This is a genomic window from Hungatella sp. SL.1.14 (assembly GCF_024460495.1).
Lineage (GTDB): Bacteria > Bacillota > Clostridia > Lachnospirales > Lachnospiraceae > Hungatella > Hungatella hathewayi.
In genome coordinates this window covers 1-57,290 of the sequence record NZ_JANFYJ010000022.1, presented here as the reverse complement: position 1 = coordinate 57,290, position 57,290 = coordinate 1, and the positions used below count along the sequence as shown (strand labels likewise).

Sequence of the window (57,290 nt, the reverse complement as noted above, 5' to 3'; positions counted from 1 at the left end):
GTACAGCAGCCGCAGGCGCCGTCATCACAGGAAATCTTGGTTCCGGTCAGCAGAAGGCGCTCACGCAGCGTTTCCGCCAGTGTGTCCGCAGGGGCAATATCACCCACTGCATTTCCCACGCCCAGCCGGTATACATCACCGTTGACAGTGATGGTGACCGATTTTTTGTTATCACCCATAATTTTATAACCTCCTTACAATGGTATTTTTAATTGATCAAACCATATTGACAAAAATATATCATTAAGCCTAAAATAACTATAACACAGGTGTGAGTCAGGCAGTCTACAAAAAGTGAGACACGTTTTTGTAGGGAAAGGAGCTTCACCGGAAATGAAATTAAAACTTGAGTATCTGGCCGGATGCGGGGCATTCTCAGCGTGCTGTTTTCGGACGCCGTTTTATGGGAAAGAGGTCAGCCGCCTGGAATTGATGTGCGGAAATGGGGCGGCTGTCCGGGAGCCGCAGAGTCTGCTTCTGGTATGCAGGGGGCTGATTCCGGATGATGGGGAGAGGCTAAACGAGTGGCTGAATGAGCGAAAGGCACAGGAGGCAGCCGGGTTACTTGCGGACTTATCCGGGGAGAGCGAGGAGAGGATCTCGAAGCTGGCAGAGGCCTGCCGTGAACGGGAACTGGTTTTCGGAACTGCAGAGACGGCCGGATTTACGGCTCTGATAAATGATTATTCCCATTTGATTGCCTCCAGAACGGATGGAGCGGTAAAATCATATGACAGGGTGCTGGAGGACCTTCAGCGCAGGTTCTATACCAGCGGAACGGATTCTCTCTTAGAGGGGCTGAGCTACTGGACAGGCTGCCAGGCTGCTTTGATTGTGGGGCAGGACACGTTTGTGAAGCCTTCGGTTCCCGTGCTGAATGAGGCGGTTTTCTATCCGGCCTACTGGAAAAAGGAGCCCCGAAAGTCCGGGTTATCCCATGTGAGCTGTTACTCCTCATCGTTTTCGGATAATATGCTGCTTCAGGCGGAACTGTTTAAAAACCGTCTGCCGTTCGGAGTGCTCTGCCTTCTTGGAGACGAGGACGTATTCGAGCCGTCAGACGATATTCTGCTGAACTATGCCTCCATTCTCTGCACCGGCATCGACGATTACAAACGGCGCTCCCGCCGGATTGAGGCGGCAGTCGAAATGATCTGCGGCGGCCAGATGCCGGATTCCTCTGTGATGGAGCTGTTTCCGGAATCGGGATATGCGCTGGTGCTGTGTGATCAGGAGGCAGGCGAACCGGCGGAGGGAAAAAAGGAGTATTTGTCTTACCTGATTCATCACTATTTTCCCCAGAAGCTTTGTTACAGCTTTTCGGCGGAGGGGAGTCTGCGTCTCTTTGTTTCGGCGGAAGACGTGGACCATTTTGCCCGCCGCCTGCTGGCTATTTTAGACGGCGCCGGCAAACGGTGCAGGGCGGGGGTAAGCCGGCATTACCCTGCTTCCCAGGCGGTCACCGCGTTCTTTGAGGCGGAAAGCGCGGCGCATATTGCAGGACTATTGGAGTATGGCGAGCGCATCTGTTATTACCACGATTTAGGCATCTACCGGCTGCTCAACTACCCGGAGAATTCGTGGCCCATCAATCAGATGCTGGGGGAAATGGACGAGCTTTTAAATCAGATGGACGAGGAAAAACGGGATGTCCTTGCCATGACCATAAGAACCTTTGTCAAATGCAGATTCCATTATCAGAAGACCGCGGACAAGCTGTATACACACGTCAACACGATCCGATACCGGATTAAGCTGATCGAGGACTTGTGGGATGTGGACCTCTCCAGCGATGAGGGGAGACTTCTGTTCAGTGTGCTGGCGAAGCTGCTTCCGCTGTGGATGAAGAGTGGGTGTTATAGTGGGACGATGCCGAGGGAAGGGGAGTGAGAATGGGTACGCCTCAGAGCTTGTGGAGAGCGGGAGGGAGGCAGGGGCGAAGGGGTTCTTGTTTCCTCGGTGGCAGGAACTAAAGCGGAAAGACGGGAAAAAGGGGAGGATCGCGCAAACTACGCCGAACTCCTGAAGGACTTCGCCTCCGTGTGCACTTGAAATCTGGCTTGGAGGCCAGATTTCACCTCCCCTTTTTCCCGCCTTTCCGCTTAACTTCCTGCGAACCTCGGAAAAGGAACCCCTTCGCCCCTGCCTCCCTCCCGCTCTCCACAAGCTCTGAGGCTGTGTACTGGCTATGGGAGGGGAAGATAAAAGGTGCTTCGCTTTTGGAGATATAAAGCGAAGCACCTTTTTATCTTATTTTATTTCCAGCCGTCGGGAAGATAGTTTATGGTGTTGGCGATCATGTCGTTTACCAGGGTTTTTACTTCTTCCTCGGATGCGCGTCCTTTTACAAGGGGATCGGCAAGGAAGGCCTCGCAGACGAGGCTGCGGTCGTATGTAAGGGCGGCTTTTAGGATTCTCTCATGATTTTCTACATGAGGGGTGATTAAGGCCTTTACCTGCTCCGGGATGGCTCCGGCGACGATGGGCTGGATGCTGTCTAAACTGAATACGGCATTGGTCTCTACCACGGCGTCGGCTGGGAGATTGGCAATCTGCAGCGCAGTATTCGGGATATTGACGTTGCTGATGGAGCGCTCCAGGCCGCATAAGGACTTGATTAACAGGATTCCTTCCTCCCCTGAGGGCTCAAGCTTGATCTCTTCTTCACCGGAAACGAGACGGTGGCTGCGGTCGAGACGCTTCTGTAAATCATCCTTTCTCCAGTCCACTGTGGTCAGGCCGAATTTCCAGGAAGCTACTGTCTCGGGATCTTTTAAATACTCACCGCCCGGCATGAACTCTGCCAGGTGACGGTCGCCTGCGGCAGCAATGAGGCCATAGCGGCGGAACAAATCAAATTTTACGCGGTGAGCACAGTCGAAAGTGCTGTTGGCCCAGTTCTTATCCGGTTCGTTGTAGCCTTCTTCGTAGTGGCTGTCGATGTAGTCGCGGTAAACCGGGAAGAGATCGATTCCCTTATAGGAAGCCTTGTCGAGCCACGTAAAATGGTTGATACCGAGCACGTTGATGTTGATGTCGCGGCGGTTGATGCTGTCGAGGCCAAAGGTTTCCTCACAGATTCCCTTTAATACCTTCTGGGTACCGAATACTTCATGGCAGCAGCCGAATGCCTTAATCTGCGGGAATACATGATACAGAGTTTTGACGCATAAGGTCATGGGGTTGGTGTAGTTGATAACCCATGCTTCGGGCGCGTATTTTTTGATGGCTTCCGCTATTTCGACGAACATGGGAATCGTACGCAGAGCGCGGATCATTCCGCCTGGGCCGGCGGTGTCGCCTACAGACTGGTAGATTCCAAGGCGTTCCGGCAGATGAACGTCGCTTGCCATCTCATCAAAGGTGCCGGGCAGAATGGAAATGACGACGAAGTCACAGCCGGTCAGCGCTTCACCTATGGTGCTGCAGGTAACGTAATCCCATTTTCCGGTGGTGTCTTCTCTGGCCGTCAGCTTATTTCCAATGATTTCATTGTTTTTGGCAGCCGCCTCATCGATGTCGTAAAGACGGATGGTTCCGCCTAAGGAATCGTCCATGGATAAGTCGGTCATGAAGGTCCAGGCCCAGCCTCTGGAACCGCCGCCGATATAAGCAATATTTAAATCACGGACTTTGTTGTTTTCATATTTCATGGTTAAATCCTCCTTCTGTGTATTTCCTGCTTTGTTATTCGTTATTGCTAATTATACAGCAGTATAGTATTATAAATCTTATAGAATCGATGCTTTTTATGGTATTTTCGTACTTTTGGCTACAATTGAAACACGACAGAGCGTAAAACGACGGGAGATGTGGAGCAGGGAATGGAACGAACGGTATTTTCAGAAAAGATGGTAGGGCTTACCATCGACGAGGTAATCCGTGATTACGAATTTACGATGCAGACCAAACATTTTCATGACAGCTTTGAACTTTATTTTTTGCTGGAGGGTGAACGGTACTACTTTATCGACCGGGAGACGTACCATGTAAAAAAAGGGATGGTGGTACTGGTTAACCGGCAGCAGATTCATAAGACCAGTCTGGCTGGAAAATCATATCATGACAGGATTCTTCTGCAGATCAGCCAGGAAGGCTTCAGCCCGTTGCTGGAGCAGGCCGGGGTGGTTCCGCTGACCAGGATGTTTGAGGAAAATTATGGCGTAACGGAGCTTCCGGAAAAGATATGGGAGCAGGTGAAACGCCTTCTGTTTGAAATTCGGGATGAGCTAAAGGAGAAACAGGGGAAGTATGACGGGATGGTGAAGTTAAAGCTGGCGGAAATTCTTCTGCTTATTTACCGGTGCCGCAGGAATCGGGTATATCATAAGCGGGGAGGAGAACTATCGACGGTACAGACGCCCAGACACCAGAAGGTTCATGAGGTGGCGGATTACCTGCTTCACCATTACGATACGGACGAGTCATTGGAGGAGCTGGCGGAACGCTTTTTTATCAGCAAGTCGTATTTGAGCCGGATATTCCGGGAGGTGACCGGTTTCTCAGTCAATGAATACCGGAATATTACACGGATCAGGAAGGCGAAGGAGCTGCTTGCAGGCAGTGAATATTCAGTGACGGAGATATCGGAACTGCTGGGATTTGAGAGCGTGACATATTTTGAACGGGTATTTAAGAAACTGACGGATAAGACTCCTCTTCGATATAGAAGGATATGCAGTGGAGATCAGGAGGAGTAGAAGATACTGTGACTGGTTTTACAGATAGAAAAAGCAGCGGTTAGATGAATCTGAACCGCTGCTTTACGAAATTACTTAACTGCGGGTAACAGGACTTGAACCTGCACGGTCTCCCACCAGAACCTAAATCTGGCGCGTCTGCCAATTCCGCCATACCCGCTGACACCAATGGATGATACCATCTGAGGGCGGAAATGTCAAGAATTTATGATTAAGCTTTGTGAATCCCGTTTCGGATGATCGGGTAGAGTTCCATTGCCAGCAGTGAGAATACTACGATATATGCCAAATACGTCATATGTAACACCTCTCTTTCTTTGATACCATTATTATATACACGAGGAGGTAAAAGGGCAATTCACATTGTATCTAAAAATTTTTTAGACTCCTGTGGTTTTAAATACAGAATATACAAAAACTTTTAGGCTACCTAAATCTTTTTTAGATGAGAAGTATTGGTTTCCATTCAAATAACAAAAAAGCCGTACTCGACGGCTTTTTTGTTATTCCATATATTCCTGAGACACCGGGGACTCGAACCCCGGACAACTTGATTAAAAGTCAAGTGCTCTACCACCTGAGCTAGTATCCCAAAGCTGGGCCAGCCAGATTCGAACTGGCGACTGCAGGAGTCAAAGTCCTGTGCCTTACCGCTTGGCGATGGCCCATCGCCTTTCATAATTCCTGATAAAAAAAAATTCCCTTAAAGGGAAAGGTGAGTAGAGGGATTCGAACCCTCGGCCTCCAGAGCCACAATCTGGCGCGATAACCAACTTCGCCATACCCACCATAAAACGTTCACATCTCTGGTTAGTTGATGTGAAACGAGCCTGAAGGGATTCGAACCCCCGACCCACGGCTTAGAAGGCCGTTGCTCTATCCAACTGAGCTACAGACTCACAAGCGGGTGATGGGAATCGAACCCACGTATCTAGCTTGGAAGGCTAGTGTTCTACCATTGAACTACACCCGCAAATCAACTTGAGAGACAGCAGTCAAAATAACAAATGTTATCTTTTTACTATCATCGGGGTGACAGGATTCGAACCTGCGACCTCCTGGTCCCAAACCAGGCGCTCTAGCCAAGCTGAGCCACACCCCGTAAACAGAATTTCTCTGTAATTTTTATCCACCGTCTCGCGACGCAAGAGTTATTATATACGATACTGCAAAACTTGTCAACCGTTATTTGAAAAAAATAAAAAATATCATAACAGTAACAGTCCGGGCAGAAAATAAAAAACCCCATAAATGGGAGGGGCCGGCAGTAACAATCGAGTTACTGCCGGCCGAGTATGAAAAATAAAAAGTCAATGTTAAAAGGGTGGGGTTCCTTTACACTATTTAGTATAGGAGAAAATTGTGTCATAAATTTGTCCGCACCATAAACATTTCATAAAAAAACTTAAAGAAATATGAGGAAATATTGAAAAATGGAAGAAGAAATATAAAATCCGGTGTAAAGCCGCCAAATGGGTTCCCAAATGGCCTGTTTATGGTATACTGGCTGTTAGAAGCAGGAAGTATGGCCGGATACGGGACGGACTTCCTATATTAAGAAAATTGCAGGAGACAGAGCGGGAGGAGAGTAACGTGCAGCTGCCATTGGTAAGTATAATAGTTCCGATTCACAATTCGGAAAAGACACTGAACCGGTGTATTGACAGTATATTAAATCAGGATTATCAGGAACTGGAGGTATTTCTGGTAGATGACGGAAGCGGGGATGGAAGCCTTGCGATCTGCCGCGATTATGCGAAGCGGGACGCCAGGGTTAAGGTAATCCGGAAGGAGCAGTCCGGGGTGTCAGATGCCCGTAATCTGGCCATGGACCAGGCAGAGGGGAAGTACCTGCAATTTGTGGACAGCGACGACTGGATCACAACGGATGCTACAAGAATGATGGTATCGGCGGCCGAGTATGGCTCCTGCGATATGGTTATCACTCACTTTTTCCGTGTCAACCACGATAAAATCAGAAGAAAAGGCCATATTAAGGAATACGAAATTATGACCAGGAAAGGCTTTGCAGAGCACATGATGGAAAAACCGGCCAATTTTTACTATGGAGTCATGTGGAATAAACTGTACCGGCGGGATATTCTGAACGCATATAAGCTACGGTGCAGCCGGGAATTGAACTGGTGCGAGGATTTTCTGTTCAATCTTCAGTATCTCTGCTATGCGGAACGCATCTGTGCGCTGCCGTATCCGACCTATTATTATGTGAAGACAAAAAACAGCCTGGTGGCGAAGGAAGCCACGATGAAGAATACCATACAGACGAAAAAATTCATTTTTACTTATTATAAAGAACTTTATGAAAATATTGACCTCTATGAGGAGAATAAGGGGAAGATCAATCGCTTCCTGGTCTCCATCGCCTCTGACGGGCACTGAGAGGTCCCGTTTCAGGCTTTGATATGGTTGAAGGGCGGCCGGTAATCTGTGGAAAATAATGAGAACATGATAAACAGAACATAAAGTTTATTAAGAATTATTTGTGTTTCTTTCGGTTCCTTTAATACGCTATACAAAAGAATTTAAACGTGTTATAATCCTCTTCGTCGCAACAAGTTAAGACAGAACATGAGGAGAGATTATTATGAGAAAGAACAGCAGGATCATAACGCTGGCAGTGGCTGCAGCCGTTATGATGGCAGTAACTGCGTGCGGATCAAAAGATAAGACTGAGACTACTGCTTCCACAGAGGCAACGACAGAGGCAGTAACCACAACAGCGGCAGCGGAGACGTCACTGTCAGAAGCTGAAAGTACAGAGGCAGAAGATCAGACAGAAGAGGAAGAGACAGATGAGGCTGAGGAAGCCGCAGAAGAGACGACAGCGTCTGCATCGGGAGAGATCGGTTCCGACGGCGTGTTTCAGGCAGCCAACGGGAAGTTCGAGATCAAGGTTCCGGCTGGATGGACCATTGATGAGGGAAGTGATGATGAATATGTGACCTTCCTTTCCGCAAATGGGGAAGACATGCTGGAAATTATGACCATCAGCGGCAGTTCTGCAGACTCTGTCCGGGAAATTTATCCGGATACCGCCGAAGAGTACAAGAATATGGTGAGCCGCGGCGACGGGATGGAAATCCTGTCCTACGATGTGAACACAAAAGAGGATGGAAGCCAGACCTTCCAGTATTCCATGAAGTATACGAATCCCAGCGACGGAATTCATTACCTTGCAGAATCAGGTACTTATGATGCGGCAAAGCAGACCTACTCCTGTGCAACAGGAACTGTGATGTCAACAGATGAGGCTGTGGCCAAACAGATTGAAGAGGCTGTAAAATCATTTAAGATTAAATAATCCGGCGCCACCGGATTGAATAAAAGAAAAGGGATACGACCCGGACTGAGGGGTCATATCCCTTTTCTTTCTGCCGTAAGGCGTATCAGACTGCCGCCCAGAAGAGGAACGTCCTCCTCCTGATGGGTACTGATAATCGCCAGCTTTCCGTTGGTTTTCTGCTTTACAAACGCGATGACCTTTCTGCGTGTGTCCTCATCCAGACCGGTAAACGGTTCATCCATAAGGACTGCATCAAAGGGGACTGCCAGTGCCCGGCAGACGGCAACGCGGCGTTTCATGCCGCCGCTTAAGGTGGAGACAGGCCTGTAGATGGACTCCTCCGGAAGAAGTTTACATAAATCTTCCTTTGCGGCTTCCCGTATTTCCCGTGTAACCTTTGGAAAGACCATCAGCACGTTATCCAGTGAAGAAAAGGATTCGCACAGGCGGTTCTCCTGAAAGACCGCCGAGAGAAAGGCCCCTTCTGTTCCTGCTACGGTTCCGCTGTCGGGCTTGTCAAGGCCAAGGAGAATTCGGAAGAACGTGGTCTTTCCAGAACCGGAAGCGCCCATGAGGCAGTAGATGCCTCCGGTCCGGAAGGTCTGGCTGACCTGGCGGAAGACTTCCCGTCCTTCAAATGATTTTGAGAGATTTGTAACTGTAATTTCCATGGTTTCCGCTTAAGCACCCCGCTTTCCGTTTGCTCTGTTCTGCCGTTCTGCAGCCTTGAGAAGCTGGATGAAGACCTTCTCAAACAGACCGCTGATGACAATGATTACCAGTGTCCAGGCAAATAAATCCGCTGTGCTTAAATAGATTTTTGCCATATACAGCTTCTCGCCGATGGAATGATCCGGCACACCGATGACCTCGGCAGCAATACCGGATTTAAAACTCATACCGAGACTGATAGCGGCGCCGTTTATAAGATAGGGAAGAAGAGCAGGCCAGTAAATATAACGGAACTTCTTCCAGCCGGACATGTGAAAGACCCCGGCCATCTCCAGCAGCTGGGCATCTGCGCTGTTAAGTCCCGAGATGGTATTGACGTAGATCATGGGGAATACCACCAGAAAAGCGATAAAGACCGACAGATTCTTAGAGCCGATCCAGATCAGTGCCAGTATGACGAAGGAAGCTACGGGTACCGATTTGACCAGAACCATGACAGGTTCCAGTAAATCCTTTAAAAAAGGAAAACGGCAGGCGGCACTTCCCACCAGAATCCCGGCAAGGAACGCGCCTGAGAAACCGGAACAGATTTTACCGAAGGTAAGGCCGATCGTACGCCAGAATTCCACGGTGGAAATCTGGGAAACCAGTGCTCCCGCGACCTCCGCGGGGCCGACCAGGACGATGGAATTGTGTACGGCAATGCTGATAAGCTGCCAGAGCACCAGCCAGAAACAGATAATGCCGGCTTTCCGCCCCAGACCTGATGGTTTCATTGAGTTCCCCTCCTTGCTGTTTGAATTGTTCGGCGGCCGGAGACCGGCCGCCGGGTTCGAACTTCGTCCGTCAATTCATTATGGTATATAGAAGAAATCTTTTGTAGGAAGTTCGCCGCCTACTGTGGCCGGATCCATCTCATACAGAGCAGAGAGATATCCGTAGAGCCTGTTTTTCATGTCAGTTCCGTCTATATAGGTGATGCTGCAGTACGGAATGGCCTTTTCGGCTACAGGAGCCTTTTCGATGATGCCTGCGGCCGCGACGAGCTTTGCCGTCTCCGCAACGTTTTCATTGGCAAATGCTGCTGAAGCCTTCTGTTCTTCCATAAAAGTCTGGATTGCATCGGCATGTTCTTCAAATAATTCACCGCGGCAGATGGTTACACCTGTTACGAGACTGCCGCCGTCTTCGCCGGAGACGGCATCCCATTCTTTGGTCAGATCGAGAACCATTTTGAGCGTGTCATTCTGAGCCATGGCAACGGTGACGAACGGCTGAGGAAGAAGTCCGATGGCATCCGGTTTTTCTTTTAACAGAGCGGCGACCTCGGTTGGCTCTGATTTATATTCCAGAGTCACATCATCCGTGGTCATTCCGTTTGCCTTTAATAAATACTGCAGCGCATAGTCCGGAGTGGTTCCCTTACCGGTTAAGTAGACGGTTTTTCCTTTTAAATCCGCAATGGATTTGATGGAGTCGTCCGAAGACACTACGTACAGTACTCCCAGGGTGTTGATATTTAAAACATTAACTCCATGATTGGTCTTGTTGAAAATAATGGAGGCCATGTTGGAGGGCACCAGAGCCACATCGAGATCTCCGCTCACGATTTTTCCGAGCAGTTCATCTGCTGCGGTCACCATCGTAAACTCATAGGAACCTTTGGCCTCTCCCTTTGCCGCCTGATCCATCAGCTCTACCAGTCCCATAGAGGTAGGGCCTTTTAAAGAGCCGATGCGAAGCGTATAGCCGGCAGCCGCAGAGGTGCCGGTGCTTTCCGTTTCAGTTTCACTTTCCGTTTCAGGAGCTTCTGCAGTTTCTTCTGCGGATGTCTCCGTGGAAGCTTCGGCAGCCGCTGCAGTGGTGGTTTCCGCCGCCGTCTCACCAGCGCCTTTTGCACAGCCGGTAAGTGCCGCCGCCGTCATGGCAAGAGCCATGAGTACAGGTAATACTTTTCTCATAATTATCATCCTCGCTTTCTGTCCGTATCAATAACCCGATTGCGCAGCCATAAATCACAGAGAGCCCGGCGAGCCGGACTTCCGTACCGGAAAATAAAAAAACCACACCAAAAAGGCATGGGGAATCCCGCGATCGATGATTTCTCCTCGCCTTCTCCGTCAGGAACACCTTCCGGGTTAGAACGAACAAGTCCAGTATACCATTACCTGGCAGGTTTTGTCAAAACATCTTATGGACCTGTGTTCCGGCATGAAAATTTCACGCTGCGGTTCACTTACCGCTTCAACAGGTTCAGGTTTTTCGTGAAAATTTCACATACCTGCCGGAAGTTTCCTTTTTTTCTGTTTAGATATATTAAAAATTGTGATATACTGTAATCACTTATACTTATATCACAGAAAGGAAATGAAGGAGGACAAAGACAAGATGAACGAAGTATATGAGAAACTGCAGAGGTGTTTAAAGAGTGTGCGGGAAAAGACGGATTTTAAGCCGGAGATTGCGCTGGTGTTAGGGTCCGGTCTGGGAGAATACGCGGAGGAGATAGAGGTTGCCGAGACCATTGACTACAAAGATATTGAAGGGTTTCCGGTGTCCACAGTGCCGGGACACAAGGGCAGGTTTATTTTCGGTTATGTAAACAGCGTTCCGGTGGTGATTATGCAGGGCCGCGTTCATTTCTATGAGGGATATCCGATGAGCGATGTGGTACTTCCCGCACGGCTTATGGGGCTCATGGGAGCGAAGATCCTGTTCCTGACGAATGCTTCCGGCGGTATAAACAGTACCTTCCATGCCGGTGACTTTATGCTGATCCGCGACCATATCGCTTCCTTTGTGCCGTCACCGCTGATCGGGGCCAATATCGATGAACTGGGGCCGAGATTCCCTGATATGAGTGATATCTACCGGAGAGAACTGCGTGATATCATCAAAGAGACGGCAAAGGAAGAGGCCATTGAGCTAAAAGAGGGCGTTTATTTACAGCTGACAGGGCCCAGCTACGAATCACCCTCCGAAGTTTCCATGTGCAAAATGCTGGGCGCGGATGCGGTCGGCATGAGTACGGCCTGCGAGGCTGTAGCGGCGAATCATATGGGAATGGCTGTCTGCGGCATTTCCTGCATCACCAACATGGCGTGCGGAATCAGCAAGGAGCCTCTCAGCCATACTGAGGTTCAGGAGACGGCAGACCGGGTTGCGCCGCTGTTTAAGCGTCTGATCACGGCTTCCATCACAAAGCTGGCAGGCAGATAGGAATATGAAGCAGAAAGGGGTAAGTTCATCTTATGGATAAGAAACTGTCAGAGCGGATTCTCGCTTCCGCGGGAACGAAGAAGGCGTCTCTGGTACTGAAGCATGGGACGGTTGTCAATGTATTTACCGCCGCGCTGGAACAGGCGGATATCGCTGTCGAAGACGGCTATATCGTGGGTGTGGGGGATTATGAAGGGGTAACGGAAGTGGATTTAAAGGGGGCTGTCGTCTGTCCGGGACTGATAGATGGCCACATTCATCTGGAGAGCTCCATGGTGGCCCCGGGAGAGTTCGAACGGACCGTTATTCCGCACGGCACCCAGGCCGTCATTACCGATCCCCATGAGATCGCTAATGTGGCGGGCGTCGAAGGGATCCGGTTCATGATGGAGCGGACGGCCGGGCTGACACTGGATGTCTTCTTCATGCTTCCTTCGTGTGTGCCGGCCACCGGTCTGGATGAGTCGGGGGCTGTGCTGCCTGCGGATAAGCTGGAACCATTTTATAAAGACGAGCGTGTGCTGGGCCTTGCGGAGCTGATGAATTCCTACGGGACCACGAGAGCTGATCAGGGAATTCTCGACAAGCTGGAAGGGGCGCTCGGAAAGAATAAGCTGGTAGACGGCCATGCGCCCGGTCTTACGGGAAGGGAACTGAATGCCTACGTGACAGCCGGGGTGAAATCGGATCACGAGTGTTCCACAGCATCCGAGGCGATCGAGAAGCTGAGCCGCGGCCAGTGGATCATGATTCGTGAGGGAACGGCTGCGAGAAACTTAGAGGCGCTGATGCCGCTGTTTCAGGAGCCGTATTACCATCGATGCATGCTGGTGACAGACGATAAGCATCCGGGCGATTTACTCCGCCTCGGCCATATTGATTACATTATCCGGAGAGCCATAAGCCTTGGCGCCGATCCGGTTCACGCAGTAATTATGGGTTCCTGCAACGCGGCTCAGTATTTCGGGTTGAAAGACCGGGGAGCAATAGCCCCAGGGTATCAGGCGAACCTTATTGTAGTATCAGACCTTGAGAATTTCCGCGTGGAGCAGGTTTATAAAAACGGCAGGCTGGTGGCGGAAAACGGCACCATGAAGGAAGGCGTCCTGGCGGCTGAGAGAAAGAACATAGAGACGCCTGTCAGAGTCGGCGATTCATTCCATTTAAAAGAGCTTACACCGGAGCAGCTTTACATAGAGAAGAAGAGCGGACAGGTGCGGGTTTTATGCCTTACGCCCGGTGAACTGACGACCACGGAGCGTCTGGTTCCGTGGACAGAAAAAGAGGGGTATGCTCCGGGGGTGGATGTGGACCGGGATATTGTCAAGATGGCGGTATTTGAGCGTCACCACGACACAGGTCATATCGGTCTGGGCTTCCTGGGAGGCTATGGCTTAAAGCATGGTGCGGTAGCCACCAGCATCGCTCACGATTCCCACAACTTAATCGTTGCGGGAACCAATGATGCCGATATGATACTGGCGGGAAATACGGTGAGAAAGAACCGCGGAGGTCTGGCGATCGCAGCGGATGGAAAAGTTCTTGGAGAACTGGCCCTGCCCATTGCCGGTCTGATGAGCGAGGAAGCGGCTGAAGTGGTGGATCAGAGATTAGAGGCGTTAAAAGAAGAAGCCGGAAAATTAGGAATATCAAAGGAGATTGACCCGTTTATGACGCTGGCATTCGCCAGTCTTCCTGTGATTCCAAAGCTGAGACTGAATACATACGGCCTGATAGATGCGGAGAAGCAGGAAATCGTAGATGTTATGGTCGGATGTATGTGAAAAAGTACAGATTAGATCGTGTTTTTTGATTGATAATAATATGTCAATGTGAGATAATGTACGCAAAGGGCAGAGCCAGGCAGACAGCCATGAAGCCGGCGCGGAATATGAAAAGCCGTTATTGCCTTTCATATTCCGCGCCGGCTTCATGGCTGTCTGTATGGCTCTGCCCCTTGCGGACATTCAAACTAAGTATTTCACCACCACCACAACCAAACACAAGATATTGGAGGGAGATTCACATGAGAGTTACAATCTGTATAGGAAGCGCATGCCATTTAAAAGGTTCCAGAGAAATCATCGCCCAGCTTCAGCAGTTAGTAAAAGAAAACCATTTGGAAAGCAAAGTAGACTTAAATGGTTCCTTCTGCAGCGGTAACTGCGTCAACGGAGTCTGCGTGACCGTAGACGGCCAGCTGTTCTCTTTAAAACCAGAAGACACAAAGGAGTTTTTCGATAAAGAAATCAAAGGGAGGCTGTAATCATGGCGATTATTGATTTCAAGGCTACGAAGTGCAAGCACTGTTACAAATGTGTCCGCAACTGTGAAGTCAAGGCGATCATGATAAAAGATGAACGGGCCGAGATCATGCCGGACAAATGCATTTTATGCGGGAAATGCATGCAGGTCTGTCCACAGTCAGCGAAAACCCTTGTAAGTGACTTAGACATCGTAAAAGGCTACATAGCGAACAACATCCCAACCGTCGTATCCATTGCCCCATCCTACATGGGACTGCTGAAATACAAGAGTATCGGCCAGATCAACGCAGCTCTGCGCAAACTCGGCTTCACCGATGTGCGGGAGACTTCGGAAGGCGCGGCCATGGTGACCGCCGAATACGCACGGCTTCTGGAAGAGGGAAAGATGGAAACGATCATCACCACCTGCTGTCCCAGTGTCAATGATTTAATTGAAATCTATTATCCGCAGCTGATTCCCTACATGGCGCCTGTGGTCTCGCCGATGATCGCCCACGGCAAGATGCTGAAGGAAGAGCTGGGAAAGAATGTAAAGGTTGTATTCCTGGGCCCGTGTATCGCCAAGAAGAAGGAAGCGGGCGATGTCCGCCACGACTCCTGTATCGACGCGGTCTTAAATTTTAACGATATTAATCGCTGGCTGAAGGAAGAAGAGATTACCATTGAGGACTGCGAGGATATCCCGTTCCGTCATCTGGACCCACGGGTCAACCGCCTCTATCCTGTCACCAACGGGGTTGTAAATTCCGTTCTTGCGACAGAAGAAAAGAAGGATGGCTATCGGAAATTCTATGTTCACGGCGCCAGGAACTGCATCGATTTATGCGAAAGCATGGTACGCGGAGAAATCAAAGGCTGTTTCATCGAGATGAACATGTGTTCCGGAGGCTGTATCAAAGGGCCGACTGTAGAGGATGAGAGTATATCCAGATTCAAAGTGAAACTGGATATGGAAGAGACGATAGAAAAAGATCCGGCCGAAAAGAGTGAGGTTGAGGAAATCATCAGCAGGATATCCTTCCAGAAGCTCTTTATGGACCGCTCACCGAGGGAAGCGATGCCGACGGAGGCTCAGATCCAGGATATCTTAAAGAAGACGGGAAAGACAAAACCGGAGGATGAGTTAAACTGCGGAGCCTGCGGTTATTCCACCTGCCGCGAGAAGGCCATCGCGGTATTTCAGAAAAAAGCCGAACTGGGCATGTGTATCCCCTTTATGCATGAAAAAGCGGAGTCCTTATCGAACCTGGTTATGGAGACGTCGCCGAATATCGTTTTGATTGTGGATAAAGACATGAAAGTTTTAGAGTATTCTGCAGTTGGAGAAAAGTATTTCGGGAAGACGAGGCAGGAAGCCTTAACGATGTATTTATATGAATTTATCGATCCGTCGGATTTCCAGTGGGTCTACGATTCCCATCAGAACATCCATGGAAAAAAGGTGACTTACAGCGAATATAACTTCTCCATGCTCCAGAATATCGTTTATATTGAGAAGGAAGACGTCGTGCTCGCCACGTTTATCGATATCACGAAGGAAGAGGAACTGGCGAAGCAGGAGTATGAAAAGAAACTGGAAACCATCGATCTGGCACAGCGGGTAATCCATAAGCAGATGATGGTCGCTCAGGAAATCGCCGGTCTGCTGGGCGAAACCACAGCGGAGACAAAAACCACGCTTACAAAGCTTTGCCGGTCCCTACTGGATGAAGGAAGTGAAAGCGAGGTTAAGTGATGGGAGTAACAGTAGACGTTGCATACAAAAGCCTGAATAAGTTCAATGAGGTCCTGTGCGGCGATAAGGTGGAACTGCTCCAGACGGAGGATTCCAACATCATGATTCTCGCCGACGGCATGGGAAGCGGTGTCAAGGCCAATATTCTGGCGACTCTGACCTCGAAGATATTGGGAACCATGTTTTTAAACGGCGCAACTCTGGAAGAGTGCGTGGAGACGATTGTAGAGACGCTTCCTGTCTGCCAGGTGCGGCAGGTAGCCTATTCCACCTTCAGTATCCTGCAGGTATTCCATAACGGAGACGCCTATCTGGTGGAATTTGATAATCCCAGCTGTATCTTTATCCGGGCCGGACAGCTGGTGCCGATTCCCCAGAATATCCGTGTGATTCAAAACAAAAAGATCAACGAGTACCGTTTCCGGGTGAAAAAGGGAGACGCACTGATTTTAATGAGCGACGGCACGATCCACGCAGGAGTAGGTCAGCTCTTAAACTTCGGCTGGCTGTGGGAAGATATTGCCGCCTATGCGCTGAAACAGTACCGGGTCACCATCTCCGCGATCCGTCTGGCTACAGCACTCAGCCGGGCCTGCGACGAACTGTACCAGTTCCGGCCGGGAGATGACACGACGGTGGCTGTCATGCGGATCATCGACAGAAAGCCGGTGCACTTAATGACCGGACCCGCCAGGAACCCGGAGGATGACACCGCCATGGTGGCCGATTTCATGTCGGGTGATGAATTTACCAAGCGGATCGTCTGTGGTGGTACCAGCGCCAATATCGTGGCCAGAACCACGAAGAAAAGCCTGGATGTTTCTCTCGATTACAACGATCCGGATATTCCGCCGATCGCTTACATCGATGGCATAGAACTGGTCACGGAAGGTGTTCTCACCTTAAACCGCGTTCTCCAGCTGCTGAGGCGCTATGTGAAGAACGAGGCGGTCACAGAAGAGTTTTTCCTGGAACTGGATAAGCCAAATGGGGCCTCCATGGTGGCCAAGATGCTGATTGAGGACTGCACGGAGCTCAATCTGTACGTAGGAAAAGCCATCAACAGCGCGTATCAGAACCCGGGTCTTCCCTTTGACCTCGGTATCCGTCAGAACCTGGTGGAACAGCTGAAGCATACGGTGGAAGAGATGGGAAAAAAAGTTACGGTAACCTATTATTAATGAAATTTGCGATAGAGATCCATTCTGCTTCCGGCAGATGGTAGTTACGAGGAGGAAAATTATGGTAACAAACGATGCAACATTACTTCGCCTTAAACATCAGGTATTGTATGAGGTGGCGAAAATGGCGTGGGAGGGAGATTTAGAACAGCACAGAAGTGAAATTCCCTATAAGATCATTCCTGGTCCGAAAGCGCAGTTCCGCTGCTGTATCTACAGGGAGCGTGAGATCATCCGGGAGCGTGTCCGTCTTGCGGAAGGATTATGTCCAAGTGGAAAAGATACGAAGAACATTGTGCAGGTTATCAGCTCCGCATGTGAGGGCTGCCCCATCGCCCGCTACGTCGTAACCGACAACTGCCAGAAGTGTATGGGAAAGGCATGCCAGAATTCCTGTAATTTCGGTGCTATTTCCATGGGACATGACCGTGCCTATATCGATCCCGATAAATGCAAGGAGTGCGGCAAATGTTCTCAGGCCTGTCCGTATAACGCGATTGCAGATCTGACCCGCCCATGTAAGAAGAGCTGTCCGGTAGACGCCATCACCATGGACGAGGACGGCATCGTTGTGATCGATGAGAGCAAATGCATCCAGTGCGGCGCCTGTATCCACAGCTGTCCGTTTGGAGCCATCGGTTCCAAGACATTCCTGGTGGACGTCATTAACCTGATCAGGGCAGGCAAGAAGGTAGTCGCCATGGTGGCGCCGGCAACAGAAGGCCAGTACGGTCCGGATATTACGATGGCCAGCTGGAGAACCGCCCTGAAAAAGATCGGTTTTGCAGACATGGTGGAGGTAGCCTTAGGCGGTGACTTAACTGCGGCGGCGGAAGCGGCCGAGTGGGCGGAGGCCTATAAAGAGGGGAAGAAGATGACGACTTCCTGCTGTCCGGCTTTCGTCAACATGATCAAACAGCATTATCCGATGCTTCTGGATCATATGTCAACAACGGTATCCCCGATGTGTGCTGTGTCCAGAATGTTAAAGGCGCAGGATCCGGAGACCATTACCGTCTTCATCGGGCCGTGTATCGCAAAGAAGAGCGAGACTCTGGATTTAAATATCAAGGATAACGCGGATTATGCCATGACGCTGGGCGAGGCCCACGCCATGATGGTTGCAAAGGGCGTGGATTTAGAGCCGGAAGAGAATACGCTTCAGCAGGGCTCTGTATTCGGAAAACGTTTTGGCAACGGCGGCGGCGTGACGGCGGCAGTGTTAGAATGTCTGAAGGAAACAGGCGAAAATGCCGAAATCAATGTTATGAAGTGCAATGGAGCCGCTGAGTGCAAAAAGGCGCTGATGCTTCTTAAGATTGGCAAGCTTCCGGATGATTTCGTGGAAGGCATGGTCTGTGTCGGCGGATGCGTCGGCGGCCCGAGCAAGCATAAGAGCGAGCTGGAGGCCAAGAAGGCGAGAGATCTGCTGATCAGCCAGGCGGATAAGAGAGAGGTTCATGAGAACTTGAAGATGCAGGGTGCGGAAGAAGTGGCGATGCACCGGCATTAAGGGAAAAATAGAAGTTTAAGGGCCCCGGTCGAGGATTTCGGTTCTTTCTCGGCTTTGGGTGTGTGGCCGTGCCGGAGGGATTGATATCCCGTGTCCGCCTGGCTTCCTACTCGCCACAAAAATGAACGTGACTGTCGGACACAAAGCCCATGTGTTCGTCAGTCACGTTCATTTTTGCGGTTCGTATCCAGATGGCGGCACACTGGGATATCAATCCCTCCGGCACGGCCACACACCCAAAGCCGAGAAAGAACCAGGATTTCGACAGGGGCTTTTTGTTATTTGTATCCCTGCAAAAGACATGGATCTGTGAACCGTAATACTCTCTGCAATGCACAAAAACGGAAAGCACCTTACGGGATACTGGCCGTGAATAAAAATGCTTTTTAACAGATGATGTATGCAGAGCATACCGGCTTGTAATCAAAAGAGAAGGATGATAAAATGGTGTTGTACCTGGAGAGTCGCTTTACAACAGTAAGGAGGCTGGTACAAATGACGAAAGAAGATGCAAAGACACTGGTTTTATACCAGACAGAAGACGAAGCAGTCACTTTAGAGGTAAGTGTGGAAGATGATACGGTGTGGCTGACTCAGATGCAGATGGCGGAACTGTTTCAAAGAGATATTTCCGTTATTTCCAGGCATATTAAGAATGTCTTTCAGGAAGAAGTGGAGGAAAAAAGCAATTTGCATTTTTTGCAATTTGCACATTCTGATAAACCGATTACCTGTTATAGCCTGGATGTGATTATGTCTGTAGGATATCGTATTAAATCAAAACGTGGTATAGCATTTCGGAAATGGGCCAACCAGGTCCTGAAGGACTACATAATCCATGGATATGCAGTGAATCAGAGTCGTATGGAACAGTTGGGAGGCATAATCAGAGTTATGAAGCGTGTAAATGAGTGTTTGGATACGAAACAGGTTCTCCATGTAATAGAGAGATATGCCTCGGCTCTTAACCTTCTGGATGATTATGACCATCAGAGGATAGAAAAGCCAGGGGGCAGTAAACCTGTCTGTATATTGACATATGAAGAGTGCAGAAAGGTGATTGCTACAATGAATTTCTCAGAGGAGAGCAGCCTGTTTGGAAATGAAAAGGATGAGTCATTTAAGTCCAGCATAGGCGCTGTCTACCAGACGTTTGGAGGAAGCGATGTTTATGAAAGTATGGAAGAAAAAGCTGCGAATCTTCTATATTTTATCACCAAAAATCACAGTTTTAGTGATGGAAATAAAAGAATAGCGGCAGCCATTTTTCTATACTTTCTGGATCAAAATGGAATTTTGTTTGATGATGGAAAAAAGCGTATTGATGACTTTGCATTGGCGGCCATTACGATAATGATTGCAGAGTCCAGGCCAGAAGAAAAGGAACTCATGGTAAATCTGGTAATGAAGTGTCTGATCTGATGAAAATGGAGACGGTCATTATCTGTATAGTGCTATTTACGGAGTCCAACTAATTTTTATGCAGCTCATGCAATTAATGGGCGGCAGACGTCCTGGCAGACCGTCTTCCTGCCAGGACATAAAGTTATCTCACAATTACATAGATGAGATACACCAGATACATGGCCAGCATAAAACCGCCTTCCATGCGGCTGATCCGGTTCTTGCTGCGGCAGAGGAGCCAGGTGATGCCGCTGGCGATGATTAAGAATGCCGTGTCATAGATGGAAAATGGATTGACAAGAAGTGGATGAATCGCCGCAGAAGCTCCCAGGACCAGCAAAATGTTAAAAATGTTGGAGCCGATTACATTACCAAGAGCCAGCCCGTTCTCACCTTTTCGGGAAGCGACTACGGAGGTGACGAGTTCGGGGAGGGAGGTTCCCAGGGCCACGATGGTCAGACCGATTAAGTTCTGGCTCAAGCCGAAGGAGGCTGCTATGGCGCTGGCATTATCTACAACCAGATCACCGCCCCAGACGATGGCGGCCAGTCCGCCTATGATGTAGACAGCACACCGTACGGGAGAAAGCGTTTTGATCTCCTCACTGGTAACGATCCGGTTGACGATGGCGTCACGAACTGTAAAACCAACAAAAGCAAGGAAGAAGACCAGAAGAATTATCCCGTCCATCCGGTTCACTGTCTGATCGAAAAGGATCATGACAAACAGGGCGGCGGCAACAAACACGGAAGCCGCATAATCCCAGCGCAGTTTGACTGAAAACGGACGAATGACGCCGCAGGCACCCAGAACGACCAGCAGGTTAAAGAGGTTAGAGCCGATCACATTTCCCACTGCGATATCATTATTTCCGGTAATAGAGGCGGAAACGCTGACTGATAATTCCGGTGCGCTGGTTCCAAAGGCTACGATTGTGAGCCCGATAATGATACTGGGGATGCGCAGCGCCCTGGCGATCGAAGAACTGGCCTCCACAAAGTAATCGGCCCCCTTGATCAGCAGGAAGAAACCTAAGAGCAGAAGTACGTACATCATAAATATAATCCTTCTTTCGTGTGTTTTAAAAAGGAAGAAGGGCAAAAAAAACGAGACTTTTATTGCACGATGAAGATGATCATGCAATAAAAGTCTCGCTTTTTATATGTGCACCGGTTTCCGGCAGCCGGCTCTGCCGGGCAGGTGCCTGTAAGCTTGCGGAAACGGGAATGTCGGCTGCACAGAACGCGGTAAATGTAATGAACCGCGCAAGCTACTCCCTTTTACTGAGTATTAGTATATCCGGTGAGCGAAAAAAAGTCAAGCTTAATGCAGAAGCTTCTGCAATTCCTCCGATATTCTCCCAAGCACGGCGATGACCTCTGACGTGTTTTCATTCCGGTTTTCGGAAAATGCATAGTAGGCCCCATAGATCTGATAGCTCAGGATGATATTTTTGACCGGATTATCCCGGTATTCCGGCAGACGTTCATAGATCAGTTCTTTGATGCCTGCTTCTATCTTCTGAATCAGACGGCCGCTCCGGCTGCCTGAAAACAGTGTCTGGATCAGGGTATCCCTGGAAAGATAGGCAAGGAACAGCTCCTGTGTAAAGGCGCCGGGATGTTCCACCATATACTCGGGATGATCCAGAGAGCTGATGATGGAGGTCACGATCTCCGTCTCGAGGAAATCGGACAGTTCATAGATGTCTGCATAGTGAAAATAAAAGGTCGATTTGTTGATCATGGCCTTTTCACAGAGTTCCTTTACCGTGATCTTTTCCAGAGGTTTTCCGGAGCGCAGAGCGATGAATGCGTTAATAATACTCTGCCTCGTCTTTTCTATTCGCAGGTCCATGGGACACTCCTTTCCAACGATTTTGCAAAAACGTTGGTTATCCAACCGTTTTACGAAATCGGTGATGGATAACAGATAAAGATTTTTATATAATCAATTATAGTAGGAAAACAGACGGTTGTCTATTATCTTTGAAGAAAAAGACCGGGAAGCCGTCTGCCGCATTTACAGGAGGTATCAGTATGGATTATTATGGGTTTTATACGGGGAAAGAGTTTTCAGCTTATGAGTATCTGGGGGCGCATCGTTTGGAAAATGGGACGGTGTTCCGCACCTTTGCGCCGAACGCAGTACGGATTTCCGTAATCGGAGAGTTTAATGACTGGGGGGAGACGCCCATGGACAAAGTGTACGACGGAAACTTCTGGGAGTGCACGGTGCCTGGGGCCAAAGCCGGAATGATGTACAAATACAGGATCTACAGACGTGACGGCTCTTTTATCGACCACTGCGATCCCTATGGCTTTTTCATGGAACTGCGCCCGCACTCAGCCTCAGTCATCAGCAGCTTAAGCGGATATGAGTTCCGTGATTCCAAATGGCAGAAGAAGCACAGAGCAGGGCTGGACAAGCCGCTCAATATTTACGAAATACATGCCGGCTCCTGGCGGAGAAAAGAGCGGGTGGACGGCGTGGAAAAGAACGCGGAAAAGCATTCGGAAAAATATTCGAAAAAATATTCGGAAAAAGACGGGGAAAATGGTGTGGGAAGGGGGCTGGTAAATGGCTGGTATTCCTATACTGAGCTGGCGGATTTACTGATCCCGTATCTGGAGGAAAATGGCTATAATTATGTGGAACTGATGCCGCTGTCGGAGCACCCATCCGACGAGTCGTGGGGCTACCAGAATACCGGTTTTTTCAGTCCCACCTCCCGGTACGGAACCCCGGATGAGTTAAAAGCCTTTGTCGATCAGTGCCACTCTCATGAGATCGGGGTGATTATGGATTTTGTGCCGGTACATTTTGCCGTGGATGATTATGCGCTCTGGAACTATGACGGGACGGCGCTTTACGAGTATCCTCACAGCGATGTGGGAAGGAGCGAGTGGGGAAGCTGCAATTTCATGCATTCCCGCGGGGAGGTCAGAAGCTTCCTTCAGTCTGCGGGAAATTACTGGCTGAAGGAATTCCACTTTGACGGACTGCGCATGGACGCTGTTAGCAATTTAATCTACTGGCAGGGAGATACTGCAAGAGGGGAAAACAGAAATGGGATTCAGTTTCTTCAGGAGATGAACAAAGGGCTTAAAAGTCTGCATCCGGAGACGCTTCTGATTGCCGAGGACTCCTCCGTCTATCCGGGCGTCACAAAGCCGGTGGAACACGGCGGTCTCGGCTTCGATTATAAGTGGGACATGGGCTGGATGAACGATACTCTGTCATACTTTCAGGCACCTCCGTCGGAGAGGAAAGAGAGGTATCATCAGCTCACATTCTCCATGCAGTATTTTTATCAGGAACGGTACCTGCTTCCGTTGTCCCATGACGAGGTAGTTCATGGAAAAGCGACCATCCTGCAGAAAATGTACGGGGCGTATGAGGGAAAGTTCCCGCAGGCCCGCGCGCTTTATCTCTATATGTACGCCCATCCCGGAAAAAAACTGAACTTTATGGGCAATGAGTTTGGCCAGCTCCGCGAGTGGGATGAAAAGAGGCAGCAGGACTGGGAGATCTTACGCTATCCGGTCCACGATGCGTTTCACCGCTTCATGGAGGATTTAAACCGCTTGTATTTAAACAGTCCGGCTCTGTATGAGCGGGATTATGAACCGGACGGCTTTCAATGGCTGGACTGTCATCAGGAGGAGCGGCTGATCTATGCGTTTGAACGCCGGAGTGAAAAACAGAGGATTGCAGCCGTTTTTAATTTTTCGGATGAGGAACAGGAGGGGTATGAACTGAGGGTGGAAGACGCAGAATGTTTGGCACTGCTGTTTTCCAGCGAGATGGAGCAGTACGTCCGCTGTGAAGGAAACGCAGTACTTACTCTGCCGCCCTATTCTGGACGGTATTATCTGGTCGATCCTGATGAAAAAAGTGGAAAAAGAACAGAAGAAACAGCATAAAACTCCCCCGCCGGGTACCGCATGTTTAGGTACCTGGCGGGGGAGTTTTATGTTGTTTCTTTTATGAAATGGATTCGTCTGTGATATGAAACGCCTTTTTCATTACCATTACGTAGGGGGCGTTCGACATACGTACCATACATTAGGATCTCGGCGTCACAGGCGTCCAACTTCGCCTTCACTTTTCTGCAGGAGGCCATGGCAGGAGGCTGTGCTTCCTAAGAGATGATTGCCTTTAAGACGGCGATGCTGACCACGTTGATCGGTACTTTCTGGGAGGACATACTGTCTTCTGTCGTAATCTCTAAGCTGGAGGTACTAGGCGATACGGTTGATGACAGGTATGACGATACCGACCCACCGGAAATTTCCTTTTTCTTAATGCCGGTTGCGACGTCAGCTTTATATTGCGGGAGGCGTTTCCACCGCCTCCTTATACCTGTCTGAACCGCCATCGCAGCCGCGTAGCCGATTCCTAAGGCGAAAACCAGGTGATTGAATGTTCCTCATGGTATCCCCTTTTGCAGCTGATTTGAGGTTTTAAGCCTCTGCAATTCAACTTCTGTAACGTTTTCTATGAGTTGATTAAAAATTTTGGACTGGGAATTTGTTCACGGTCCAATGTTGCATGGGAATATGTAAGTGAGTGACAATATTGCTACAAATATGAACACTAATAAAAGTTCTGCATAAATTATATATGTCTTTTTAACTATCTTTTTATATCTTCTCAAATGTCCGCAAAGCCTTATTTTATCGGCTCTACGGGCATTTTGCTTTTGTGGTAAATCTCACATACCTAGGTCTATCTTCTTATATTTTCGCTATCAATCGTGGTTAAAATCGTGGTAAATACTTCTTATGCGATTAGACGCTGAACCTCTGATTTTGCGGTATCTATGGACGCATGAGCGTACCAGTTCATTGTGATACTGATGTTTGAATGTCCCATGATATACTGTAAATCTTTCGGGTTCATGTTCTTGCTTGCCAGTCTTGTGCAGAACGTATGGCGTAGCGTATGCGGTGTGATATGTGGCAAAGGGTTGTCCATGTGGTGCTTGTTGTATTTCTTTACCATGCGGACAAATAAGGCATTGTAATCAATGGCAACTTTTGGCTTGCCTTTGGGATTGACAAATAAGAAGTTGCCCCGTCCGTCTATCACAAATGGTTCTGCCTTTGGACGTTTCTTCATAACCCGTTGAAATGCCTGTATCGTTTCTTTGCTTAATGGCACTTGCCTAGTTCCGCTCTTTGTCTTAGGCGTTTCAATGTAATAGCCCTGTTCCTTGCTCTTTAGTAACTGGTGGTCGATAATCACAACCTCATTCTTGAAATCAATATCGGCTACTGTCAGTCCGCACAGTTCCGAAATACGAAGTCCTGTCTTTAACAGTATCAGTACATCATCGTAATACTTATGATACACGTTGTCCGTCTTGATGAATGAGAGTAGGGCTTGTTCCTGTTCCTCTGTCAATGCGACTTTCTCTTTGGTATCATTTTCTATGACTTCACTTAACTTGAAATCAAAAGGATTTTTCCTTACACAATCGTCTTGTATGGCGATATAGAATGACGCTTTTAACGAGCGTTTATGGTTGTTAATGGTGTTATAGGAAAAGCCTTTGTCTTTCATGCGTAACGCCCATTCCTTAGCGTCAGAGGGTTTTATCGTATCAATGCTCCTAGCACCCAACTTGTCCTCTTTCAATAACCGCATGAGCTGTTCCCGTTGTTTCTGTGTGCTTTTCTTCACATTTGCCCTCTGTGCGTTCTGTTTGGCGTAGAGTTGGCAAAGCGTCATTTTCTTGCCTGTGCTGTCGATACCGTCCTCAATATCCCGTCTTATCTGCTGTTCCAGTTCTCGAAGTGGGGGTTTTTCCCGTTTTCCCTTTGGTGTCGGGTCTGTGGGTGTCAATCTCCAAGCGTACACATATTTTGTGTTTCCAAATGCGTCTACATATTTATATAAGTATTTTCCGTCTGTTCGTTGGCTCTCTCCAGTATGCAGGATACGTCCTTTGCTATCCCGTCTTTTTTCTTTCATGGTGTCTGCTCCTTTCCTTGTTGGAAAGAGCCTTGATATGACTTGTGTTCATCATAACACATACAAGGCTCATTTGCATTAGATAGCGTCCAATTTGTCAATAACCTGTTCAAACTGTCGGCGTTTAATCTGTATGCGGTTGCCATTCATAATGAGCCAGCCAGCGTCCTTGTTTTCCTCTGCCAAGCGTCTTAGCTTGTTTTCTCCGATACGGAAATATTTTGACGCTTCTTCAATGGTAAGGGTGTATTTTTCCCATACGGGAATATCGTTGTTATTCATCAGATACCCCCTTTCCCATGTTTCGTGTCATACTGGATATAGGGGATAAGGTCGGTGCGGTTTATCCTCTGTAAATGGGCGGTCAGTTTACTGGAAAGGGAAGTGCTGTATCTTGCCTTATCAAGCATAGTTCCCACCCGTTCCAGTCCACCTAATGCGTCATGTTCTTCCAAGAAATAAAAACTTTTGACAGCGGAAATCACACCACCCTCTGTGAGCCATTGCTGTGTTTCCTCAAGGGAATTTTGCTGTTTTGGTACTTGCAGTTTCAAGACTTCCACAGCCCCTAAAAAGCGTTCCCAAAACCGACACGTTTTCCATCTGCTTTTATTACTTTCATTTCTGTTTGGCACGACAAAGCGTAGGTTGTTTGCCAATAACCCGAAAGCCAGTTTCCCAAGTTCCAGCGGTCTGTCTTTGAATGTCATGGCAAAGACATGAGCCTTATCATCACGCAGTTGCATTTCTGTCCGTTTCCAACTGCCGACTTCATTAAGTGTCTTATTATGTTTTGAACATACTTCCTTATCCTTGTCATAAAAGCGGTAAGACAATCCCGATTTACCAGCACCGATATAAACAGTCTTTGCGGTGTCGAAATCATCAAACTTGCTTTCATCAAAGTGGTAGCCCTCACTATTCGAGATAAATTCCTCTTTTTCGCATTTCTTCTTTATCTGCTCTATGGTAAAGAATGGCTTTTCGTTCTTATCATCAATGGCAATATCAAGCCTTGTGAAATGGAAATTATCCAGTCCGTATCTTCGCTCACAATGTTTGAACATATCCCCAAAGGTATAATTCCTACTGTCGAGAATACGGAAAATATCATCACAACCTCTGCCGGTCATAACAAGATAACAGCCTAACCCTTGTGGGTTGTCCTCTGTCTTTCTTGCGTCCCCCGATACATAAATATCTCCAATCTGCCAGCGTGCTTGATAAGTCTTGAATTTAACGCTTGCCGGATAGACATTGAAAATGTCAGTCGGTAAACCTAAAATGTGCATGATGACATCTTCTGCGGTTGCGGTTTCAAATACAATGCTGATGTAATCAATCTTAACGGATAAATTTTCGTGTGTTGCGATACTTCATTACTCCTTTCGTATGCCCCGATTTTTTGCGGGGTATAAATTGCATTTTTTCCTTTATTTATCACAGTTTCTAGGTACTATGACATGTATACGCAGGGCGGTGTTACATATACGCCCTTTACGAACGCCTAAAGGCGTTCCCTTTCTTCCTGTGTCTGCCCCGTTCTTAACGCTCACGAGCCTTGTAAGGCTCGTGGCTAAACGGAACAGCCCCAGTCAGAAACCTTATTTTCGGTCTGATAGTCCATGCTTATTCATGCTATCAAAGCGAAAATATATATTTTTTATGCTTACTCAAGCGTGTGATTGACCCTAGCGTGCTTAATCACTCTGTCTAATACGATAATAACTCCATTAGAATTACTTGTCAAGAAGTTTTTGTTGACTTTTAGATATAGATTAAGTATGATATGCTTATAAATACCAAGAAAAGCAACGAAAGGAGCGGTTATACTAAGTTATGGAGCATTATGAAAAGAAAATCAGTTTCTTAGGAGAAAACATACAGACCATAAGAAAACACAGAGGAATGAAACAACAGGAACTTGCGGACAAAATCGGTATCAATATGCAGAGCCTTTCCAAGATTGAACGTGGCGTGAATTATCCTACCTTTGATACGTTAGAGAAGATAATGGACGTGCTGGGTGTAACGCCCAATGAATTATTGTCGGGAGAATGGAAGTATATTGACCACACCGAGCCCTATATCATGGATATTATCAAACGGGAACAAGACTTCAATGTTTCCTTAGATTACCTGTCTGAAAATGAATTTTTCGATGATGAAAAAGAATGCACATTTTACAAGGCATATAAACTCATACAGTATATCCATAACTACATTACCAATGAGGTTACGGAGTTGGAAGAACTTATGGAAATCAAGCAGTTGATACAGCGTCAAAAACTGGAACGCATGATAAAAGTACATAAGGAAATGCGAGGGTTAGACCGATACAGAGAACAGCCCAAAGAGTATAAATACCATGACCCTTATGATGATTGGATATTTCGTCAGCTTGCGGATATAGACAACAGAAACAACATTCCCGACACTTCTCCACAAGTAGACTTCAATGAAGCAGACTATGAAGATTATCTAAAGGCGAAATGGAACAGAGGTCTTTAATTTCCTCTTGCATGGAAGATACAGCAAACAAAAGCCCAGTAAAGAGTGCAAAGCACCACCAATGGTGGCAAGGCTCTTGACAGGGCTTTTTCTTTTCTGTTGTGGGGTAATCAAGAGGAAGAAAGAAAAAGTGTGCATTTTTGTTCCATAAATGCTAAGGGTATGCTGATTTTTATTGTGGCGGATATATGGAACTGTTATAATATGGATATGAAGAAAGCGACAAATTTGAAAGTGTTAATAATTTTCAAACAGCCTCATTGCATGGAAATAAGAAACAGACTATCCTTAAAGTAGGAGGTGGCACAAATGGCAAATGAAGATAAAAAAGATTTTAATGCTATGTTGCATGATAGTAAGGATATGCCAAAATTTCAAATTATCATAGACCAGAAAAGTATTGAGAAATATGGTGGAAACAAAATGTATTTTGCTCCCCCGATTGACTATGACAAAGTAATGAAAAAAGTTCCGCATGGTAAAGTGATTACGGTTGGAAAAATACGAGAACACTTTGCAAAATTGAGTGGTGCAGATTTTACAGAGCCGATTACAGCGGGTATATTTGTTTCTATTGTAGCGTGGGCAAGTTATCAGCGTTCCGAAGATGAAACACCCTATTGGAGAACATTAAAAGCAAACGGAGAATTAAATGCTAAATATCCAAATGGTATTGAAGCACAGAAAGAAAAATTAGAAGCAGAGGGACATACCATTATTCAAAAGGGGCGTAAAAATATACGATACTATGTAAAGGACTATGAAAATTCTCTTTTTGATTTGAAATAGGCAAATTCTATTTCACAATTTCATATCTCTATACACAAAGCAGTTAGTCTTAGGATTGACTGCTTTTTTCATACCTAAATTTCAGATTGGAGTGATGAAATGGTGTTTGTTAGAGCTGTTCAATAAGATTATCGGTGCATAAAATTTTATTGTGGTGCAGATATGAAAATGATATAATGTGGATATGAAGAAAGCGACAAACTTGAATTTATTTAGAGGTGTTAGACAATGGAATTAAAGAACATTTTAATTGTTGTTAAAGATATTGAGAAATCAAAACAATTTTACAATGACCTGTTCGGTCTTGATTTGGTACTTGACAATGACGGTAACATGATTTTAACGGAAGGACTTGTGCTTCAAGACGAAAAAATTTGGAAAAAGTTTTTAGGAAAGGATATTATCCCTAAAAGTAATTCTTGTGAATTATATTTTGAAGAACGAGATATAGAAGCATTTGTTGAAAAGTTGGAACGGTCTTATCCTTCAATTCAGTATGCTAATAAACTTATGACACATAGTTGGGGACAAAAAGTAGTTCGTTTTTATGATTTAGACGGTAATTTGATTGAAGTAGGAACACCGATGTAACACCAGAAATTTCAGTTTGAAAAGGGGAAATGAAAAAGTGGCAATTTCAAATATAAATACAATTATTAGTAATGATATTCAAAAAGTTTGGAACATTGTTTTAGCTGTTGATAAATATAACTCATGGCGAAGTGATTTGAGCAAAACAGAAATAATAAATGACAAACAATTTATTGAATACACAAAAAATGGATATGCTACTACATTTACCGTTACCGTTGCAGAACCATATAAACGCTGGGAATTTGATATGGAGAATAGCAACATGAAAGGTCATTGGATTGGTGTTTTTATAGACAAAGGGAATGAAACACAAATAGACTTTACAGAAAATGTGATACCTAAAAAGTGGTTTATGAAACCTTTTGTAAAAACCTATTTGAAAAAACAACAAAAGCAATTTGTTCTGGACTTAAAGAAAGCATTGGAATAATAAAATTCAAGATTGGAGGGTTGGAAATGGCTTCAAGTAAAGATTATTTACAATTTGTTTTAGAACAATTATCAGAATTGACTTTAAATAACATATCGTGCAATGATGGGAGAATTTATTATTTATTATCGTGGAAAAATCGTTGGCGGTATATATGATGATAGGTTACTTGTAAAACCAACAAAGTCTGCAATTTCTTATATGCCGACAGTTACTTATGAAATTCCATACGAAAACGCCAAAGAAATGTTATTGGTGGAAGAAGTTGATAATAAAGATTTTCTGACGGGGTTATTTGATGTGATGTATGATGAACTACCAACGCCAAAACCTAAAAAGAAAAAATAAACAGCTTCTAGTTTACAATTTCATATCCATATACACAAAGCAGTTAGTTTTAGGATTGACTGCTTTTTAAAAAGACACCATTTAGGTGTAATGATGTCTTTTGGGTGTTATTTTATAGGTCATATCAAGGCTCATTCAATCGTGGTAAATTCGTGGTAAAATGAGTTTTTTCTATACTTCAAAATACTTGAAAGTATAGTGTTTATGCGGATAATCGAAAATTAGATATAAAATTTAGATAAAATATTAAACACTAAAAAGAAAAACGAGCTTCAATAAAAAATACTGTATAATAATACAAATAAAAATTATACACAAAACAATAAAAACAACACACAAAATTACGTTATATGTACAAAAAAATATTAAAAAAATAAAATAAAAATAGCAATAATGCACAAAAATATATTGACAAATGTACTGCAAAGATATATGATAAATATACACTAAAAATTAAATCAGCGCTGATTTTATAAATGTGTTTTTTAGAAGGAGGGATTGAATGAAACGCATCGTAGTAGCATGTGGAAGTGGGATTGCAACATCGGGACTTGTGGCTAACAAAATAAATAATTTGCTTGAGGAACGAGGGATGGTAGGTAAGGCAAGAGCGGACAGCATCGACATTAAGTCGATTGATTTGGAAATCGGAACGGCGGATATATTTGTTTCCATTACACCAACCTTTGATTTATCAAATGTCAGGATACCGACCTTCAGCGGTATTCCATTTTTAACAGGAATTGGGGAAGAAGAGATCATGGATCAGATTGTGGGGCTTTTATAGTTGGGAAAGACAGGGGGATAATATGGAACTTATTAAGACATTTTTTTCGGCAATTACGAATGCAGGATCCACGGTGGTGCTGCCGCTGATATTTTTCGCCATAGGCCTGATTCTCAAGATGAAGGTAGGAAAGGCTTTTTCTGCAGCCTTGACGCTGGGAGTGGCGCTGGCTGGTATCAGTGCTGTGACAGGATTTTTATCTTCGGCAATAGGACCGGCTGCCGCTTCTTTTGTAGAAAATACAGGCGCTAATTTAAACGCGATCGATATGGGGTGGGCGCCGGCATTGGGAGTGGCGTGGCAGTGGGAATACGCATTTCTTATGTTTCCGTTACATATAGCCATTAATGTAATTATGCTGGCTGCGGGAATGACGTTCACTTTAAATGTTGATATGTGGAATGTTGCTAATAAGGTGGCGACCGGATTTTTCGTCTATACGGCCAGCGGTAATGTATTGCTTGGTTTTGCATTTGTCATTCTACAGACTGTTCTTGAGCTTTTAATAGGTGATGCGAACCAGAAGAATGTACAGAAACTTTCGGGTGCTCCAGGAGTTACAACACCGCATCCCATGTTTTTGAATCTGCCGCTGTTATGGCCGATTAAGCTGCTTCTTGATAAAATTATTCCTGTCAGGAAACCACTTGATATTAATTCGCTTCGCAGTAAGATCGGTATATTTGGCGAAAGTCATGTTATTGGATTTCTGATTGGTTTACTGATTGGTCTGATCGGCGGATACTCTGTGGTTGAATCAGTCACTATGGCGGTTCAGGTTGCCACTGCACTGGTTCTGATTCCGATGGCGGCAAAGCTGTTTATGACTGCGCTGACACCTATTTCAGAAGCAGCCAACCGTTTTATGAAGGCCAGATTTCATGACCGCAAATTCTGTATTGGTCTGGACTGGCCGATTCTGGCAGGAAGCAATGAGATCTATGTAACGACAATATTAAGTATACCTGTTATTCTGGCATTGGCAATGGTGCTGCCATTTAATATTGTGCTGCCGCTGGCAGGGATCATGTACATGTGTATTCCGATTACTACACTGCTGCTGTACCAGGGAGACTTGCTAAAGATGATGATTACACAGGTTATAACGATTCCGTTTTCCTTATATGCCGCGTCCTATTTTGCACCGATGATCGATGGACTGGCCAGGCAGAAAGGTACGGATTTATCAAGTTTGGCAGAAGGACAGATGATGGGGTGGTATGGAGTTGATTTTGGATTTTTAAGATGGACGTTTTGTGAAGTGACACTGGGAAATATTCTTGCGATCGCTATTTTTGTAGGTTATCTTGTTTTAACTTTCTTTTATTTAAAGGCAAGGAAGAAAGAGGAAGCGGCGATAGAACTGTGACAAGGAATGTGAGGAGAAGGAATATGTTTGAAGAGATTAGAAATCAGGTATTGGAACAGGCTAGATTAGCGGAAACATTGGGATTATGTCAGAGCGGCGGAGGGAATTTCAGTATGATTGACCGCGAAAGCGGGATGGTCTGTATGACGCCGCATGATACAGACCGTTTTCAGATGTCATGGAGAGATGTGCTTGTGACAGATTTGGAGGGTAATGTACTGGAGAAAGGACCAGGACTTAAGCCTACCTCTGAAATAGAGATTCATCTGGCAGTATACAGAGCGAGAGAAGATATTTTAGCAGTTGCACATACGCATGCCCCTTATACATCTGTGTTTGCCGGATTGAGTATGGAGGTCAAACCGGTTCTTACAGAAGCGATGACGTATTATGGCAGGGCACCGCTGGCTCCGTTCGGGACGCCCAGTACTCCGCAGCTGGCAGAAAATATTGTAAAGACACTGGGTGAGAAAGGTGTTGCGGCGGTTATGGAAAAGCACGGCTTGATTACGGCATCTCCTTTTGGTATTTGGGATGCGGTACGTAAGAATCTTTATGTGGAAGAAACTGCTAAGGCATATTTCCGCATGATTCAGTTGGTAGGGATTGAACATGTGCCTTCTATTGATATGGATGAGCTGGACAGGATGACGGAAATGTTGGGGATACGATAATGGGGGAAGAACGATTAAAAAAATGGGGAATTGCCGCATGGTATCTGTTGGTACTTGTTGCAATCGTATTATTTCTGTATTCTTTCGCACTCGAAGATCCGGTCATGTCGGTTGCAGCATTTATTCTGGCCATGGTTTTGTCAAAATATAAAGACAAGGTCACATTACCCGGCTGCTTTACGAAAGAAGGAAATGGAATTTATAAATAATACGAATCAGTAAACCGATAGGAGTAAACAGATGAGTGGATTTTTAGCAAGTATGATCAACCCGGAACTGGTATTTACCGACTTACCCTGTACGGACCGGCAGACATTTTTGCAGTATATCTCGAGGAGACTGGAGGAAAAAGACTATGTAAAGTGTAGCTTTGAAGGGGCGATCATTGAGAGAGAGAAGAAGTATCCAACCGGTCTGCCGACGGTCAATCAGCATGTTGCGTTGCCACATACCGACGTACAGCATGCAAAAAATCCAATTATTGTACCAGTAAAGTTCAGGACACCGGTTGTATTTAAGGAGATGGGAAACGGTATTAATGATATTCCCTGCAGCATGGCTTTTGTACTTGTGGTAACAGAACCGGAAAAACAGATCGATATCCTTCAGAGCCTGATTAATCTGTTTATTAAAAAAGATTTTCTGGAGGAATTATATAAGGAAAAAACAAGAGAAGGTTTTTTGAAAAGACTATTAGATGAAGCAGAAAAGGATGAGGGATAGATGCAAATGGCCAGGACCCGATTATTAGAAGATTTACATGCACGTCCGGCAATTCGTTTTTCTAAAATCTGCAGTGGATTTCAGAGTGAGGTTAAAATCATAACAGAGAATGGCAGCGTGCTGGACGGTAAAAATTTTATAGAGCTTTTGGGAAAGTACGCGAAAAAAGGTCAGGAGATTATTGTGATTTCTGAGGGGAGAGATGAGCGGGAGGCATTACAGGCTGCAATGGCTTTTTTAAAAGGGGAGTAGAACTTCTGTTTCGGAAAAGTATAACATGCGGTCTGAGAGAAAACTCGTCAGATTGAAGTGATTACAATTGTTTCAGCCATCAGATTTCGATATAATGAGTTTTATGGAGGTGTGTAATGAAAAAGAAAGATGTGGTTTTCGAGACAGTGAAAGAATCATTCCATTATGACGAGTTTATCTCTGCCCTGCAAAAAAACAAAGTTACAGGATTGGAGGCACGGGAGGTATCAGAAAAGGCTGGCCTGGTGCGCAGCAATGCCAGTTCTCTGCTGAATCGTCTCGTTGATGAGAGAAAGCTGATTAAAATTACGGGGCGGCCGGTACTGTTTATAGCCAGGGAACCACTGGAAGCTGCCGTTAAACATACTCTTGTCAAGACTGAATACAGCATTCAGGATTTGAGAGATTTTTGCTGCAGCTCCAGTGATCCATTCTCCAAATTTACTGGATATGATACCAGTATGAAGGAGGTAATCAATCAGGCAAAGGCTGCCATTATGTATCCACCGGGAGGAATTCATACAATTATTTCGGGACCACGGGGATGCGGAAAAACTGTTTTTGCAAAGAGCATGTATGAATATGCCAAAGGGCAGAAGAAAAAGAATGCGGATGAGTATGTGTTTGTAGAGTTGAATAACTTAATGTATTCTGATTTGGTGGAATGCCTTAAAAAGATGAAAACGCTGATAAGCGGAGTTTTATTTATCGACGATGCCTCCGGATTGCCAAAAGTCCTTCAGGAGAGACTTATTCACTATATGGAAAGTACAGAGTGGCAGGAGAATGTTTTTATAATTCTGGCACTGCCTGAAGGAGAACGTCTAAATCAGTCTGTTGCGGAACGATTTCCCATTACACTGAAGCTTCCCTCTCTGACCGAACGAAGCTGGGAAGAACGATTTCGGCTGATCAAGCTGTTCTTTTCCAAGGAAGCTGTTAGAATTAAGAGACCGATGAAGATAGCGTCAGAGGTTGTTCAGGCACTCATGGCTTATGAATGCAGCGGAGATATAAAACAGTTAAAGGCGGATATCAAGATGATCTGTGCCGATGTATTTTTTCAGAATCTGCACAAGACAGATAATAAGATTCTGGAGGTGAATTTCGGAGAAGTACCCGGAAAGATTCGAGCAGATGTGCTTGGTGGAAAGAAGATTAGTTCAAAAAACTGGGAGTATTTGCAGGTAATCGATAGCGACATCCTGATTCGGCCCTCTGAATATCCGGAGGATTATCCGATACCAAAATTTAATATATACAGTGAGATATCGAGAATCAGTGAAAAACTGAAGCGGGAGGGGAGAACGGAAGCTGAAATTACAGAGGTTGTACAGCAGCGGCTGAAAGATTATTTTGCTAAAATCTCTGACTCCATACTGGATTTTCGTAGTGTAAAAAGGGAGTTAAAGAACAGCCTGCCGGAAGATGTAGTAGACTTTACCATTGAAATACTGGAAAAAGCTTCGATGGATCTTGGAAAGGCAATTTCCGCAAAGCTGGCATATGCTCTAGCATTTCATATCAATTATTTGATTCTGAGAAGCAAAATGGGGCATCAGGAATCCGAGCAGACAAAAAGAGTGGCTCAGGAACAAGGAACAAAGGAAAATCAGGCTGCCAGAATGATTGCTTCCAGGATATCAGAGCGTTTCACAATAGCAGTACAAGAAAAGGAAGTGGCTTTTCTAACAGAACTGCTGAAAAACCAGATTCCACAAAAACGAGTGGAAGATAAAGTAAGAATACTGATTATTGCTCATGGAGAGCATGTAGCTACCAGCATGGCGGATGCAGTTAATACTCTGATGATGACGGATCTCGTATACGGATTCGATATTCCGGTTAATGTAAAACACGAGGATGTTTTTGAAAATATATTAAATATTGCAAAGGCGATTAACAAGGGGAGTGGAATATTGCTCATGGTAGATATGGGGTCCCTGGCAAATCTGGAGGAGAAGATTACCGCGGAAAGCGGAATCTTTGTGAAGACAATTGAGAGGGTATCAACGATTTATGTGATTGAAGCGGTCAGACGAATTCTCTATAAAGAAGAAACTCTGGAGGAAATTTACCAGGAGGTATTAAAACTTCAGTCTGTACCGTATCAGATGGAAGTACCGAGCGAGAAGCAGCCGATTGTTATTACCACCTGTTCCAGTGGGATTGGAACGGGGATCATGCTTAAGGAACGGGTAGAGAGATTAATGCGTGAGGAGAGAATTGAAGGGATTGCTGTAGAGGCCCTGGGATACCAGGAGATATTAAAACAATCCAGGGCTTATGAGGAGATTGTGCAACGATACGAAGTAATAGCCTGCATAGGAAATATGAATCCTGGAATATGCAGCCGATTCTATGATTTATCCACCATACTTTCAGAGGAGAATCTGAATGTATTTGCAGATTACCTGCGGCAGAATCAAGGGGAACAGAAGGCAGATCCGTATAAAAAGCTAGAAAAAATTCTGGAAGAACATGTTACTTATTTTAACGTACATAAAAGTATGCGCTGTTTTGAAGAATTTTTTAGTGATACGGTTGCAATGGGTTTCAGACTTTCGAATAATGGTATGATATCGGTTGCCATGCATCTTTCCTACATGATCGAACGGATTATATCCAGGGTAGAGGCGAAGTTTTCCGATCATACAGAAAAGTATGTGGTCCAAAACAGGGAATTGTATCAAAACCTAGCTAATGCAGTGAAGACATTTGAGCGGGTATTTAAAATTACGATTTCTGATCATGAAATCTGTTTTTTATGTGAAATATTCTTAAATCTTAATAAGATTAACCAATAGGGAAAGTCCAGCCTTCTATGAAAAGGATTATTGTAGCCAGAGGGGGAACGGCTCGACTGCCATCAGGATAAAAATCTGATTTACACGTTTGAACGCGGGGGACGGTGAATCTCGGTCTGGAGCTGCATTGTGGAAGATATTATCTGGTAGAAGAGACTAATTAAAACAGGGAAGAATCAAATAAAGAATGCGCCTCGGAGACTTGATATGAGACTCTAGGGGCGCATTCTTATATGGATTATTTAGTTTCAGCTGAAATACTTAAAGCCTTCTTCATCGCTTCCAGCTCCTCATCCACCCGGGACTTCGACTGGTCGCCGTACAGGGCGTCCAGTTCCGCCGCCGTGCTTCCGCGGCCGGTCAGCTCTTCCTTGGCTTCCGCTTCGTGCAGCATGCGGTTCGCCTTTTCTTCCATACGGTCAAACTGGCTCATCAGGCCGGCAGCAGTATTTACGGACTTCATCTGAACTTCACCTGCCTGGTTCTTTACTTTGGCCGTACGAACCGTGTTTTTCATGGCTTCGGCCCGCGCCTTCGTCTTTTCCAGTCCGGCAGTCAGCTTGCGGTAGTCTTCTTCTGCCTTATCGGCCTGAACCTTGACGGTCACGTAGCTGTGCTCCAGAGTCGGTCTTAAGTCTTCCTGCTCCTGCTTCAGGGTAATCGCCTGCCGGGCCTTTTCTTCATTGCCGTCACGCAGGGCGCGTTCGGCATACGTACCAAACTTTTTGATTTCGGCGTCGCAGGCGTCCAGCTTCGCCTTCGCTTCCCTGGAGGAGGCCATGACGGAGGCTGTGCTTCCCAAGAGATCCTTGATGGAATCCTCGTATTTCCTTACCATCTGATCCGCCATCTTTTCCGGGTCCTCGGCTTTGCTTAACAGTTCATCAATGTTTGCAGATACAATATCTTTGATTCTTCCAAACACATCTAATCCCATATATGCTCGCTCCTTTTCCTTGCCGTCAGTCAGGGCCTGAGGCTCTAATTCCGCTTATCCAGAACCGCTTCCACAATCTCGGCGTTGGAGACTTCCTGTTCCATACTGTTCTGGCCGCTTCCCTGTCCGGCACTGTTGATGTTGACATTCGTTGTGGTCTTTCCTAATACATCCGCGTCGATGATCTCCTTGAAATCAATGCCGGTCGTCTCTTTGACTGTCTCAAGCGTCTTGGCAAGGACGGAACCTACATTGCCGGCCAGGTTTCCCACACCATTTTCTCCATTGCCGCTGCCGCTGTCGATAACCGTGATCTTCTCGATTCTGGCGAGCGGTTCGGCAATTCTGCCTGCCATCTCCGGAAGAATGTTGACGATCATCTCTGTTACGGCTGCCTTGTTGTACTTGTTGTAGGCCTCTGCCTTCTTTTCCATACCTTCGGCTTCCGCTAACAGGGCGGCCTTGATACCTTCGGCCTCTGCCAGTTTCTTCGCCCGGATACCTTCGGCCTCCGCCAGCTGCTTTGCCCGGATACCTTCGGCCTCTGCCAGCTGTTTGGCCTTCGTAGCGGTGGCTTCCGCCTCCGCTTTCATACGGATCGCAGCGGCTTCCGCCTCCGCTTTCTTCGTCTCAGCGATGGCATTCGTTTCGGCTGTGGCAAGACCTCTCATTCTGGTGGCCTCTGCTTCCGCGTCAGCCTGTTTCTTAAGAGTCTGGGCGGAGGCGTCTGCTTCCGCTACTTTCTTATACTTCTCGGAATCGGCGATCTGAGCCTGCTTTTCTCTCTCGGCGATGGCGGGCTGTACGACGGTTGCCTGTAAGGAGGCCTTTGCCGTCTCGGCCTGGCGCTCTGCCAGCTCGCGGTTCTTGACTTCCTTGGAAATCTCTACCTGTACGGCCGCCTGTTCGATATCCTTCTGACGCTCCTGACGCAGAAGCTCGGCATCCATCTCCGTCTGAATAACGTCCTTCTCGGTGATGTTCTTCTGGATTGCGTAAGCTACGTCAGCCTGGGCCTTGGAGGTCTGAATCTCCTTCTGGTAGGCCTGTTCCTTGATTAATTTCTCCTTGTTGGCCGCGCTGATCTCTGCCTCTGTGGCCAGCTTCGCCTGCTCACCATCCCTGCGGGCTTCGCTCACCTTGATCTGGCGCTCTCGCTCTGCCTCCGCCTGGGCGATGTCGGCTTCCTTCTTCTTCTCGGCGATCTGCTTGACACCGAGGGACTTGATATAGCCGTTTTCATCAGTCACATCCTTGATCGTGAAGGACATGATCTCGAGACCCATGGTGGAAAGCTCGGTGGCCGCCGCTTCCTGAACGGAGTTGGCGAACTTCTCACGGTTGCTGTACAGCTCTTCTACGGAAAGGGTGGATACTACCTCACGCAGCTTGCCTTCCAGAATCTGTCTTGCAATCTCTTCCATGTTGAGCTTGACTTCCTTGATGTCCTTGCCGTTGAAGCGCTCGATTGCCTTTAAGATGCTGGTGGTGTCGTTCTTGACCTTTAAGACGACGGTGCTGACCACGTTGATCGGTACTTTCTGGGAGGACATACTGTCTTCTGTCGTGATCTCTAAGCTGGAGGCGCTAAGCGATATGTAATCGATACGGTTGATGACAGGTATGACGATACCGCCCCCACCGGTAATTACCTTTTTCTTAATGCCGGTTACGACGCCAGCTTTATCCTGCGGAACGCGTTTCCACCAGGACATGATCACCATTAAAACCAGAATGACCGCGGCTACAATAATGATGATTGGTATTAGCTTGTTGATCAGTTCGCTCATTTTCGTTCTCCTTTTCTCGCCTTTGTTTTTAAGTTTATGTATAAAGACCGGCACAAATCATTCGGCCCCTATTCATCCTCCGCACTGCCGTAACCGGCAAATTCGTCCTTGGGCCGTACCACGGCTATCTCGCCGTCAAACTCGACCAGCTTCACCACGGTGTTCTGCTTTAAGACCTCCGATGCATCGGTACTCCGGCATACGAAGGTGGTGGCGAATCCCTTGATGTTGTCGAATTCCACGGTTCCCAGGCCGCCTGCCAGGACGGTATTAATGATCCTTCCGTCACACAGATATAGCTCTTCCCGGTTCATTGCCTCATTCTCCACCCGCTTCAGCCTCCTTATGACCATCTGAACCGCCATCGCGGCCGCGTAGCCGACGACTAAGGCGAAAATCAGATGATTGAATAAAAGTCCCATACCGCCGAATGCGATGAGCCCGGTACAGATGCTCACCCCTGAAATCGGCAGAAAATTCAGATCAATATCAAAATCGAAGTTTAGAAATGCTTCCAGCGCTCCGGATACATTCTCCAGGAATTCACCCAGAACAGACAGCGAAAGCAGTAAAAAACCGATGACCATACAAATGATGTAAATGTCCCTCATGGCGTCCCCCTTTGCAGCTGATTTGAGGCTTTAAGCCTCTGCCAGCCAGCTTCTGTAACGATTTCTATTATACCATTTTCCGGTAAAACATACTATCTATCAATTCATACAATTTTCTTAAATTAGTTGAACAAAAATGGTAATCAATGCTTGTAGAAAGAATTTACAAACGATTTTTGTTTCTTACGGTATCAGGTGAGCGGTTCAGGTGACAAAAGAAATTATTAATAATTCTAAGTAATACTTTATTGATATGACAATCAAGTATATAATAAAACCAGGAAGAGAACATGGCATACGGAGGAGAGAGCGGAATGGGAAACGGATGGAAGATAAAGAGTTATATAGAGAAGATAAAAGAAGCCCATTTCAAGAACCAGGAAGAAGAACGGCGGCTGTGTGAGGAGCTGATTACATATTCCCAGGCGAATCATAACGCCTATGGCTTAGGCTTTGCATACACGTATCTGCTGGATTACCATATCGCCATGCACGATACGGAGGGATGTTCGCCGGTTCTTAAGACGGCGCTGGAATTTCATAACGGCCATGAGTTTCTGGATCTGCGGATGCAGGTGTTTAACTTTGCAGGGATTTACTACAGCTATATCCATGACGATATTACGGCGTTCGATTATTTCCTGAAAAGCCTGGAACTGGCGGAGGCGCTGAACGACAGCTTTATGAAGTACCGCCTTTATAATAACATTGCCGTCAGTTTTCACAACAAAAAGGATTGCGAATCGGCGCTGGCCTATTACCAGCAGGCGTATGACTATCTGAACTTCAGTCATTTAGAGGGGCTCTATACCCAGTATCAGCTGTATCTGCTTCAGAACCTGATCAACTGCAGCATTGCCCTGGATTCGAAGGAACTGGTGCTGGAATACTGCGGCAGGCTGGAGCAGCTCTATGAGGAGCAGCCCCGTTTGAAGGAAGACTTATCCGTGCCGTGGCAGAATGTCGTGATCCTTTCATACTTTGGAAAACGGGAAGAGGCGTATGAGATTCTGCGCAGCCATTTGTGCTGGGAAGAGGATCCGCTGGGCGCCACGGATATTATTGAACTGTATCCCCATATACTTGATATTTTGCTGGAGTGGAAGGAGAAGGCGCTTGCGGAGAAGGTACTGGAGTCACTCTGCCGCCATTTAGAACGGGAATCCCCCAGAGCAAGACAGGAGGCCTGCTCCCATGAGATTCGCTTTTATGAGATATTTGGGATGACGGAACGGCTTCCGGACGCCTATGAGCGGTATTATCAGGCATCGAAAGAGGCGCTCGGTTCGGTTGCCCACAACCAGATCAGGGCGATGAAAGAGAAGCTGTATTCCTTCGAGGTTCAGCAGAAGCTGAACCGGCTTCAGAAACTGAGTTATATGGATGGGCTGTGTGATATTTATAACCGGAGGTACTATACGGAACAGCTGGAACGCGCCATGAAAGAGACGTCTGTGAAGCGGCTGGGGATCATCATTCTGGATATTGATTATTTTAAAGAGTATAATGACTATTATGGTCATAACAGCGGGGATCTGGTTTTGAAGAAGGTGGCTCTCTGCTTAAAGGAGGAGGCGGCAGATCAGATCACGCCCTGCCGGTATGGGGGAGATGAATTCTGCTGTATCTGCGAGGATCTGGGAGGAGAGGATATTGGCCGTTATTTAAGAAATGTCCATGAACGGCTGAACCGGCTCGGCATTGAACATGCGATGTCGCGGGCGGCCTCCGTCGTGACCCTGTCGGCGGGATACAGTGTAAGGCCGCTTGAGGGGCTGAATCAGCAGGAACTGTTTCATGAAGCGGATGAGGCCCTGTATTGGGCGAAGACGAGGGGAAAGAACAGAGACTGCTGTTATCAGACCGATCAAAACGATCCGGATCAGTGCAGCCGGCCATAAAAAAAGCATTGTCGCAGGGAGCTGGAGCCTGCGGCAATGCTTTTGTTTTTCTAAGAAACTATTCCTGTTTACATTCCGGAGAACTGATTCTTAACCTTTGTGATCTTCTCCTGCGGAGCCTGTTCCGTCGTATACCAGCCCTTTGCGGACATTTTCCTGTAAATATCATCCTGTATACAAAGACTGTCGTTTAACGCGCTGTCAAATGACTGGTGCACATTAGCAGTCGATGATTCGATGGTGCCGTGCAGATATAAGTCACATACTCCCTTGGTAGTAAGGAGAATGTTTTCCATAATACACTTGTCGTCCATGTGTTTGCCTCCTTACACTAAATGATAGAAATTATCAAAAATCTGCTGATGTTTCTGGGAAATCTGTTCTGCGAAGGACTTTAACTCGGGGTCCTGCAAATTAGTGACTGCTTCCTGACACTGGGTCTTTAAAAACTTCTCATGGCTTAATGCATCTTCAATATACGTTAATTCCTTTGGACTCATATGATCACCTCCACATGTAGTATGTGAGGTTTCCGTCAATCCATTCCGGCAATTGATTCCTTTTTCGAAGCTGGAACTATTTTCCTGTAAAAAATCATGGTGAGTACGGTTGCGGCGGTCCAGCCAAAGGGCCAGGCCATCCAGATTCCGGTGCTTCCGAACCGCGGAGTAAGCAGATACGCGAAAAGGATACGCAGAATCAGATCCGGTATGGTTGCAAGGACGAAATACACCATGGCGCCGGAACCGCGGAGAATGCCGTCGGTCATCAGCTTGACGGATATCATGAAATAGAGCGGCGATACAATTTTTAAGAACATCACGCCGGCGTGAATCGCTTCCTCACTGCCGGAATCCAGGAATAGTCCCATGATCTGCCGGCTGAATACAAAGTAAAGGACGACAAACGGAACGGAGGCAGTCAGAGACAGCCGGACTCCCTCCTGAAACCCCGGCCGTATCCGTTCGCTCCTGCCTGCGCCCAGATTCTGCGCGGTATAGCTGGATAAACAGCTTCCAAGCGACATAAAGGAGGTAATGGCAAAGGTGTTTAACTTAATTGCGGCGGAGTAACCGGCAATCACGGCAGAGCCATAGCGGTTCACGATGACCTGCACGAATAAGTTGCCGACGGAGAGCACGCTCTGCTGAAGAATGCTGGGGACTGCGATGGCAGCAATCTGCTTAAACAGACTCCAGTCAAACATGGCCGCTTTTTCGGCCCCTGCCATGTTCTTTAGACGCTTCCACAGTGTCGCTGCAGCGAGAAGGCAGGAGACGCCCTGAGCCAGAAATGTGGCCCAGGCTGCGCCGGCCACGCCCAGATGAAGACCGGCCACGAACCAGATATCTAACAGGATATTTCCTATGGAGGAACCGATCAGAAAATAGAGCGGTGTTTTCGAGTCCCCGAATGCGGTGAAAATTCCGGTACAGACATTATAGAGAATCAGAAACAGCAGGCCCAGGGTATATATGCGCAGGTACAGTGCGCCGGCAGAAAAGACGTCATCCGGTGTTCTGATCCATCTCATCATGGGCCTACAGAAAATGATGCCGCAGACAGTCAGGAGAATGCTCAGGACCACACAGGAGATAAACGCTGTGTGTATGGCCGTCTTCATCCGGCGGAAGTCCCTGGCCCCAAAGAGACGGGATACGACTACCGACGCGCCCAGATTGCTTCCGGTGGCAAAGGCCATGAAGATAACCGTGATCGGATAGGAGGCGCCGACGGCGGCCAGCGCATTTTCACCGGCGAACCGTCCGGCGATCATACTGTCCGCGATGTTGTAAAACTGCTGAAACATGACGCTTACCAGCATCGGCAGCAGGAAACGCCACAGGGTTTTTCGGGGATGTCCCACGGTTAAATCGGTTGTCATAAGGTGTCCTCCGGTTCATGTAGTATAAAGAAGAGTATAGCAGGAGGAGGAATGGAAGGCAATCGGGAAAATATATGCATTTGGAACAGAATGGAAAATTTTGGTGATCCTTTCTATTGTTAAAAAATTACTGATCTTTTACAATAGTAGAATACAGGATCTAATAAAAAATACCATGGAGTATCAGAATGGAGGCAGCCATATGAGACGAGTGATCAACGCCCCGTCCACCTACATACAGGGGCCGGGAGAGGGAAAGAAGCTGGCGGAGCATTACAGAAGCATTGGAGAGGGCGGAGTCCTGCTGATTACGGACCGGTTTGTCCATGAGGTATATCTGGGCGAAATGACGGAGAGCTTTGACAAAGCTGAAATTACCTGGAAGGAGGAAGTCTTTACCGGTGAGTGCTGTGAGAAGGAGATCAGGAGACTGGCTGTGGTGGCCGGGGACTGCGGGGCCGTATTTGGAATTGGGGGCGGTAAGGTACAGGACACGGCAAAGGCGGCTGGCCATTACTCAGGAAAGCCTGTAATCCTTGTGCCGACAGCGGTATCCACAGACGCACCGTGCAGCAGAATCGCCGTATTGTACCGGGAGGACGGCACCTTCGACCGTTACCTGTCACTAAAGAAGAATCCGGATCTGATCATCCTGGACACGGAAATTATCGCACATGCTCCGGTACGTCTGTTTACGGCGGGGATGGGAGATGCCATTTCCACGTATTATGAGGCCTCCGCGTGTCGGCGAAGCGGCGCAGTGACGAAGGCAGGCGGCTGTGTGTCCATCGCTGCGGAGGCACTGGCGAAGGCATGTCTCAATACCGTTCTCACCTACGGCGAACAGGCCAGAATGGATGTGGAGACGCAGCGCTGTACAGAAGCTGTAGAACATCTTGTGGAGGCAAACACATATTTAAGCGGGATCGGCTTTGAGAGCGGAGGGCTGGCCTGCGCGCACGCGCTGCACAATGGTCTGGCGCTTCTTCCGGAGCTGTCTTCCGTGATGCATGGAGAAAAAGTGGCGTTCTGTACACTGGTGCAGATGGTGCTGGAGGGCAGACCGGAGGAGGAGATCAGCAGGATTCGCAGCTTCTGCCGGAAGGTAGGGCTTCCGGTTTCCCTGCAGGACATGAATGCCGGTGAAATTCCGGATCACCGGCTGTTGGAGGTCGCAGTTAAAAGCTGTTCACCGGAAGAGACGATGAGTCATATCGGAAGGGCTGTGGAGCCGGAGGAAGTGGTGAGAGCGATGAAAAGCCTTTGAGAATAATCCGGACAGCGAAAGAGGTCTCCCGCAGGCAGACAGGCGGGAGACCTCTTTCGTTTCGGTGCAGTCTGCACCGGAAGGTGCAGGTATTTCTATTATTTTTTCCCGTTCCAGCAATAGGTACAGAGCTTGCAGGGAGAGATGCCGATAGAGGCCTGTAAATCATCCAGCCTGTGGTAACGGAGTGTGGTGAAGTTCAGTTTTTTTCTGATTTCCTCCACCATCTCCTGATAGTTTGTACTGTCAGGATTGGCGTAGTCGGCCAGTACTTCGTCGGAGACGCTGTCCCCTTCCCGGTCGCGTATGATTCTGCGGGTAATCAGATCCAGTTCCGAGTTGGAACGGGAAAAGTTCAAGTAGGGGCAGCCAAACATAAGAGGCGGGCAGGCCGGCCGGATATGGACCTCCTTCGCACCGCTCTGATACAGGAACTCCGTGGTCTCACCCAGCTGTGTGCCGCGGACGATGGAATCGTCGATCAGCAGCATGCTTTTGCCGCGGATTAAGGCATCTACAGGGATCAGCTTCATCTTTGCAATCAGATTCCGTTCTCCCTGATTCTGCGGCATGAAGGAACGGGGCCATGTAGGCGTATATTTGATAAAGGGTCTTGCAAAGGGAATACCGGATTCATTGGCATATCCGATGGCGTGAGCGATTCCGGAATCCGGAACGCCGGCCACCATGTCGGATTTCACGTCGTCCCTGCGGGCCAGAAGCTTTCCGCATTCATAGCGCATATTTTCTACATTGACACCCTCGTAGGAGGAGGTCGGATAGCCGTAATAGACCCATAAGAAGGAACAGATCTTCATCTCTTCCCTGGCAGGAACCAGGCTTTCCATGCCTTCCGACGTAAAAAAGACAATCTCGCCGGGACCCAGTTCATAGTAGTCGGAGTATCCTAAATTGATGTATGCAAAGCTTTCGAAAGAGGCGCAGAATGCGTCTTCCTTTTTGCCGATGACGATAGGGGTGCGTCCCATACGGTCTCTGGCTGCGTAGATCCCGTCAGGGGTCAGAATCAGTATGGTCATGGAACCGTCGATCCGGTCCTGAGCGTACTGAAGTCCCTCTGTAATGCTGGATTTCTGGTTAATCAGGGCAGCCACCAGCTCCGTCGAATTGATCCTGCCGCCGCTCATCTCCATGAAATGAATATGGCCGTTCTCATAGGCAGACCGGATTAAATCGTCCTGATTATTGATTTTACCTACTGTGGTGATGGCGAAACTGCCGAGATGGGACTGAATTAAGAGCGGCTGCGGCTCATTGTCGGATATGCAGCCGATACCGGAAGTGCCTTCCAGCTCATCTAAGTCCCCGTCAAATTTTGTACGGAAAGGAGTGTTTTCGATGTTATGAATGGCACGGGAGAAGCCCCGTGGCCCGTATACGGCCATACCGCCGCGTTTGGTTCCCAGATGGGAGTGGTAATCCACTCCGAAAAATACGTCGAGTGTACAACTCTTTTTAGATACGACACCAAATATTCCGCCCATAAAATTCCCTCTTCTATGTGATTAAGTCGTGTGATCGTGTAAAAAACAATCCGGACGGTCTGACAAAGCGGCCGTCCGAAACAATTTTAACACAGATGGTAAGTGGGAAACAATGGATTTACCCATTAAATATTCTTATGAGGTTTTAGAAGCAGGGGGAGACGCCCCAGGGCCTGCGGAGAGTCTGAGGACAGCAAGGGCGGGAGTGCGATTGGTTTCTTGTTTCCTCGGTGGCAGGAACTAAAGCGGAAAGGCGGGAAAAAGACCGTCTCTTTGGCTTACTTTGGTTAGACAAAGGGACGGTCTTGAGTTTAAATGCTAAAAATTAAATTTCATTGACTTTCCGCTTTACGTAAGTCGTGTGAAGCAGGTGGTGCGCTTTTTCGCTGCCTGGTTTTCCGAGATAGGTCTCGTAGAGTTCCTTGATTGCGGGATTCTCGTGAGATTTACGGATGGTATTGGCCGCGTCTTCATCATACAGTACTTTTGCACGCAGAGCCCTGATGTCTACGGTGTTGCGGACGGAACCAGGCTGCTGAGGCTGTCCGCCGCCGTTTACACAGCCGCCCGGGCATCCCATGATTTCGATGAAGTGATAGTCCGCTTCACCGGATTTTACTCTGTTTAAGAGCTCTTTTGCATTGCCGAGGCCGGAAGCGACAGCAACCTTGACATCCATACCGGCTACATTGTAGACAGCTTCCTTGATTCCTTCTGTGCCTCGTACGTCGGTGAAGTCAACTTTCTCTAATTCTTCTCCGGTCAGAGTCTCGACAGCCGTTCTTAAGGCTGCTTCCATAACGCCGCCTGTTGCTCCGAAGATCACGGCTGCACCGGTACCAAGGCCTAACGGAGCGTCGAACTCCTCATCAGGAAGTTCATTGAACCGGATGCCGTATTTTTTGATCATTCTGGCAAGTTCTCTCGTTGTCATGGAGTAATCCACATCCGGGCAGCCATTGGCGTCCTGATTGTCTCTGCCGATCTCGAATTTCTTCGCGGTACACGGCATAACGCTGACAGATACGATATCTTCCGGTTTTAATCCCATCTTTTCTGCATAGTAGGATTTGGCAATGGCGCCGAACATCTGCTGCGGGGACTTACAGGTGGATAAGTTGTCGGTCATATCCGGGAAATAGTGCTCGCAGTATTTGATCCATCCCGGTGAACAGGAGGTGATCATCGGCAGTGTACCGCCGTTTTTCACTCTCTCAATAAATTCATGGGCTTCTTCCATGATGGTTAAGTCGGCGCTGAAGTTGGTATCGAACACCTTGTCAAAGCCGATTCTTCTTAACGCAGCGGCCATCTTGCCTTCTACGTTGGTTCCGATCGGATAGCCAAATTCTTCACCCAGTCCGGCACGAACAGCGGGGGCTGTCTGTACGATGACATGTTTGGAAGGATCTGCAATTGCAGCGGCTACTTCATCGATGCAGGACTTCTCATAGAGAGCGCCTGTCGGACAGACGGCGATACACTGGCCGCAGGATACACAGCTGGTGTCGCCTAAGCCCATCTCGAATGCAGAACCGATGAAGGTGGCGAATCCACGCTCATTGGCGCCGATGACGCCGATTCCCTGTACTTTTACACAGGTAGCGGAGCAGCGGCGGCAGAGGATACACTTGCTGTTGTCGCGGACCATATGAGCCGCGCTCTCGTCGATACAGGATGGAGTTTTTTCGCCATCGTAGTAATCACTGTCTTCCACGCCCAGTTCCTTACATAAGGTCTGCAGTTCGCAGTTTCCGCTGCGGACACAGGATAAACAGGAGCGGTTGTGATTGGATAAAATCAGCTGGAGCGTTTTCTTTCTGTAATCAACCAGATCCGGTGTGTTGGTCCATACTTCAAGGCCCGGATTGATCGGGTAAACACAGGCCGCAGCCAGCTTGCCGCCGTTAATCTTAACCGTACACATACGGCAGGCGGCAATTTCATTAATATCTTTTAAATAACATAAAGTCGGAATCTCAACATGGGCGAGTCTGGCTGCTTCCAGTATGGTGGAACCTTCTGGAGCACTGACTTCCATGCCGTTGATTTTAATTGTAATATTCTCCATGATACGTTCTCCCTCCATTATTTCTTGTAGATAGCGCCAAACTTACACTTCTCCATACAAGCGCCGCACTTGAGACACTTCTCGCCATCGATAACGTGCGGATTCTTGACGGTTCCGGTGATTGCATTGGCAGGACAGTTCCTTGCACAGAGCGTACAGCCTTTACACTTCTCAGGATCAATGTAGAAGTTAAGGAGTGCCTTACATACGCCTGCAGGACAGGTCTTATCTACAATATGGGCTACGTATTCATCGCGGAAGTACTGTAATGTGGAAAGTACCGGGTTCGGTGCTGTCTGCCCAAGTGCACAGGCCGAGTTGGCCTTTATGTAGTAGCATAATTCTTCCAGCTTGTCTAAGTCAGCCATGGTAGCCTGGCCTTTGGTAATCTTCTCTAAGATCTCCAGCATACGCTTGGTACCGATACGGCACGGAGTACACTTACCGCAGGATTCCTCAACCGTGAACTCCAGGAAGAATTTTGCGATATCGACCATACAGTCGTCTTCGTCCATAACGATCAGACCGCCGGAACCCATCATGGAGCCGATGGCAACCAGATTGTCGTAGTCGATCGGAATATCAAAATGCTCTGCCGGGATACATCCGCCGGATGGTCCGCCGGTCTGAGCTGCTTTAAACTTCTTGCCATTGGGGATACCGCCGCCGATTTCCTCGATGATCTCACGCAGAGTGGTTCCCATTGGAACCTCAACAAGTCCGGTATTGTGGATCTTTCCGCCGAGAGCGAATACCTTGGTTCCCTTAGACTTCTCAGTACCCATGGAAGCGAACCATTCCGGTCCGTTTAAGATGATCTGCGGGATATTGGCCCATGTCTCAACGTTATTTAAAATGGTTGGCTTGCCAAACAACCCTTTCTGTGCCGGGAACGGAGGACGGGGACGCGGTTCTCCACGATTTCCTTCGATGGAAACCATGAGGGCTGTCTCCTCACCGCAGACAAACGCGCCGGCGCCCAGTCTTAAATCGATGTTGAAGGAGAAGCCGGAACCGAAGATGTCGTCGCCTAAGAGTTCCATCTCTCTGGCCTGCTCGATTGCGATCTTTAAACGCTGTACGGCGATCGGGTACTCTGCACGAACGTAGATGTAGCCCTGGGAAGCACCGATGGCGTAGCCTGCGATGGTCATGGCCTCCAGAACGGCATGAGGATCACCTTCCAGTACGGAACGGTCCATGAATGCGCCCGGGTCACCCTCGTCGGCGTTACAGCAGACATACTTCTGGTCCGCATCGTTGCCCTTGGCCAGCTTCCACTTGAGTCCGGTCGGGAAACCGGCGCCGCCGCGGCCTCTCAAACCGCTGTCCAAAAGAACCTGGATGACATCGTCGGGGGTCATCTCTGTTAAAACTTTACCGAGAGCCTGATAGCCGCCGGTACCGATGTACTCTTCGATGACTTCCGGGTTGATGACGCCGCAGTTGCGCAGTGCGATTCTGTGCTGCTTCTTATAGAAATCGGTGTCGCCTAAGGACTTGACACCGGCCGGTGTTACGGTTTCATCGTAGAGGAGTCTCTGTACGGGACGTCCCTTTAACAGATGCTCTTCAACGATCTCAGGGATATCGTCTTCCTTTACCATGGCGTAGAACGTGGCATCCGGGTAAACGATCATGATCGGGCCTAAGGCACAGAGGCCGTGGCAGCCTGTCTGAACAACGGATACTTCCTCATCGAGTCCCTGCTTCTTTAATTCTTCTCTTAATGATACCATAATCTGCTGGCTTCCGGAGGAGGTACATCCCGTTCCGCCGCAAACTAATACATGTGAACGATACATCTTGTTTCCTCCTTATTTAATGTCAGCTGATCCCAGCGTGTAATTTTCCAGAATATGACCGCCGATCAGATGCTCTTTGTATACTTCTTCTGCTTTCTCGGCGTTCATCTTGATATAAGTTACCTTTTCTTTACCAGGCTCGAGAATCTCGACGATGGGCTCATACTGGCATAAACCGATACAGCCTGTCTGTGTAACGGAAAAACGGTCTGTCATGTTATTTTCCTGAACGAGTGTGGAAAGTTTATTAAGAACAGGTCTTGCGCCGCTGGCAATCCCGCAGGTTGCCATACCAACCAGGACACGGGTACGTGCATGATCTTCTTCACGCATGCTGACCTGACTCTGCATTTTCTCTCTGATTGCTTTTAATTCTTCAAGAGTCTTCATGTTATTCCTCCAATTCCGGCCGGTCTAGATGACCGCGCCACCATCTGTTTCAAGTTTGTTTTCTGCCAGATATTCTTTGATATAGTCGGATACCTCGGGTGTATCAAAGGGGATATCCCCTAAAATCTCTCGAAACTCTCTGGTATCCAGCACAAATGACGCATCGTTATAGCGGTATGTATAGAGAAAATCCGTATCCGGATGGCAGGTGATAAGCGTTTCTATGGTGCTGTTCATATCGCCAAGGGGCATCCGGTCAATATGGGAAAGACCGAAAACTGCGGTGACCGTGGTTCCCGCACCGGGAGTTGAGTCGATGGTAAAGCTTCCGCCGGTGCTCTCTGCAGCATACTTAAAAAAGGGGATGCCGAGGCCTACCTTTCTTGTCTTTCTGGTCGTAAAAAATGGATCCGTCACATGAGCCACCTGTTCCTCTGTCATGCCGCATCCATCATCTGCGATGGTGATCGTCAGTAAGTCAGAAGCAGTGTCGACGGCTGCGGTGATCGCAACAAGCGCTGCACCCGCTCTCGTGGAATTTTCCGCTACATCCAATACATTTAAAGAAATTTCTGTCATCATGGGATTTTAACTATTCATATTTGGCAAGAATGCCGGGGACGTCATCGGGTGTCAGTCTGCCGTAAACTTCTCCATTGATCATCATGACCGGAGCAAGTCCACAGGCGCCTACGCAGCGGCAGGAATCGAGAGAAAACTTACCGTCGGGAGTACATTCCCCGTTGGTAATCCCGAGAAGTTCAACCAGCTTATCGTAGATGTCGCCGGAGCCCTTTACGTAACAGGCGGTACCAAGACAGACAGATACCTGATATTTACCCTTTGGCTGGAGGGCGAACTGGGCATAGAAGGTAGCAACACCGTAGATTTTCTCCAGTGGTATGCCAGTTTCATCAGAGATCATGGTCTGTACTTCAATTGGAAGATAACCATAAATGTCCTGTGCCTTCTGCATGATTGGCATCAGGGCGCCTTTCGTGCCTTTAAGCTCGGAAATCACTTCTTTTAAAGCGGCTTCCTGCTCTTTTGTCCCGCTAAACAGGACACCTTGTTTTTTGCAAGCCATTTTATAACCTCCTTAAATTGTTGCTTATGCAATGTATCTAACATTCTACCATGATATTGAGAAAAAATCCATAGGTTCGGAGAGATTCGACAAAAAAATAACGATATATATAGGTAAAAATATACTGATTAAGCAATTGAAAACATAGAAAAATAGTAGGAAATAGTGAAAAAATGCGCCGGGGAGTCGGTTTTCATAAGAAATTATATAAAAGGCTTTCCTTTCCAGAGAAAAATTACTATAATCTACTTATGAATTGAAAACAGATCATGGCTGAAGTGATAAAATCATCAAAAAGGAGAGTGTATGTATGACTGCTAAAGATGTTAGGGATGTTTTGGGTGCCAGGGTTCTGGTTGGTGAGGATCATTTGGAGGTGGAAGTGCGGAGTGCCTGCGGTTCCGACATGATGAGCGATGTGCTGGCATTTTCCAAGGATCATTCCGTGCTGCTTACAGGACTATGCAATCCGCAGGTGATCCGCACTGCTGAGATGCTGGATATTGTCTGTCTTGTTTTTGTCAGAGGGAAAAAACCTGATGAGGCCATGCTGGAGATGGCAAGGGAGCGGAACTTAATTGTGATGGCCACCGGCCACCGGATGTTCTCGGCCTGTGGAATGCTTTATTCAGCCGGACTTCATGGAGGTGCGATCTGATGGATGATGTGATTACTTTAAACTATCACATATCGCCGGATGACTTCACCAGAGCGGGTGAGGCCAGCAGCGATGTGAAGGGAAAGCTAAAGCAGATGGGCGTAAGCCCTGACGCCGTGAGAAAGGTTGCCATCGCCATGTATGAAGGGGAGATCAACATGGTGATTCATGCAAAAGGAGGGGAGATTACGGTTAACATAACGCCGGAGGAGATCGAGATGATCCTGGCCGACGTAGGCCCCGGAATTCCTGATGTGGAGCTGGCCATGCAGGCCGGATACTCCACGGCTCCGGACGAAGTGCGTTCCCTGGGCTTTGGAGCAGGCATGGGCCTCCCCAATATGAAGAAATATTCGGATGTGCTGGAGGTTGATACAACGCTGGGAGTGGGTACAACCGTCCGGATGGTGGTGAAGATAGTATAATCTGGGGGTGAAAATGTGGATAAATTTTATCATTCAGTCAGACTGGATGCGGATCTGTGCATGGGATGCATTAACTGTATCAAACGGTGTCCGACCCAGGCGATCAGGGTGAGAAACGGGAAGGCCCAGATCAACAGCAAATTCTGCATTGACTGCGGCGAGTGCATCAGGGTATGCCCCCATCACGCAAAGCATGCGACGTATGACAAGCTGGATGTGCTGAAACAGTACGAGTACACGGTGGCGCTGCCGGCACCGTCCTTATACAGCCAGTTTAATAATTTAGATGACGTGAATATCGTGTTAAACGCCCTTCTGATGATGGGGTTTCACGATGTCTTCGAGGTGAGTGCGGCCGCCGAGCTGGTCTCGGAGGCTACGAGAGAATACTTAAGTGAGAATCCCGACCGGCTTCCGGCTATCAGCACGGCGTGCCCGTCGGTGGTGCGTCTGATCCGCGTCCGGTTCCCGAACCTGATTCCGAATCTGCTGCCGCTCAATCCTCCTGTGGAGGTAGCGGCCATCCTGGCGGCGGAGAAGGCCATGAAGGAGACCGGGCTTCCGAGGGAGAAGATCGGAATCATTTTCATATCGCCGTGTCCTTCCAAGGTGACGTACGTGAAGTCTCCTCTGGGGACGGACCACAGTGAGGTGGACCGGGTGCTGGCCATCAAGGATGTCTACCCGCAGCTGCTGTCCTGTATGAAGGCGGTGGGAGACGATCCACCGGAGATCGGAACTTCCGGCAAGATCGGGATCAGCTGGGGACGGAGCGGCGGGGAGGCCAGCGGTCTCTTCACGGAAGAGTATCTGGCCGCCGACGGGATCGAAAATGTCATCCGGGTGCTGGAGGACATGGAGGACCAGAAATTTACGAACCTGAAATTTGTGGAGTTAAACGCCTGCAACGGCGGATGCGTCGGCGGCGTCCTGACTGTGGAAAACCCGTATGTGGCGGAGGTCAAGTTAAAGAGGCTGCGGAAGTACATGCCGGTGGCGAGAAGCCATATTGAAGGAAACGCCGAAGAGCTTGTGAAATGGACGAAGGAAGTTCAGTATGAACCGGTATTCAATCTGGGGAACACCATGATGGAGAGTTTTGCGAGGCTAAACCAGGTGGAACGGCTCTGCAAGAAGCTTCCTGGGTTAGACTGCGGTTCCTGCGGTGCGCCTACGTGTAAATCGCTGGCAGAGGATATCGTGCGCGGGGAGGCGGTGGAGTCTGACTGTGTATACTATCTGAGGGAAAATTTACATAAGCTGTCCGAGGAGGTGTCCATCCTGGCGGACGATATCGCCGCAGGCAATGCGGAAGGCTATGAGATGTTAAAGGTCATGACGGAATATATCCAGAGAATTTCCGACGAGATGTCTCTGCTTGACAGCCGGGATGAGAAGGAGAAAGATCAGGAATAGGGAAGGAGCAGAAAATAGTATGACAGTTCAGGAGTTGATAGACAGCGGCATCTTCGGCGTCGTGAATGCCGGTGAGGGGCTGGAACGGGAGATTACAAAACCGTTCTGCTGTGACTTACTCAGTATTGCCATGGGGCACGCACCGGAAGGGTGTGCCTGGGTGACGGTGATGGGCAATATGAATACGCTGGCGGTAGCGTCTCTGGCAGACGCGGCCTGCGTGATTATGGCGGAAGGGGCCGCTCTTGATGAGGCGGCCAGGAAGAAGGCGGCCGATCAGGAGATCACGGTACTGGAGACGGAGGAACCCATCTTTGAGGCGGCTCTCGCCGTCTGGAAAAAGCTTCAGGCGGGGACGCATGAAGAGCCTTAGCTACGATCTGCATATCCATTCCTGTCTGTCACCATGCGGGGATGACGATATGACTCCAGGGAATATCGTCGGGATGGCGGCGGTCAAGGGTCTTGATGTGATCGCGGTGACGGACCATAATTCCTGTAAAAACTGTCCGGCTGTTCTGCATTTCGCCGGGGAATACGGCGTTCTGGCCATTCCCGGGATGGAGATTAACACCTCGGAGGAGGTTCATGCCGTCTGTCTGTTTTCGAACCTGGAAGCGGCCATGGCCTTCGATTCCTACGTTTATGACAGGCTGATGCCATTTCCCAACAATGAGGAAATATTTGGAAAACAGCAGTTATATAATAAGGAAGACGAAGTGTGCGGAACGGTCCCCAATCTTCTGATCAACAGCGTAGATATCTCCTTCGACGGGCTGTGGGAGCTGGTGCGCTCCTACGACGGGGTGATGTTTCCGGCACATATCGATAAGACGGCCAACAGCCTGATCGCCAACTTGGGCTTCGTGCCGCCGGACAGCCGGTTTACGACTGCAGAGGTGAAGGATTTGAAAAAGCTGCATGAACTGAAACGGAGCAATCCGTATCTGGACGGCTGCCGGATCATCAGCAATTCCGACGCCCACTATCTCGAGGATATCCATGAGCCGGAGCTTACGATTGAGGTGGAGGAAATGAGTATGAGAGGCGTTGTGGACTGCTTGCTGCGGTCGTTGTGAGCATAGCAGGGGGAAAAGAGAAAAAATGAAAACAATACATAAGGCGTATGAAAACGACATGTATGGAATAGCGAAACAAGATACAAACTTAAGCTCTGTACCGTAGTTTTTATTTTGAAACAGATCATTATAAAAGGCAGCTAGGTTAAAAAGAAGTGAAAAATTGTTTCCCTGGCTGCCTTTTTATTGTTTTAAGAAATTAGCAATTGTGTATTTTATCCGGGTTATAACCCAAATAATTTCGTCCCCTTAAAACCATAGTACGAGCTGGACGTGTAGGTCCCCAAAAACTGGGAACAGTAACCGGACTGTAGGTACCATTTAAGAGTTGATAGCATAAATCAATGGCGTTGGGAAGACAATCATCGCCAAGCGGTGCACCTAAAGGACGAAAATCATGATGGCCATTGTAAATACCGTCATAACGGTCACCCATGTCACGCATTCGCTCTAAATATTTTACTGCGGTTTCTATAGATTCAGCACCTAATCCGAGATTGTAATTGAGGGCATCACCACAGAAAAGGCTTCTGGTCTTTTCATCCAGAAATATCATTTCTCCCGCAGAGTGACCGGGACAATCATATGCAGTGACAATGCGATCACCCAGATCAAACTGCTGACCGTCGTATAAATCATGAATAATAGGCATGGGTTCGTCTGGTCCGGGTTCACGGATATCAACATTGATATCGTAAGGATAGATTCCTTTTTGACGCTGTGCGATTAATCTCGTATCATCTCGGCGGCGTTCAATATCCTGAGGAATCGGTTTATTGTTATCTTTGGGATTCATCCATATTTCTTTAAATTGGCGGGCGTTAGCGGTATGATCAATATGGCCGTGTGAGATTACCACAATAAGTGGTTTATCAGTTATTTGTTCAATTGCGCCCCTTAAATCGCCGATTCCCATTCCACAGTCAATCAGCATGGCCTTTTCTGACCCGATGAGCAGGAACATGCTTGCGCAATCAAATTCATCGATTTCCCAAGTGTCCTTCTTAAACTGAACCATAGGGTAAAGCTTTGTTAACATATGTTTTTTCCTCCTACTACAATGTATTTATGGTTAATATCCCTTACAGCCAGTAAGGAATTATCCATCTTGTTGCTTAAGCTGTTATAATGATGGAGCAATCGGTATATCGGTTTCCTCCTTGGACCTCGCGTCCGTAATTAAGACTGATAACCAGCTCCTCAT

General features: G+C 47.6%; 53 protein-coding genes, 7 tRNA genes and 1 pseudogene (1 of these 61 running past the window's edge). 31 read left to right on the top strand and 30 right to left on the bottom strand.

Annotation, left to right across the window (positions count from 1 at the left end):
- Positions 1-179: the 5' end (the start) of a (2Fe-2S)-binding protein gene (locus NE473_RS21695; RefSeq protein ID WP_006770624.1), read on the bottom strand. It extends 328 nt beyond the left edge of the window; 179 of the gene's 507 nt are visible here — the first part of the coding sequence; its start codon is at positions 177-179; its stop codon lies beyond the left edge, outside the window.
- A gap of 154 nt (positions 180-333) precedes the next feature.
- On the opposite strand from NE473_RS21695, the gene NE473_RS21690 reads away from it, so the two are divergent.
- Entirely contained in the window at positions 334-1,890 is a 1,557-nt protein-coding gene (locus NE473_RS21690; RefSeq protein WP_022033413.1) for a PucR family transcriptional regulator, read from the top strand.
- A 365-nt stretch (positions 1,891-2,255) separates the two neighbouring features.
- Here the strand turns inward: NE473_RS21690 and NE473_RS21685 are convergent, their stop codons facing one another.
- A complete protein-coding gene (locus tag NE473_RS21685; RefSeq protein WP_055651446.1) occupies positions 2,256-3,653 on the bottom strand; it encodes a family 4 glycosyl hydrolase in 1,398 nt (465 codons plus the stop codon).
- Positions 3,654-3,824: 171 nt separating this feature from the next.
- Here NE473_RS21685 and NE473_RS21680 point away from each other — a divergent pair, with 171 nt between their 5' ends.
- The gene (locus NE473_RS21680) at positions 3,825-4,700 is read left to right on the top strand and encodes an AraC family transcriptional regulator (protein ID WP_055651445.1); all 876 of its coding nucleotides are present in this window, start codon (positions 3,825-3,827) and stop codon (positions 4,698-4,700) included.
- A gap of 80 nt (positions 4,701-4,780) precedes the next feature.
- Here the strand turns inward: NE473_RS21680 and NE473_RS21675 are convergent.
- From NE473_RS21675 to NE473_RS21645, 7 genes are all read right to left on the bottom strand, one after another.
- Positions 4,781-4,860: transfer RNA gene (locus NE473_RS21675), tRNA-Leu, on the bottom strand.
- 359 nt (positions 4,861-5,219) lie between these two features.
- Positions 5,220-5,292, bottom strand: a tRNA-Lys gene (locus NE473_RS21670).
- A gap of 4 nt (positions 5,293-5,296) precedes the next feature.
- Positions 5,297-5,368 (bottom strand) — tRNA-Gln (locus NE473_RS21665).
- Between the two features lie 45 nt (positions 5,369-5,413).
- A tRNA-His gene (locus tag NE473_RS21660) sits at positions 5,414-5,489 on the bottom strand.
- A 36-nt stretch (positions 5,490-5,525) separates the two neighbouring features.
- Positions 5,526-5,599: transfer RNA gene (locus NE473_RS21655), tRNA-Arg, on the bottom strand.
- 3 nt (positions 5,600-5,602) lie between these two features.
- Positions 5,603-5,673 (bottom strand) — tRNA-Gly (locus NE473_RS21650).
- A gap of 54 nt (positions 5,674-5,727) precedes the next feature.
- Positions 5,728-5,802: transfer RNA gene (locus NE473_RS21645), tRNA-Pro, on the bottom strand.
- 491 nt (positions 5,803-6,293) lie between these two features.
- Between NE473_RS21645 and NE473_RS21640 the strand changes: the two genes are divergently transcribed.
- Positions 6,294-7,100 (top strand): glycosyltransferase family 2 protein, encoded by an 807-nt coding sequence (locus NE473_RS21640; RefSeq protein WP_055651444.1) that lies wholly within the window; start codon positions 6,294-6,296, stop codon positions 7,098-7,100.
- Between the two features lie 205 nt (positions 7,101-7,305).
- Positions 7,306-8,022: a hypothetical protein gene (locus NE473_RS21635; protein ID WP_006770617.1), complete on the top strand. Its 717-nt coding sequence runs from the start codon at positions 7,306-7,308 to the stop codon at positions 8,020-8,022.
- A 53-nt stretch (positions 8,023-8,075) separates the two neighbouring features.
- Here the strand turns inward: NE473_RS21635 and NE473_RS21630 are convergent, their stop codons facing one another.
- The 3 genes from NE473_RS21630 to NE473_RS21620 form a co-directional block, all read right to left on the bottom strand.
- Positions 8,076-8,675: an ABC transporter ATP-binding protein gene (locus NE473_RS21630; RefSeq protein WP_022031943.1), complete on the bottom strand. Its 600-nt coding sequence runs from the start codon at positions 8,673-8,675 to the stop codon at positions 8,076-8,078.
- 9 nt (positions 8,676-8,684) lie between these two features.
- Complete coding sequence (locus tag NE473_RS21625; protein WP_055651443.1) at positions 8,685-9,452, bottom strand: ABC transporter permease; 768 nt, start codon at positions 9,450-9,452, stop codon at positions 8,685-8,687.
- 78 nt (positions 9,453-9,530) lie between these two features.
- Positions 9,531-10,637, bottom strand: coding sequence for an ABC transporter substrate-binding protein (locus NE473_RS21620; protein WP_055651442.1), 1,107 nt, complete (start codon positions 10,635-10,637; stop codon positions 9,531-9,533).
- A gap of 427 nt (positions 10,638-11,064) precedes the next feature.
- Here NE473_RS21620 and NE473_RS21615 point away from each other — a divergent pair, with 427 nt between their 5' ends.
- The 7 genes from NE473_RS21615 to NE473_RS21585 all read left to right on the top strand — a co-directional run bounded on the left by NE473_RS21615 (position 11,065) and on the right by NE473_RS21585 (position 20,013).
- Positions 11,065-11,895 carry a purine-nucleoside phosphorylase gene (locus NE473_RS21615; protein WP_118077123.1) on the top strand — a complete coding sequence of 277 codons (831 nt, stop codon included), beginning with the start codon at positions 11,065-11,067 and terminating at the stop codon, positions 11,893-11,895.
- A gap of 32 nt (positions 11,896-11,927) precedes the next feature.
- The gene (gene ade / locus NE473_RS21610; RefSeq protein WP_055651441.1) at positions 11,928-13,679 is read left to right on the top strand and encodes an adenine deaminase; all 1,752 of its coding nucleotides are present in this window, start codon (positions 11,928-11,930) and stop codon (positions 13,677-13,679) included.
- Positions 13,680-13,921: 242 nt separating this feature from the next.
- Positions 13,922-14,161 carry a (2Fe-2S) ferredoxin domain-containing protein gene (locus tag NE473_RS21605; protein WP_006770610.1) on the top strand — a complete coding sequence of 80 codons (240 nt, stop codon included), beginning with the start codon at positions 13,922-13,924 and terminating at the stop codon, positions 14,159-14,161.
- Positions 14,162-14,163: 2 nt separating this feature from the next.
- Entirely contained in the window at positions 14,164-15,897 is a 1,734-nt protein-coding gene (locus tag NE473_RS21600; RefSeq protein ID WP_055651440.1) for a [Fe-Fe] hydrogenase large subunit C-terminal domain-containing protein, read from the top strand.
- The gene (locus NE473_RS21595; RefSeq protein WP_055651439.1) at positions 15,897-17,078 is read left to right on the top strand and encodes a SpoIIE family protein phosphatase; all 1,182 of its coding nucleotides are present in this window, start codon (positions 15,897-15,899) and stop codon (positions 17,076-17,078) included. Before NE473_RS21600 ends, NE473_RS21595 begins: the two co-directional genes overlap by 1 nt.
- A gap of 61 nt (positions 17,079-17,139) precedes the next feature.
- Positions 17,140-18,591 carry a 4Fe-4S dicluster domain-containing protein gene (locus NE473_RS21590; RefSeq protein ID WP_055651438.1) on the top strand — a complete coding sequence of 484 codons (1,452 nt, stop codon included), beginning with the start codon at positions 17,140-17,142 and terminating at the stop codon, positions 18,589-18,591.
- Positions 18,592-19,086: 495 nt separating this feature from the next.
- The gene (locus NE473_RS21585; RefSeq protein ID WP_055652245.1) at positions 19,087-20,013 is read left to right on the top strand and encodes a virulence RhuM family protein/type II toxin-antitoxin system death-on-curing family toxin; all 927 of its coding nucleotides are present in this window, start codon (positions 19,087-19,089) and stop codon (positions 20,011-20,013) included.
- Between the two features lie 124 nt (positions 20,014-20,137).
- On the opposite strand, the gene NE473_RS21580 is transcribed toward NE473_RS21585, so the two are convergent.
- Positions 20,138-21,052 (bottom strand): calcium/sodium antiporter, encoded by a 915-nt coding sequence (locus NE473_RS21580; RefSeq protein WP_022031687.1) that lies wholly within the window; start codon positions 21,050-21,052, stop codon positions 20,138-20,140.
- 267 nt (positions 21,053-21,319) lie between these two features.
- Positions 21,320-21,853 carry a TetR/AcrR family transcriptional regulator gene (locus NE473_RS21575; RefSeq protein WP_055652246.1) on the bottom strand — a complete coding sequence of 178 codons (534 nt, stop codon included), beginning with the start codon at positions 21,851-21,853 and terminating at the stop codon, positions 21,320-21,322.
- Between the two features lie 182 nt (positions 21,854-22,035).
- Between NE473_RS21575 and glgB the strand changes: the two genes are divergently transcribed.
- Entirely contained in the window at positions 22,036-23,922 is a 1,887-nt protein-coding gene (gene glgB / locus NE473_RS21570; protein ID WP_055652247.1) for a 1,4-alpha-glucan branching enzyme, read from the top strand.
- 859 nt (positions 23,923-24,781) lie between these two features.
- On the opposite strand, the gene NE473_RS21565 is transcribed toward glgB, so the two are convergent.
- From NE473_RS21565 to NE473_RS21555, 3 genes are all read right to left on the bottom strand, one after another.
- Positions 24,782-25,975 (bottom strand): site-specific integrase, encoded by a 1,194-nt coding sequence (locus NE473_RS21565; protein ID WP_215677013.1) that lies wholly within the window; start codon positions 25,973-25,975, stop codon positions 24,782-24,784.
- 78 nt (positions 25,976-26,053) lie between these two features.
- Positions 26,054-26,257 (bottom strand): excisionase, encoded by a 204-nt coding sequence (locus tag NE473_RS21560; protein WP_002607397.1) that lies wholly within the window; start codon positions 26,255-26,257, stop codon positions 26,054-26,056.
- The gene (locus NE473_RS21555) at positions 26,257-27,318 is read right to left on the bottom strand and encodes a replication initiation factor domain-containing protein (protein ID WP_256756141.1); all 1,062 of its coding nucleotides are present in this window, start codon (positions 27,316-27,318) and stop codon (positions 26,257-26,259) included. The genes NE473_RS21560 and NE473_RS21555 overlap by 1 nt, the downstream gene beginning before the upstream one ends.
- Before the next feature lie 496 nt (positions 27,319-27,814).
- Here NE473_RS21555 and NE473_RS21550 point away from each other — a divergent pair, with 496 nt between their 5' ends.
- The 12 genes and pseudogenes from NE473_RS21550 (at position 27,815) to NE473_RS21495 (ending at position 37,259) form a co-directional block, all read left to right on the top strand.
- Complete coding sequence (locus NE473_RS21550; protein ID WP_002322214.1) at positions 27,815-28,486, top strand: helix-turn-helix domain-containing protein; 672 nt, start codon at positions 27,815-27,817, stop codon at positions 28,484-28,486.
- Between the two features lie 309 nt (positions 28,487-28,795).
- Positions 28,796-29,275, top strand: a complete 480-nt coding sequence (locus tag NE473_RS21545; RefSeq protein WP_256265384.1) for an MGMT family protein — start codon at positions 28,796-28,798, stop codon at positions 29,273-29,275.
- A 228-nt stretch (positions 29,276-29,503) separates the two neighbouring features.
- The gene (locus NE473_RS21540; protein ID WP_117628206.1) at positions 29,504-29,866 is read left to right on the top strand and encodes a VOC family protein; all 363 of its coding nucleotides are present in this window, start codon (positions 29,504-29,506) and stop codon (positions 29,864-29,866) included.
- Positions 29,867-29,903: 37 nt separating this feature from the next.
- Entirely contained in the window at positions 29,904-30,299 is a 396-nt protein-coding gene (locus NE473_RS21535) for an SRPBCC family protein (RefSeq protein ID WP_010775277.1), read from the top strand.
- Between the two features lie 26 nt (positions 30,300-30,325).
- Positions 30,326-30,647 (top strand): annotated as a pseudogene (locus NE473_RS21530) (TfoX/Sxy family protein).
- A gap of 502 nt (positions 30,648-31,149) precedes the next feature.
- Positions 31,150-31,434 carry a PTS sugar transporter subunit IIB gene (locus tag NE473_RS21525; RefSeq protein ID WP_022031690.1) on the top strand — a complete coding sequence of 95 codons (285 nt, stop codon included), beginning with the start codon at positions 31,150-31,152 and terminating at the stop codon, positions 31,432-31,434.
- A 22-nt stretch (positions 31,435-31,456) separates the two neighbouring features.
- On the top strand, positions 31,457-32,803 hold the full coding sequence (locus NE473_RS21520) for a PTS transporter subunit IIC (protein ID WP_256265383.1): 1,347 nt from the start codon (positions 31,457-31,459) through the stop codon (positions 32,801-32,803).
- Between the two features lie 23 nt (positions 32,804-32,826).
- Positions 32,827-33,477: a class II aldolase/adducin family protein gene (locus tag NE473_RS21515; RefSeq protein WP_022031691.1), complete on the top strand. Its 651-nt coding sequence runs from the start codon at positions 32,827-32,829 to the stop codon at positions 33,475-33,477.
- Positions 33,477-33,686 carry a hypothetical protein gene (locus NE473_RS21510; protein ID WP_022031692.1) on the top strand — a complete coding sequence of 70 codons (210 nt, stop codon included), beginning with the start codon at positions 33,477-33,479 and terminating at the stop codon, positions 33,684-33,686. The genes NE473_RS21515 and NE473_RS21510 overlap by 1 nt, the downstream gene beginning before the upstream one ends.
- Positions 33,687-33,717: 31 nt before the next feature.
- Positions 33,718-34,200 (top strand): PTS sugar transporter subunit IIA, encoded by a 483-nt coding sequence (locus tag NE473_RS21505; RefSeq protein WP_006770594.1) that lies wholly within the window; start codon positions 33,718-33,720, stop codon positions 34,198-34,200.
- Between the two features lie 6 nt (positions 34,201-34,206).
- The gene (locus NE473_RS21500) at positions 34,207-34,452 is read left to right on the top strand and encodes an HPr family phosphocarrier protein (RefSeq protein ID WP_172682312.1); all 246 of its coding nucleotides are present in this window, start codon (positions 34,207-34,209) and stop codon (positions 34,450-34,452) included.
- 116 nt (positions 34,453-34,568) lie between these two features.
- Entirely contained in the window at positions 34,569-37,259 is a 2,691-nt protein-coding gene (locus NE473_RS21495; protein ID WP_055652249.1) for a PRD domain-containing protein, read from the top strand.
- A 238-nt stretch (positions 37,260-37,497) separates the two neighbouring features.
- On the opposite strand, the gene NE473_RS21490 is transcribed toward NE473_RS21495, so the two are convergent.
- The 3 genes from NE473_RS21490 to NE473_RS21480 form a co-directional block, all read right to left on the bottom strand.
- Entirely contained in the window at positions 37,498-38,196 is a 699-nt protein-coding gene (locus NE473_RS21490) for a PspA/IM30 family protein (protein ID WP_055652250.1), read from the bottom strand.
- Positions 38,197-38,240: 44 nt separating this feature from the next.
- Positions 38,241-39,986 carry a flotillin family protein gene (locus NE473_RS21485; protein WP_055652251.1) on the bottom strand — a complete coding sequence of 582 codons (1,746 nt, stop codon included), beginning with the start codon at positions 39,984-39,986 and terminating at the stop codon, positions 38,241-38,243.
- A 68-nt stretch (positions 39,987-40,054) separates the two neighbouring features.
- Positions 40,055-40,597: a hypothetical protein gene (locus tag NE473_RS21480; protein WP_055652252.1), complete on the bottom strand. Its 543-nt coding sequence runs from the start codon at positions 40,595-40,597 to the stop codon at positions 40,055-40,057.
- A 290-nt stretch (positions 40,598-40,887) separates the two neighbouring features.
- Between NE473_RS21480 and NE473_RS21475 the strand changes: the two genes are divergently transcribed.
- Positions 40,888-42,498: a diguanylate cyclase gene (locus NE473_RS21475; RefSeq protein ID WP_055652253.1), complete on the top strand. Its 1,611-nt coding sequence runs from the start codon at positions 40,888-40,890 to the stop codon at positions 42,496-42,498.
- 68 nt (positions 42,499-42,566) lie between these two features.
- Here NE473_RS21475 and NE473_RS21470 read toward each other — a convergent pair whose 3' ends face one another.
- Genes NE473_RS21470 through NE473_RS21460 form a run of 3 tightly spaced genes read right to left on the bottom strand, consistent with a single transcriptional unit; the run spans position 42,567 to position 44,383 of the window.
- On the bottom strand, positions 42,567-42,812 hold the full coding sequence (locus tag NE473_RS21470) for a spore coat protein (protein ID WP_006770587.1): 246 nt from the start codon (positions 42,810-42,812) through the stop codon (positions 42,567-42,569).
- A 12-nt stretch (positions 42,813-42,824) separates the two neighbouring features.
- Positions 42,825-42,998 carry a hypothetical protein gene (locus tag NE473_RS21465; RefSeq protein WP_006770586.1) on the bottom strand — a complete coding sequence of 58 codons (174 nt, stop codon included), beginning with the start codon at positions 42,996-42,998 and terminating at the stop codon, positions 42,825-42,827.
- A gap of 35 nt (positions 42,999-43,033) precedes the next feature.
- Entirely contained in the window at positions 43,034-44,383 is a 1,350-nt protein-coding gene (locus tag NE473_RS21460) for an MATE family efflux transporter (protein WP_055652254.1), read from the bottom strand.
- Positions 44,384-44,585: 202 nt separating this feature from the next.
- Here NE473_RS21460 and NE473_RS21455 point away from each other — a divergent pair, with 202 nt between their 5' ends.
- Entirely contained in the window at positions 44,586-45,650 is a 1,065-nt protein-coding gene (locus NE473_RS21455; RefSeq protein WP_055652255.1) for a glycerol dehydrogenase, read from the top strand.
- Positions 45,651-45,748: 98 nt separating this feature from the next.
- Here NE473_RS21455 and NE473_RS21450 read toward each other — a convergent pair whose 3' ends face one another.
- The 6 genes from NE473_RS21450 to NE473_RS21425 all read right to left on the bottom strand — a co-directional run bounded on the left by NE473_RS21450 (position 45,749) and on the right by NE473_RS21425 (position 52,508).
- Positions 45,749-47,155, bottom strand: a complete 1,407-nt coding sequence (locus NE473_RS21450) for an amidophosphoribosyltransferase (protein WP_022031700.1) — start codon at positions 47,153-47,155, stop codon at positions 45,749-45,751.
- A 325-nt stretch (positions 47,156-47,480) separates the two neighbouring features.
- Complete coding sequence (locus NE473_RS21445) at positions 47,481-49,226, bottom strand: NADH-dependent [FeFe] hydrogenase, group A6 (protein WP_055652259.1); 1,746 nt, start codon at positions 49,224-49,226, stop codon at positions 47,481-47,483.
- Positions 49,227-49,243: 17 nt separating this feature from the next.
- Positions 49,244-51,031: an NADH-quinone oxidoreductase subunit NuoF gene (nuoF, locus tag NE473_RS21440; RefSeq protein ID WP_022030801.1), complete on the bottom strand. Its 1,788-nt coding sequence runs from the start codon at positions 51,029-51,031 to the stop codon at positions 49,244-49,246.
- Between the two features lie 12 nt (positions 51,032-51,043).
- Positions 51,044-51,421, bottom strand: coding sequence for a (2Fe-2S) ferredoxin domain-containing protein (locus NE473_RS21435; RefSeq protein WP_002604566.1), 378 nt, complete (start codon positions 51,419-51,421; stop codon positions 51,044-51,046).
- Positions 51,422-51,445: 24 nt separating this feature from the next.
- The gene (locus tag NE473_RS21430) at positions 51,446-52,003 is read right to left on the bottom strand and encodes a sensor histidine kinase (RefSeq protein ID WP_055652256.1); all 558 of its coding nucleotides are present in this window, start codon (positions 52,001-52,003) and stop codon (positions 51,446-51,448) included.
- 10 nt (positions 52,004-52,013) lie between these two features.
- Entirely contained in the window at positions 52,014-52,508 is a 495-nt protein-coding gene (locus NE473_RS21425) for an NADH-quinone oxidoreductase subunit NuoE family protein (RefSeq protein ID WP_006770576.1), read from the bottom strand.
- A gap of 310 nt (positions 52,509-52,818) precedes the next feature.
- Between NE473_RS21425 and NE473_RS21420 the strand changes: the two genes are divergently transcribed.
- Genes NE473_RS21420 through NE473_RS21400 form a run of 5 tightly spaced genes read left to right on the top strand, consistent with a single transcriptional unit; the run spans position 52,819 to position 56,086 of the window.
- Positions 52,819-53,166: a DRTGG domain-containing protein gene (locus NE473_RS21420; RefSeq protein WP_006770575.1), complete on the top strand. Its 348-nt coding sequence runs from the start codon at positions 52,819-52,821 to the stop codon at positions 53,164-53,166.
- Positions 53,166-53,591, top strand: coding sequence for an ATP-binding protein (locus NE473_RS21415; protein ID WP_022030802.1), 426 nt, complete (start codon positions 53,166-53,168; stop codon positions 53,589-53,591). The genes NE473_RS21420 and NE473_RS21415 overlap by 1 nt, the downstream gene beginning before the upstream one ends.
- A gap of 15 nt (positions 53,592-53,606) precedes the next feature.
- Positions 53,607-55,007 carry a [Fe-Fe] hydrogenase large subunit C-terminal domain-containing protein gene (locus NE473_RS21410; RefSeq protein WP_039891725.1) on the top strand — a complete coding sequence of 467 codons (1,401 nt, stop codon included), beginning with the start codon at positions 53,607-53,609 and terminating at the stop codon, positions 55,005-55,007.
- Between the two features lie 19 nt (positions 55,008-55,026).
- Entirely contained in the window at positions 55,027-55,380 is a 354-nt protein-coding gene (locus tag NE473_RS21405; RefSeq protein ID WP_055652257.1) for a hypothetical protein, read from the top strand.
- Positions 55,367-56,086: a PHP domain-containing protein gene (locus NE473_RS21400; protein WP_006773861.1), complete on the top strand. Its 720-nt coding sequence runs from the start codon at positions 55,367-55,369 to the stop codon at positions 56,084-56,086. The genes NE473_RS21405 and NE473_RS21400 overlap by 14 nt, the downstream gene beginning before the upstream one ends.
- 199 nt (positions 56,087-56,285) lie before the next feature.
- On the opposite strand, the gene NE473_RS21395 is transcribed toward NE473_RS21400, so the two are convergent.
- Positions 56,286-57,125, bottom strand: coding sequence for an MBL fold metallo-hydrolase (locus NE473_RS21395; RefSeq protein WP_055652258.1), 840 nt, complete (start codon positions 57,123-57,125; stop codon positions 56,286-56,288).
- Positions 57,126-57,290: the final 165 nt, after the last annotated feature.

Coding starts and splice junctions, on each gene's coding strand:
- NE473_RS21690 (WP_022033413.1), top strand. CDS start 334: ATGAAATTAAAACTTGAGTATCTGGCCGGATGCGGGGCATTCTCAGCG.
- NE473_RS21685 (WP_055651446.1), bottom strand. CDS start 3,653: ATGAAATATGAAAACAACAAAGTCCGTGATTTAAATATTGCTTATATC.
- NE473_RS21680 (WP_055651445.1), top strand. CDS start 3,825: ATGGAACGAACGGTATTTTCAGAAAAGATGGTAGGGCTTACCATCGAC.
- NE473_RS21635 (WP_006770617.1), top strand. CDS start 7,306: ATGAGAAAGAACAGCAGGATCATAACGCTGGCAGTGGCTGCAGCCGTT.
- NE473_RS21630 (WP_022031943.1), bottom strand. CDS start 8,675: ATGGAAATTACAGTTACAAATCTCTCAAAATCATTTGAAGGACGGGAA.
- NE473_RS21625 (WP_055651443.1), bottom strand. CDS start 9,452: ATGAAACCATCAGGTCTGGGGCGGAAAGCCGGCATTATCTGTTTCTGG.
- NE473_RS21620 (WP_055651442.1), bottom strand. CDS start 10,637: ATGAGAAAAGTATTACCTGTACTCATGGCTCTTGCCATGACGGCGGCG.
- NE473_RS21615 (WP_118077123.1), top strand. CDS start 11,065: ATGAACGAAGTATATGAGAAACTGCAGAGGTGTTTAAAGAGTGTGCGG.
- ade (WP_055651441.1), top strand. CDS start 11,928: ATGGATAAGAAACTGTCAGAGCGGATTCTCGCTTCCGCGGGAACGAAG.
- NE473_RS21605 (WP_006770610.1), top strand. CDS start 13,922: ATGAGAGTTACAATCTGTATAGGAAGCGCATGCCATTTAAAAGGTTCC.
- NE473_RS21600 (WP_055651440.1), top strand. CDS start 14,164: ATGGCGATTATTGATTTCAAGGCTACGAAGTGCAAGCACTGTTACAAA.
- NE473_RS21595 (WP_055651439.1), top strand. CDS start 15,897: ATGGGAGTAACAGTAGACGTTGCATACAAAAGCCTGAATAAGTTCAAT.
- NE473_RS21590 (WP_055651438.1), top strand. CDS start 17,140: ATGGTAACAAACGATGCAACATTACTTCGCCTTAAACATCAGGTATTG.
- NE473_RS21585 (WP_055652245.1), top strand. CDS start 19,087: ATGACGAAAGAAGATGCAAAGACACTGGTTTTATACCAGACAGAAGAC.
- NE473_RS21580 (WP_022031687.1), bottom strand. CDS start 21,052: ATGATGTACGTACTTCTGCTCTTAGGTTTCTTCCTGCTGATCAAGGGG.
- NE473_RS21575 (WP_055652246.1), bottom strand. CDS start 21,853: ATGGACCTGCGAATAGAAAAGACGAGGCAGAGTATTATTAACGCATTC.
- glgB (WP_055652247.1), top strand. CDS start 22,036: ATGGATTATTATGGGTTTTATACGGGGAAAGAGTTTTCAGCTTATGAG.
- NE473_RS21565 (WP_215677013.1), bottom strand. CDS start 25,975: ATGAAAGAAAAAAGACGGGATAGCAAAGGACGTATCCTGCATACTGGA.
- NE473_RS21560 (WP_002607397.1), bottom strand. CDS start 26,257: ATGAATAACAACGATATTCCCGTATGGGAAAAATACACCCTTACCATT.
- NE473_RS21550 (WP_002322214.1), top strand. CDS start 27,815: ATGGAGCATTATGAAAAGAAAATCAGTTTCTTAGGAGAAAACATACAG.
- NE473_RS21545 (WP_256265384.1), top strand. CDS start 28,796: ATGGCAAATGAAGATAAAAAAGATTTTAATGCTATGTTGCATGATAGT.
- NE473_RS21540 (WP_117628206.1), top strand. CDS start 29,504: ATGGAATTAAAGAACATTTTAATTGTTGTTAAAGATATTGAGAAATCA.
- NE473_RS21525 (WP_022031690.1), top strand. CDS start 31,150: ATGAAACGCATCGTAGTAGCATGTGGAAGTGGGATTGCAACATCGGGA.
- NE473_RS21520 (WP_256265383.1), top strand. CDS start 31,457: ATGGAACTTATTAAGACATTTTTTTCGGCAATTACGAATGCAGGATCC.
- NE473_RS21515 (WP_022031691.1), top strand. CDS start 32,827: ATGTTTGAAGAGATTAGAAATCAGGTATTGGAACAGGCTAGATTAGCG.
- NE473_RS21510 (WP_022031692.1), top strand. CDS start 33,477: ATGGGGGAAGAACGATTAAAAAAATGGGGAATTGCCGCATGGTATCTG.
- NE473_RS21505 (WP_006770594.1), top strand. CDS start 33,718: ATGAGTGGATTTTTAGCAAGTATGATCAACCCGGAACTGGTATTTACC.
- NE473_RS21500 (WP_172682312.1), top strand. CDS start 34,207: ATGGCCAGGACCCGATTATTAGAAGATTTACATGCACGTCCGGCAATT.
- NE473_RS21495 (WP_055652249.1), top strand. CDS start 34,569: ATGAAAAAGAAAGATGTGGTTTTCGAGACAGTGAAAGAATCATTCCAT.
- NE473_RS21490 (WP_055652250.1), bottom strand. CDS start 38,196: ATGGGATTAGATGTGTTTGGAAGAATCAAAGATATTGTATCTGCAAAC.
- NE473_RS21485 (WP_055652251.1), bottom strand. CDS start 39,986: ATGAGCGAACTGATCAACAAGCTAATACCAATCATCATTATTGTAGCC.
- NE473_RS21480 (WP_055652252.1), bottom strand. CDS start 40,597: ATGAGGGACATTTACATCATTTGTATGGTCATCGGTTTTTTACTGCTT.
- NE473_RS21475 (WP_055652253.1), top strand. CDS start 40,888: ATGGCATACGGAGGAGAGAGCGGAATGGGAAACGGATGGAAGATAAAG.
- NE473_RS21470 (WP_006770587.1), bottom strand. CDS start 42,812: ATGGACGACAAGTGTATTATGGAAAACATTCTCCTTACTACCAAGGGA.
- NE473_RS21465 (WP_006770586.1), bottom strand. CDS start 42,998: ATGAGTCCAAAGGAATTAACGTATATTGAAGATGCATTAAGCCATGAG.
- NE473_RS21460 (WP_055652254.1), bottom strand. CDS start 44,383: ATGACAACCGATTTAACCGTGGGACATCCCCGAAAAACCCTGTGGCGT.
- NE473_RS21455 (WP_055652255.1), top strand. CDS start 44,586: ATGAGACGAGTGATCAACGCCCCGTCCACCTACATACAGGGGCCGGGA.
- NE473_RS21450 (WP_022031700.1), bottom strand. CDS start 47,155: ATGGGCGGAATATTTGGTGTCGTATCTAAAAAGAGTTGTACACTCGAC.
- NE473_RS21445 (WP_055652259.1), bottom strand. CDS start 49,226: ATGGAGAATATTACAATTAAAATCAACGGCATGGAAGTCAGTGCTCCA.
- nuoF (WP_022030801.1), bottom strand. CDS start 51,031: ATGTATCGTTCACATGTATTAGTTTGCGGCGGAACGGGATGTACCTCC.
- NE473_RS21435 (WP_002604566.1), bottom strand. CDS start 51,421: ATGAAGACTCTTGAAGAATTAAAAGCAATCAGAGAGAAAATGCAGAGT.
- NE473_RS21430 (WP_055652256.1), bottom strand. CDS start 52,003: ATGATGACAGAAATTTCTTTAAATGTATTGGATGTAGCGGAAAATTCC.
- NE473_RS21425 (WP_006770576.1), bottom strand. CDS start 52,508: ATGGCTTGCAAAAAACAAGGTGTCCTGTTTAGCGGGACAAAAGAGCAG.
- NE473_RS21420 (WP_006770575.1), top strand. CDS start 52,819: ATGACTGCTAAAGATGTTAGGGATGTTTTGGGTGCCAGGGTTCTGGTT.
- NE473_RS21415 (WP_022030802.1), top strand. CDS start 53,166: ATGGATGATGTGATTACTTTAAACTATCACATATCGCCGGATGACTTC.
- NE473_RS21405 (WP_055652257.1), top strand. CDS start 55,027: ATGACAGTTCAGGAGTTGATAGACAGCGGCATCTTCGGCGTCGTGAAT.
- NE473_RS21400 (WP_006773861.1), top strand. CDS start 55,367: ATGAAGAGCCTTAGCTACGATCTGCATATCCATTCCTGTCTGTCACCA.
- NE473_RS21395 (WP_055652258.1), bottom strand. CDS start 57,125: ATGTTAACAAAGCTTTACCCTATGGTTCAGTTTAAGAAGGACACTTGG.